Source organism: Candidatus Synechococcus calcipolaris G9, from assembly GCF_029582805.1.
Lineage (GTDB): Bacteria > Cyanobacteriota > Cyanobacteriia > Thermosynechococcales > Thermosynechococcaceae > Synechococcus_F > Synechococcus_F calcipolaris.
Window position 1 is genome coordinate 1 of sequence record NZ_JAKKUT010000007.1, and the last position, 57,671, is coordinate 57,671.

General features: G+C 50.8%; 48 protein-coding genes, 1 tRNA gene and 1 pseudogene (1 of these 50 running past the window's edge). 32 read left to right on the forward strand and 18 right to left on the reverse strand.

Going from position 1 to position 57,671, the window contains the following annotated elements; all coding sequences use genetic code 11:
• Both L3556_RS13940 and L3556_RS13945 read right to left on the reverse strand, forming a co-directional pair.
• Positions 1–2,220 (reverse strand): annotated as a pseudogene (locus L3556_RS13940) (hypothetical protein); the annotation flags it as partial.
• Between the two features lie 4 nt (positions 2,221–2,224).
• The gene (locus tag L3556_RS13945) at positions 2,225–2,533 is read right to left on the reverse strand and encodes a hypothetical protein (protein WP_277865249.1); all 309 of its coding nucleotides are present in this window, start codon (positions 2,531–2,533) and stop codon (positions 2,225–2,227) included.
• Positions 2,534–2,726: 193 nt separating this feature from the next.
• Here L3556_RS13945 and L3556_RS16365 point away from each other — a divergent pair, with 193 nt between their 5' ends.
• On the forward strand, positions 2,727–3,284 hold the full coding sequence (locus tag L3556_RS16365) for a tyrosine-type recombinase/integrase (protein ID WP_422110739.1): 558 nt from the start codon (positions 2,727–2,729) through the stop codon (positions 3,282–3,284).
• Here the strand turns inward: L3556_RS16365 and L3556_RS13950 are convergent.
• A complete protein-coding gene (locus L3556_RS13950) occupies positions 3,279–3,692 on the reverse strand; it encodes a DUF6788 family protein (protein WP_277867948.1) in 414 nt (137 codons plus the stop codon). The genes L3556_RS16365 and L3556_RS13950 overlap by 6 nt on opposite strands.
• The gene (locus L3556_RS13955; RefSeq protein ID WP_338405754.1) at positions 3,685–3,927 is read right to left on the reverse strand and encodes a helix-turn-helix transcriptional regulator; all 243 of its coding nucleotides are present in this window, start codon (positions 3,925–3,927) and stop codon (positions 3,685–3,687) included. Before L3556_RS13955 ends, L3556_RS13950 begins: the two co-directional genes overlap by 8 nt.
• 679 nt (positions 3,928–4,606) lie before the next feature.
• Here L3556_RS13955 and L3556_RS13960 point away from each other — a divergent pair.
• From L3556_RS13960 to L3556_RS13980, 5 genes are all read left to right on the forward strand, one after another.
• A complete protein-coding gene (locus tag L3556_RS13960) occupies positions 4,607–5,866 on the forward strand; it encodes an IS110 family transposase (protein ID WP_277867949.1) in 1,260 nt (419 codons plus the stop codon).
• 64 nt (positions 5,867–5,930) lie between these two features.
• Positions 5,931–6,926, forward strand: a complete 996-nt coding sequence (locus L3556_RS13965; protein ID WP_277867950.1) for a cysteine synthase A — start codon at positions 5,931–5,933, stop codon at positions 6,924–6,926.
• A gap of 245 nt (positions 6,927–7,171) precedes the next feature.
• Positions 7,172–8,098, forward strand: a complete 927-nt coding sequence (locus tag L3556_RS13970; protein WP_479682451.1) for a DMT family transporter — start codon at positions 7,172–7,174, stop codon at positions 8,096–8,098.
• Between the two features lie 31 nt (positions 8,099–8,129).
• Complete coding sequence (locus L3556_RS13975) at positions 8,130–9,398, forward strand: APC family permease (protein ID WP_277867951.1); 1,269 nt, start codon at positions 8,130–8,132, stop codon at positions 9,396–9,398.
• Positions 9,399–9,508: 110 nt separating this feature from the next.
• Positions 9,509–10,087 carry a Uma2 family endonuclease gene (locus L3556_RS13980; RefSeq protein ID WP_277867952.1) on the forward strand — a complete coding sequence of 193 codons (579 nt, stop codon included), beginning with the start codon at positions 9,509–9,511 and terminating at the stop codon, positions 10,085–10,087.
• Here L3556_RS13980 and L3556_RS13985 read toward each other — a convergent pair.
• Positions 10,084–10,653, reverse strand: coding sequence for a VOC family protein (locus tag L3556_RS13985; protein ID WP_277867953.1), 570 nt, complete (start codon positions 10,651–10,653; stop codon positions 10,084–10,086). The two genes, L3556_RS13980 and L3556_RS13985, sit on opposite strands and share 4 nt — an antisense overlap.
• Before the next feature lie 135 nt (positions 10,654–10,788).
• On the opposite strand from L3556_RS13985, the gene ruvC reads away from it, so the two are divergent.
• Entirely contained in the window at positions 10,789–11,268 is a 480-nt protein-coding gene (gene ruvC, locus L3556_RS13990) for a crossover junction endodeoxyribonuclease RuvC (RefSeq protein WP_277868020.1), read from the forward strand.
• A gap of 116 nt (positions 11,269–11,384) precedes the next feature.
• Positions 11,385–13,166, forward strand: a complete 1,782-nt coding sequence (gene pyk / locus L3556_RS13995) for a pyruvate kinase (protein WP_277867954.1) — start codon at positions 11,385–11,387, stop codon at positions 13,164–13,166.
• Between the two features lie 32 nt (positions 13,167–13,198).
• Here pyk and L3556_RS14000 read toward each other — a convergent pair whose 3' ends face one another.
• Positions 13,199–14,419 (reverse strand): superantigen-like protein SSL4, encoded by a 1,221-nt coding sequence (locus L3556_RS14000; protein ID WP_277867955.1) that lies wholly within the window; start codon positions 14,417–14,419, stop codon positions 13,199–13,201.
• Positions 14,420–14,597: 178 nt separating this feature from the next.
• On the opposite strand from L3556_RS14000, the gene L3556_RS14005 reads away from it, so the two are divergent.
• The 3 genes from L3556_RS14005 to L3556_RS14015 all read left to right on the forward strand — a co-directional run bounded on the left by L3556_RS14005 (position 14,598) and on the right by L3556_RS14015 (position 18,957).
• Positions 14,598–15,191: a DUF721 domain-containing protein gene (locus L3556_RS14005; RefSeq protein ID WP_277867956.1), complete on the forward strand. Its 594-nt coding sequence runs from the start codon at positions 14,598–14,600 to the stop codon at positions 15,189–15,191.
• Positions 15,192–15,283: 92 nt separating this feature from the next.
• The gene (gene gyrA / locus L3556_RS14010) at positions 15,284–17,860 is read left to right on the forward strand and encodes a DNA gyrase subunit A (protein WP_277867957.1); all 2,577 of its coding nucleotides are present in this window, start codon (positions 15,284–15,286) and stop codon (positions 17,858–17,860) included.
• A complete protein-coding gene (locus L3556_RS14015) occupies positions 17,857–18,957 on the forward strand; it encodes a RuBisCO accumulation factor 1 (RefSeq protein ID WP_277867958.1) in 1,101 nt (366 codons plus the stop codon). Before gyrA ends, L3556_RS14015 begins: the two co-directional genes overlap by 4 nt.
• A 96-nt stretch (positions 18,958–19,053) precedes the next feature.
• Here the strand turns inward: L3556_RS14015 and L3556_RS14020 are convergent, their stop codons facing one another.
• Positions 19,054–20,340, reverse strand: coding sequence for a glycosyltransferase (locus L3556_RS14020; RefSeq protein ID WP_277867959.1), 1,287 nt, complete (start codon positions 20,338–20,340; stop codon positions 19,054–19,056).
• Positions 20,341–20,565: 225 nt separating this feature from the next.
• Between L3556_RS14020 and L3556_RS14025 the strand changes: the two genes are divergently transcribed.
• Entirely contained in the window at positions 20,566–21,519 is a 954-nt protein-coding gene (locus L3556_RS14025; RefSeq protein WP_277867960.1) for a UDP-glucuronic acid decarboxylase family protein, read from the forward strand.
• A 38-nt stretch (positions 21,520–21,557) separates the two neighbouring features.
• Positions 21,558–22,937, forward strand: a complete 1,380-nt coding sequence (locus tag L3556_RS14030) for a UDP-glucose dehydrogenase family protein (protein WP_277867961.1) — start codon at positions 21,558–21,560, stop codon at positions 22,935–22,937.
• A 32-nt stretch (positions 22,938–22,969) separates the two neighbouring features.
• Here L3556_RS14030 and L3556_RS14035 read toward each other — a convergent pair whose 3' ends face one another.
• On the reverse strand, positions 22,970–23,794 hold the full coding sequence (locus L3556_RS14035) for an undecaprenyl-diphosphate phosphatase (protein WP_277867962.1): 825 nt from the start codon (positions 23,792–23,794) through the stop codon (positions 22,970–22,972).
• Positions 23,795–23,890: 96 nt separating this feature from the next.
• On the opposite strand from L3556_RS14035, the gene L3556_RS14040 reads away from it, so the two are divergent.
• Positions 23,891–23,961 (forward strand) — tRNA-Gly (locus L3556_RS14040).
• A gap of 78 nt (positions 23,962–24,039) precedes the next feature.
• Here L3556_RS14040 and L3556_RS14045 read toward each other — a convergent pair.
• The 4 genes from L3556_RS14045 to L3556_RS14060 all read right to left on the reverse strand — a co-directional run bounded on the left by L3556_RS14045 (position 24,040) and on the right by L3556_RS14060 (position 28,050).
• Positions 24,040–25,032, reverse strand: a complete 993-nt coding sequence (locus L3556_RS14045) for a 5'-nucleotidase (protein WP_277867963.1) — start codon at positions 25,030–25,032, stop codon at positions 24,040–24,042.
• 659 nt (positions 25,033–25,691) lie between these two features.
• Positions 25,692–26,462, reverse strand: a complete 771-nt coding sequence (gene tsf / locus L3556_RS14050) for a translation elongation factor Ts (protein WP_277867964.1) — start codon at positions 26,460–26,462, stop codon at positions 25,692–25,694.
• Between the two features lie 18 nt (positions 26,463–26,480).
• The gene (gene rpsB, locus L3556_RS14055) at positions 26,481–27,329 is read right to left on the reverse strand and encodes a 30S ribosomal protein S2 (RefSeq protein WP_277867965.1); all 849 of its coding nucleotides are present in this window, start codon (positions 27,327–27,329) and stop codon (positions 26,481–26,483) included.
• 202 nt (positions 27,330–27,531) lie between these two features.
• A complete protein-coding gene (locus L3556_RS14060) occupies positions 27,532–28,050 on the reverse strand; it encodes a DNA recombination-mediator protein A (RefSeq protein WP_277867966.1) in 519 nt (172 codons plus the stop codon).
• A 129-nt stretch (positions 28,051–28,179) separates the two neighbouring features.
• Here L3556_RS14060 and L3556_RS14065 point away from each other — a divergent pair, with 129 nt between their 5' ends.
• Positions 28,180–28,764, forward strand: a complete 585-nt coding sequence (locus tag L3556_RS14065) for a (2Fe-2S) ferredoxin domain-containing protein (RefSeq protein ID WP_277867967.1) — start codon at positions 28,180–28,182, stop codon at positions 28,762–28,764.
• Between the two features lie 16 nt (positions 28,765–28,780).
• On the opposite strand, the gene L3556_RS14070 is transcribed toward L3556_RS14065, so the two are convergent.
• Positions 28,781–30,160 carry a pentapeptide repeat-containing protein gene (locus L3556_RS14070; protein ID WP_277867968.1) on the reverse strand — a complete coding sequence of 460 codons (1,380 nt, stop codon included), beginning with the start codon at positions 30,158–30,160 and terminating at the stop codon, positions 28,781–28,783.
• 136 nt (positions 30,161–30,296) lie between these two features.
• Here L3556_RS14070 and L3556_RS14075 point away from each other — a divergent pair, with 136 nt between their 5' ends.
• The 6 genes from L3556_RS14075 to pstB all read left to right on the forward strand — a co-directional run bounded on the left by L3556_RS14075 (position 30,297) and on the right by pstB (position 35,080).
• A complete protein-coding gene (locus L3556_RS14075; RefSeq protein WP_277867969.1) occupies positions 30,297–30,923 on the forward strand; it encodes a TMEM165/GDT1 family protein in 627 nt (208 codons plus the stop codon).
• A gap of 42 nt (positions 30,924–30,965) precedes the next feature.
• The gene (locus tag L3556_RS14080) at positions 30,966–32,138 is read left to right on the forward strand and encodes an LL-diaminopimelate aminotransferase (protein ID WP_479682452.1); all 1,173 of its coding nucleotides are present in this window, start codon (positions 30,966–30,968) and stop codon (positions 32,136–32,138) included.
• Between the two features lie 192 nt (positions 32,139–32,330).
• Positions 32,331–32,555 (forward strand): hypothetical protein, encoded by a 225-nt coding sequence (locus tag L3556_RS14085; protein WP_277867971.1) that lies wholly within the window; start codon positions 32,331–32,333, stop codon positions 32,553–32,555.
• Positions 32,556–32,612: 57 nt separating this feature from the next.
• Complete coding sequence (gene leuB, locus L3556_RS14090) at positions 32,613–33,698, forward strand: 3-isopropylmalate dehydrogenase (protein WP_277867972.1); 1,086 nt, start codon at positions 32,613–32,615, stop codon at positions 33,696–33,698.
• A complete protein-coding gene (locus L3556_RS14095; RefSeq protein WP_277867973.1) occupies positions 33,695–34,171 on the forward strand; it encodes an MEKHLA domain-containing protein in 477 nt (158 codons plus the stop codon). The genes leuB and L3556_RS14095 overlap by 4 nt, the downstream gene beginning before the upstream one ends.
• A gap of 93 nt (positions 34,172–34,264) precedes the next feature.
• A complete protein-coding gene (pstB, locus tag L3556_RS14100) occupies positions 34,265–35,080 on the forward strand; it encodes a phosphate ABC transporter ATP-binding protein PstB (RefSeq protein WP_277867974.1) in 816 nt (271 codons plus the stop codon).
• A 6-nt stretch (positions 35,081–35,086) separates the two neighbouring features.
• Here the strand turns inward: pstB and L3556_RS14105 are convergent, their stop codons facing one another.
• Positions 35,087–37,042: an ABC transporter ATP-binding protein/permease gene (locus L3556_RS14105; RefSeq protein ID WP_277867975.1), complete on the reverse strand. Its 1,956-nt coding sequence runs from the start codon at positions 37,040–37,042 to the stop codon at positions 35,087–35,089.
• Between the two features lie 100 nt (positions 37,043–37,142).
• Between L3556_RS14105 and L3556_RS14110 the strand changes: the two genes are divergently transcribed.
• From L3556_RS14110 to L3556_RS14120, 3 genes are all read left to right on the forward strand, one after another.
• On the forward strand, positions 37,143–37,913 hold the full coding sequence (locus L3556_RS14110; RefSeq protein ID WP_277867976.1) for a 7-carboxy-7-deazaguanine synthase QueE: 771 nt from the start codon (positions 37,143–37,145) through the stop codon (positions 37,911–37,913).
• A 162-nt stretch (positions 37,914–38,075) separates the two neighbouring features.
• The gene (locus L3556_RS14115; protein ID WP_277867977.1) at positions 38,076–40,202 is read left to right on the forward strand and encodes a TolC family protein; all 2,127 of its coding nucleotides are present in this window, start codon (positions 38,076–38,078) and stop codon (positions 40,200–40,202) included.
• A gap of 24 nt (positions 40,203–40,226) precedes the next feature.
• Positions 40,227–41,657 (forward strand): CPBP family intramembrane glutamic endopeptidase, encoded by a 1,431-nt coding sequence (locus tag L3556_RS14120; protein WP_277867978.1) that lies wholly within the window; start codon positions 40,227–40,229, stop codon positions 41,655–41,657.
• Here the strand turns inward: L3556_RS14120 and L3556_RS14125 are convergent.
• Positions 41,625–42,407: an SDR family NAD(P)-dependent oxidoreductase gene (locus L3556_RS14125; RefSeq protein WP_277867979.1), complete on the reverse strand. Its 783-nt coding sequence runs from the start codon at positions 42,405–42,407 to the stop codon at positions 41,625–41,627. The genes L3556_RS14120 and L3556_RS14125 overlap by 33 nt on opposite strands.
• 255 nt (positions 42,408–42,662) lie before the next feature.
• Here L3556_RS14125 and L3556_RS14130 point away from each other — a divergent pair, with 255 nt between their 5' ends.
• The 4 genes from L3556_RS14130 (at position 42,663) to L3556_RS14145 (ending at position 47,607) form a co-directional block, all read left to right on the forward strand.
• Complete coding sequence (locus tag L3556_RS14130; protein WP_277868021.1) at positions 42,663–43,871, forward strand: 4-hydroxy-3-methylbut-2-enyl diphosphate reductase; 1,209 nt, start codon at positions 42,663–42,665, stop codon at positions 43,869–43,871.
• 245 nt (positions 43,872–44,116) lie between these two features.
• Entirely contained in the window at positions 44,117–45,853 is a 1,737-nt protein-coding gene (locus L3556_RS14135; protein WP_422110790.1) for an ABC1 kinase family protein, read from the forward strand.
• Between the two features lie 87 nt (positions 45,854–45,940).
• Positions 45,941–46,321, forward strand: coding sequence for a hypothetical protein (locus tag L3556_RS14140; RefSeq protein ID WP_422110791.1), 381 nt, complete (start codon positions 45,941–45,943; stop codon positions 46,319–46,321).
• 143 nt (positions 46,322–46,464) lie between these two features.
• A complete protein-coding gene (locus L3556_RS14145) occupies positions 46,465–47,607 on the forward strand; it encodes a coiled-coil domain-containing protein (protein WP_277867981.1) in 1,143 nt (380 codons plus the stop codon).
• A gap of 24 nt (positions 47,608–47,631) precedes the next feature.
• Here L3556_RS14145 and L3556_RS14150 read toward each other — a convergent pair whose 3' ends face one another.
• Positions 47,632–47,973: a hypothetical protein gene (locus tag L3556_RS14150; protein ID WP_277867982.1), complete on the reverse strand. Its 342-nt coding sequence runs from the start codon at positions 47,971–47,973 to the stop codon at positions 47,632–47,634.
• 90 nt (positions 47,974–48,063) lie between these two features.
• Between L3556_RS14150 and L3556_RS14155 the strand changes: the two genes are divergently transcribed.
• The gene (locus L3556_RS14155) at positions 48,064–50,757 is read left to right on the forward strand and encodes a CHAT domain-containing tetratricopeptide repeat protein (RefSeq protein WP_277867983.1); all 2,694 of its coding nucleotides are present in this window, start codon (positions 48,064–48,066) and stop codon (positions 50,755–50,757) included.
• Positions 50,758–50,774: 17 nt separating this feature from the next.
• Here L3556_RS14155 and L3556_RS14160 read toward each other — a convergent pair whose 3' ends face one another.
• Entirely contained in the window at positions 50,775–51,446 is a 672-nt protein-coding gene (locus L3556_RS14160) for a PHP domain-containing protein (RefSeq protein ID WP_277867984.1), read from the reverse strand.
• 334 nt (positions 51,447–51,780) lie between these two features.
• Here L3556_RS14160 and L3556_RS14165 point away from each other — a divergent pair, with 334 nt between their 5' ends.
• Positions 51,781–53,622 carry a P-type ATPase actuator domain-containing protein gene (locus tag L3556_RS14165; protein ID WP_277867985.1) on the forward strand — a complete coding sequence of 614 codons (1,842 nt, stop codon included), beginning with the start codon at positions 51,781–51,783 and terminating at the stop codon, positions 53,620–53,622.
• Positions 53,623–53,659: 37 nt separating this feature from the next.
• Here L3556_RS14165 and L3556_RS14170 read toward each other — a convergent pair whose 3' ends face one another.
• Positions 53,660–55,834, reverse strand: a complete 2,175-nt coding sequence (locus L3556_RS14170; RefSeq protein WP_277867986.1) for an HAD-IIB family hydrolase — start codon at positions 55,832–55,834, stop codon at positions 53,660–53,662.
• A 286-nt stretch (positions 55,835–56,120) separates the two neighbouring features.
• Here L3556_RS14170 and L3556_RS14175 point away from each other — a divergent pair, with 286 nt between their 5' ends.
• Together L3556_RS14175 and L3556_RS14180 are read left to right on the forward strand one after the other, a co-directional pair.
• On the forward strand, positions 56,121–57,059 hold the full coding sequence (locus L3556_RS14175; protein ID WP_277867987.1) for a glycosyltransferase family 2 protein: 939 nt from the start codon (positions 56,121–56,123) through the stop codon (positions 57,057–57,059).
• A gap of 102 nt (positions 57,060–57,161) precedes the next feature.
• Positions 57,162–57,671 carry the 5' portion of a DUF697 domain-containing protein gene (locus L3556_RS14180; protein WP_277867988.1) on the forward strand. The gene runs 717 nt beyond the window's last position, so only the first 510 of its 1,227 coding nucleotides appear in the window; its start codon is at positions 57,162–57,164; its stop codon lies off the right edge, out of view.

The following is a 57,671-nucleotide window of genomic DNA, read 5'->3' on the forward strand; positions in this document are numbered from 1 at the left end:
TAACTGAGCAACGCTGATCACGTTGCCCTCCTCGTCTTTTGGTTGCCAGCCAGGAATCTGTAAAGCATTGTCTAGCAGAAATAGGATTGAGATTCCCAAATTTCTAGATAGCATCGCCCCATTATGTAGGGTAGTGATCAAGGTTAGATAATTGGTCACGCGATCAAAGTGAAGCCTTTGGCTAATGGTGTTTAGGAATTGTTGGGCCTTCTTTAACCCCGTCATGATCGCCTTACCCGTTGAGTTAGTGGTTAGGGTGACATCTACGGCATTCTTGGCCACTGCTACCGCCGGATCGCCTGTAACCTCATCAAATGTTTCTATTGACCGGGGGAATGTGTGCAACCCTTGACGAAATGCCACCGCCCCAATGATTCCGGTAATGAGGCCGGCAATTCCCAATACTTGAATATTTCCGGGGTTCTCACCATCTGGGGCCATCTGATCTATGGATTGCCTAACCTGTTGTTCAGGGGCGATCACCGCTTGGTGATTCTCATTAAAAATCGTGCCGCCGCCTAACAATTCGTAGGTTTTCCGGGAATAGTCGCCCGGATCAACTAATGCCCATTGGGCCGTTTGGTTAAAATCTTGAATCGTAGCGGCCGGTACTGTCCCCGGCAAGACTTGAAACTGGTGGCTTTGCAGTTGCCGACTACCACTTGACCCCGTAACGTAGGCTAACTGAACTTGTTCTAACTGGGGCCCATTGGCCGCCCCTTGTTCATCCTCCTTATTCAAGGCCTCCAGAATTTTGTTTAGGAGGGTCATAATTAACCCGTATGGCCCTAACTCAAACCGACACGCGCTTGCTGAGTTTGTTGGATTTTCCGGGCCGGGGGTGAATTGATAATTTGGGTTGGGGCTAGGGTTGGGGTTATCTTGGCCTTGCGGGTTGGGGTCAGTGGTGGATGTAACCTGTTCTCCAGGGATGGGAGATGTGATCGGTAGGGGTTGGGGTTGGGGGGATGGTTGCCTAGATGTTCCCGCGTTTTCTGTAGCGGCCGGGATGGGGTTGGGGTTAGACGGTGTTACCGTTTCTGTTGGCGGATCACCTAATGGCTGATCCGGATTAAATGGATTGGGGCTGGCCGGGCTATGGGGTGAATGGGGCGTGTTGGGGTTGTATTCCGGTGGATTGTTGGGGTACGCCGGATCATGGGGCCTTTCTGGGTTAGGGGAGGATGGCCAGGCCGGCGGGCTTGCATCGCCTGGAATTGGTACGGGCCGATTATTGGGGCCGGCCGGCGGTACGGGATTATTAGGGTTGGCGGCGGGGGCTTCTGGTTGGGGTCTGGGTAGGGGACTGGCCGGGGATGCTCCAGGTACGGCCGGCGGCCGGGTTTGGGGACTGGCCGGGGTAGCTCCAGGAGATGGCCTAGGGGTTGGGGGGAAGCGATCTTTAAGTGGTAGTTCAGGCTGACCTACGGGCGAAAATGAAACATCACCGCCTTGAATATCGTTCAGAACACCGGCTTGGGTGACTCCAGAAACAAACCAAGTAGAGCCGGCCCCGTTTCTCATATACCAGCCAGTGCGGCCTACAACTTTTTCAAACCGCAGTGAAATAGGCCCTACCGCGTTCCCCCATGTGCCACCGTTTGTTAACGGAGTCCAATTCCAAGATGTACCGCTTTGCCTATATAGTGTCTTGCTGAATTTGACCGTATAGGTAATGGCCTCACTGGCCTCAGTGGGATAATAGGGGCCATTTTCGCCAGGGGGATATTTGATCGGTGGATTTAGGCCAACTAATGGCATCCCCAAAGCGGTGCGAGTGACTACATCCCGAAAATTAGCTAAGGGTGAGCCATCGTTAGCGTCCCTTAGTTTTTTGTTATAGAAGTCTTCAAGCTCTCGCTGTCTAGCTTGACGTTGACGGGATATATCCTCTAGCTTGCCAACCTCATCAATCAAGGCGGGAACGGCAAGGGCCGGCCCTAGCAATTTTCCTAGGCCACCTAAGCCGCTAGGCGGCTTGGGTAGTTTGGGCAGTTTGGGAATTTTAGGGAGTGGAATTTTAGGGGATGTTGGGGCCGGAGTTTGGGGGGTAAGGGGGCCGGGATGGGGGGCCGGTGGTTGGCCCGGGCCATTACCTAAGTCAACCAGGGGCCGGTTAGCGGACTCTTGGATCTGTTTCTGTTTTAGGGCCTCGGCCGCCGCGATCGCGGCCTCATGGTATTGGGGGGGGATTCTGGCCAGAGTTGAAGGGGATAGCATTACCCTAATTGGATGTATAGCTGGTTGGTAATGCCGTCGCTGACAATTCGCCTACCCCATTACTCCAAATTTTGCCTTGACCCCGCCAACCAGCAACCAAGGGGAGATATAGGACGATCGCTAATCGCTCTGGGTTGGTTGATTGGTTCTCAAAAAAGACACTCTGGACATTGGCACTGCGGGCCGCTTGTCCTGGAGCTACCACGATCGTTGCCGATGGGTTGACCTCAGCTAGGGCCGATGCTGCCCATGCTGCCAATTCTTCAAGAGTGTTTACATTACTAGGAATATTTGCGGTGCTAAAAGCTGTCATTTTTGACAATCCTTAAGGGTTGGATACTGTCAGATTAGACCGCCGTTAAAGCCATGACAATTAACGTATTTTAGATAGAATACGATGGGATAGAAAAACCTAGAACCTTTACAGGAACTAGGTTTAGCGTGTGCAACTAAAAGGAGATTATCTTAGGCATTCGTATTATAAATCAATGAATTACTAATTACTAATGAAAATTCTACGATCTGGACAAGCTGAACCGTTAAACCCTGAAACTTTTTTAAGGCTTTATCAGGAATTGAAACCGCCCCATAATTTTATTTTAGGGGTGACTTGGTACTGTGCTGAACGGGTTGGGGCCGTTTGCCAACTACGGCGGGCCAATGTTTACGATCGCAAGGGGAAACCCCTAGATGCTGTGGTAATTCCCGGGGCCAGTAGAAAGGATCGGTGTACCAGGGAAGTATCAGTTACCCCTAAACTGCGAAAATTATTAATCCAGATTCCTAAATCTGATTCAGAGTGGCTCTTTCCAAGCCAGTTAAACCCTAAGAAACATATTCATCCTGATTGCTATAAGGCCGCGCTCTCTAGGGCCTGCAAACGATTGGGCCTTGTGGGTTACTCTAGCCATTCTGCTAGACGTGGGGCCATCACTCATTTAGCGCGTTCTGGAATATCTGTTAGGGTCATTCAACAAATATCGGGCCATAAATCCTTGGCCAGTGTCCAGCGGTATATTGACTTTGATTCGATAGAAGTTAGGGGAGGCCTAGAGCTTCTATAGGGTCTTGCCTATATATTTGCTCCTGGTCTTGCCATCCTGTTTCCAGAATCCATACCAGTATGGGCCATGGGGGCATCGTTTACAGCCTGATTTTCCGCAGTATACCCCTTTTAGTTGGTAGGTCATGGTGGGGCCTGCCATTGGGTTCTTATCTAACCCGTTTTCCGTGGTTGGGGATGAATCGGTTAGATAAGATGCCTTAGAGCTTTCTAAGGCATCCGCTTTACGTTTAGGTTTTGCGGCTTCCAGGGGTTGAGGAGTATTTAGGGAATCGGCGATCGGTGCCATGGAATTATTTAGGTCTTGCCGATCGCTGGACTGATTGCGATCGCCGCCGGCCTGGTTGCGATCGCTTTGAAGGTAAAAATCAAAGGTTAATTGCCGTGGATCATCCCAATGATCATCCATTTATCTGATGGATCCGCTTGATATTCTCCAGGGCTTCTACCAATTCAGCTAGAGAGCAGTTTAGAAGATGGCAAAGCTTCTGCATTTCAGAAGGATTAAGAGTAGGCATAGACCTTCCATTCTCCCATTCAGAGATAGTCTGACGGGTGACTCCTAGAAGTTCCCCTAGCTGTTCTTGGCTAAGGCTTACTTTTTGTCTGAGCATCTTAAAAGTTACCAGATCATCTTTTGCCATTGTAAGGTTGACCCGACATTATTGTGTGTGTATGATTGCTATGTCGGCTTAACCCGACATATTGCAAAAAACAAACAAAGCGATCGCCGGTTGGCAATCGCTCAGGGAGTTTTCATCTTTTTTTCACCCTAACGCGATCGCGGCCAATAACCGGCGATCGCTAATTCCCCCATGCCTAACTTTATATTTCTGCCTAGGATTCAAACAACGTTCAACCTTGAACACTTAGTAAGGATTGAGTGGATAGATTCTGAGATTCAGATTGTACGTTTAGACTTTGTGGACGGCGATCCCCTGTTTATCGAAATGGCAGAGGCCCTAGAGCTTGAGAAATGGATCGAGGAATACTTTCCAGTGTTTTCGGTCAGGGCCGTAAATCCTCCACAAGATAAACCAGATAATCTTTAATCCGCCTGATGAGGCCCCATGAAGCCAGGGGCCGAAATCGCTCCAAGACCAGGAGCGATCGCGGATCGGCTTCCAACCCCGATCAGCGCGTTTTTCCCTTAGATTCCAGTGCCTACAGACTGTCGTAAGCTTCGGCTTTAATTTTGACCTAGGCACGGTCTAGGGGGAAACGCTAAACCTACTCGGGCCTATAGGGTGCCGTGAGTTCTGTCGCGGGTGTGACGCAGGCTAAGTAGGTTATCAAAATTTAGTCACACAAAGGGAAAAATAAATGAAAGTTCTAGGGATTGACATCTGCTCAAGCTCCATAGTTTGCTGCGTCTTGAATGAACTTCCTGAAGATGTGCAAACGTATTATTTAGAGAATGAGCCGATCATTTTGGAATCTGGCTGGGATGCAATTAAAGCGATCGCTGAAATTGATCCAGATGTTGCGGTGTATGAGCCTACGGGAGAATGTTACTCAAGGCAATGGGTTGAACGCCTGGGAGAATTAGGAATTGAGACTAAAGGGGTAGATCACAAGCGATTAAGGAGCTACAGGATCGGGCTAGGATTGCCTGACAAGGATGACTTTGCAGACGCGATAGCCATGGCTTGTTATGCCCTTGATCCTCTGAAAAGTAAGGCGAGATTCGCCTTTCTAAAGCACCGCAGTCCTGAAATTAGGGAAATTAGGGCATTAGTCCTACGATTACAACATCTAGATCGGATAAAGAACCCGATAGGTAATCGCCTGAAGCAAGACTTAGCGATCGCGATGCCTGAACACCAAAATAAAACCATTGATGATGCACCGCTATTTTGGGGCTGGCTGGCCGGTCTAAGAAAATCGGCCCGCTATGACCGCGACCTCGATAACACCGTGGGTCTAGGGCTTCTACCAGAAACCAGGATAGAGGCCGGGCTTTTGACTCAGATTCTCAAGGAAGAACAACGGATCACCGCTAAATTAGGCCCATTGGTCAATCAACCCCAATTTTCAGCATATAACAGGGTATTTTCTCGGTATGGCTTCGGACTAAAGATCGGTGCTTTGCTGTTGTCTCAGATATATCCCATCCAGGACTTTCTAGGGCCGGATGGCAAGCCAGAGATTATCCGCAGGAAGGGCAAAAACAGTGGAAAGCAAACAACGCGCTACCTATCAGAGAGACGTTTTCTGAAATGTTTGGGGCTTGCTCCAGTGCGAGAATACAGCGGCAAAAGCAAGAAATCTAAGAAGGGTGGATCGGAGCTATGCCGCAAAGCCTTGTGGCAATGGTGTCATACCCGCGTTGAGCCTAGGACGCGATGGGGCAAAGAGAAAAATATGATCATCAGACAATGGCAAATTTTGTATGGACAGGCTTTAGAGAATTTCAGCACCAAGGCTGAATTAATTGCTGCTCAAGAAACAGAAAAGAAGCTAAGGCCGGGTGGGATTAAGGTAAAAATGGCCCGGGCCTGGTTAAGAAGACGGGTAGGGTTAGCTCTATTCCATGATCTAGTAGATTCTGTGAGCCAGGAATCAACGAAGGGGATGGAATAAAAAAAAAGCCATAAAATCTCTAGGGTGTCAAAATAAAGAACAGGTCATCATCACCCCCTAGAGAATGGATATTAAAAACGGATTTGTTGCCACCATTGGTCAGACTCCCCTGATTCGTCTCAACAGTTTTAGTGAGGCAACGGGCTGTGAAATTTTAGGGAAGGCGGAGTTTCTCAACCCTGGCGGTTCCGTCAAGGATCGGGCAGCTCTGTACATCATTGAAGATGCCGAGCGGCGGGGGCAGTTAAAGCCTGGGGGCACTGTAGTGGAAGGCACTGCTGGCAATACTGGCATTGGCCTTGCCCATATTTGCAACGCGAAGGGGTACAAATGCCTGATTATTATTCCCAATACCCAATCCCAGGAGAAAATTGAGACCCTGCGAACCTTAGGGGCGGAAGTCCGTACTGTCCCCGCCGTTCCCTACAAAGACCCCAATAACTACGTCAAACTCTCGGGACGAGTCGCAGCGGAAATGGACAATGCTATCTGGGCCAACCAATTTGATAATCTCGCCAACCGTCAAGCCCATTACGAAACCACAGGGCCAGAACTATGGCAGCAAACTGAGGGTAAGATTGATGGCTGGGTTGCAGCAACGGGGACGGGGGGAACCTATGCCGGGGTTGCACTGTATCTAAAAGAGAAAAATCCCAATATTCAGACGGTCGTGGCGGATCCTATGGGTAGTGCCCTCTATAGCTATGCCAAAACTGGAGAATTAACCTCCAGCGGCAATTCCATCACCGAAGGGATTGGCAATAGTCGCGTTACCGCTAATCTTGAGGGTGCCCCCATGGATGATGGGATTCAAATCCATGATCAGGACTGTTTAGAGGTGATCTATCAGTTGCTCCACCGGGATGGTTTATTCATGGGAGGGTCGGTGGGCATTAATGTGGGTGCAGCAGTTGCACTAGCGAAAAAGTTGGGCCCGGGCCACACCATTGTGACCGTATTATGCGATAGTGGCTCCCGCTATCAATCTCGGTTATTTAATCGGGAGTGGTTAGAGACAAAGGGATTGAGAATGCCGACCCTATCAGATACAGCAGGCTAGTTCATTGATTCTCGTGTTTGCATGACAGTGAAATAGATTTTGCAAAAATAACAATTTCAGCTGCCATAAACCTATCTTTCATAACTTGCAATAAAAAAAGTAAATAAAATGTTACATTTAGACATAAACGCTTAAATATAAATTTAGTGTCGCATGTCGTGATTAACTCTCCCCTGCTTCGATTTAACTCCCCAGCGATCGCCAAGCTGCTATTAATCGCCCCATTTTTCTTTTGGGGAACAGCGATGGTGGCCATGAAGCAGGTGATGCCCCATACTACTCCCTTTTTTGTAGCAGGGGTACGACTCCTCCCCGCCGGGCTTATCGTCCTTGCCTTTGCGATCGCCCTAGGGAAGCCCCAACCCCAAGGATGGCGCGCCTGGGCCTGGATTAGTCTATTTGCCCTAGTGGATGGTCTCCTCTTCCAGGGATGTTTAGCTCTGGGTTTAGAACGAACGGGAGCCGGTCTTGGTTCAGTAATGATTGATTCCCAACCCTTGGCGGTTGCCCTACTCTCTCGCTGGCTGTATCGAGAGCGGGTGGGAGGCTGGGGCTGGTTGGGCCTGTTCTTGGGCATCGTCGGCATTAGTTGCATTGGTCTGCCCCAGGACAGTTGGGCCGATTTATTCCAAGGGAACCTGACGGGCTTCACCTGGGAGAGTCTGAGTCAGCGGGGCGAACCCTGGATGCTGATGGCAGCCCTAGCCATGGCGGTGGGAACCATTGTCATGCAGCCCCTATCTCACTATAGTGATCCGGTTATGGCGACGGGTTGGCACATGGTTTTGGGGGGAATCCCCTTGCTGTTCATGGCGATTTGGACACCAGATGCTCCCTGGATCGGGTTAACTACGCTAGATTGGTTGAACTTAGGCTACGCCACCCTTTTTGGGAGTGCCCTGGCCTATGGTTTATTTTTCTATTTTGCCTCCAAGGGAAATCTCACTAGCCTCAGTTCCCTGACATTTTTGACCCCTATTTTTGCCCTCAGCTTTGGCAATCTGATTCTGGAGGAAACCCTGAGCCGCTTACAGCTTTTGGGCGTGGGTCTGACCTTGATCAGTATCTACTTGATTAATCAACGCCAGGTGATGGGCCAATGGGTTCAGTCATTACCTCTCTCTGGTAGGGTGAGGAAAGAAGCCTCGGTGACAGTGAAGGTCTCCGATTAACCCCTCCCCCCCATTGTTTGATGTTCGTTTGATGTTAAAACGGGAACTAGGATTGACCGGGGCGGTTCTTACTGGCCTTGGTTCCATTATTGGTACCGGTGTTTTTGTCAGCATTGGCATTGCCACCGGCGTGGCCGGGCCAGGGGTATTGATTGCCCTAGTGTTGGCAGCAATCATTGCCACCTGTAATGGACTCAGTAGTGCCCAACTGGCCGCCAGTCATCCCGTCAGTGGGGGAACCTATGAATATGGCTACCGTTATCTCAATTCCTATCTAGGCTTTACCGCCGGTTGGACTTTTCTCTTAGCAAAGAGTGCCTCCGCCGCCACTGCCGCCCTGGGATTTGTCGGGTATCTCCTCAATCTATTCTCAGTAGACTCATTTCTGGGCCAAAACCTTTTAGGGGTGGGGGTGGTCATTGGTCTGACATTCGTCGTTTTGCAGGGAATTCGCCGCTCCAATTGGCTGAATACATTTATTCTCTGTTTGAGTCTGCTAGGTTTAGGGACGTTTATTCTCAGTGGGATACTCTACGGCCAAGCCAATGGCTGGATCGGCTTTACCTGGGGGTGGGATCGCTTGAATCTGCCGGATTTGCTGCAAGCAACGGCCCTGATGTTTGTTGCCTATAGTGGTTACGCCCGCATTACGGTGTTGGGGGAAGAAGTTAAGCAGCCAGAGCAAACGATTCCCAAGGCAATTTTAATCACCCTAGCCATAACCTTGATTCTTTATGTTGCCGTGGCTGGGGTTGGCATTGGCACTGTGGGAGCTACTGCCCTAGGGCAAGCGGCATTGGATCAAGCGGCTCCTTTGCAGGTGATTGCCGCCAGTTTTCCGATTCCGGGTACGGGTCTATTGGTGGCCCTAGGGGCGATCGCCGCCATGATTGGCATTTTATTAAATCTAATTTTGGGCCTGTCTCGGGTCATCTTGTCCATGGCCCGTCGGGGAGATGTACCCAAATATTTAGCTCGACTCAACCCTCGGCAAACGACCCCCGTTCCTGCGGTACTCACCGTTGCTGTCATTATTGCCCTCCTGACCCTGATCGGCAATGTCAAGACGACCTGGTCATTTAGTGCCTTTAGTGTTTTGATTTACTATGCCATTACCAACTTAGCCGCATTGAAACTCCCCCCGGAGCAATGTTTTTGCCCCCGCTGGTTAGCCTATCTAGGATTATATGGTTGCCTAGGTCTAGCCTTTTGGGTGGAACCCCTAGTGTGGTTGACCGGCCTGAGTTTCATTGCCCTGGGTTGTCTCTGGCATCGGTGGCGGTTGGGCCAAAGAGCCTAGGGAGAGCAAACTTTTTACCGGCGATTCGCACTTAAATAAATGAACCGATGAATGCTTGAAACCCTCTGTTAGGATGGGGGGATTAGAGCTAGAACGATCCTATCGACACCATGGTAGTTGCCGCAAATTCAACCCCAATTCTGACCTTGGCAGAGTACCTCAACTACGACAATGGTACAGAGGCGCGCCATGAATTGGAGAATGGGAAATTAGTCCAGATGCCGCCAGAGAGTGAACTGAATGTTCGGATTACCTCTTTTCTCTTTGCGTTTTTCCTGAATCAAGGCATTCCCAGCTATCGCGTCAGGATGGGGACTGAAATTGTCGTCACTGGTGCGCGAGCCACAACCCGCTTCCCGGATCTAATGGTGTTATCAGAGGAACTGGCCACCGCATTAGTCGGAGCCACCCGATCCACTGTGATGCCAGATATGCCACCCCCAGCCTTAGTGGTTGAAATTGTCAGCCCTGGCCAGGAAAAGCGAGACTATCGGTACAAGCGATCGGAATACGCAGCCCGGGGAATTGGCGAATATTGGATTGTGGATGGTAGTCAGGAAAAGGTCACAATTCTGACATGGGTAGATGGCCTCTATGAGGAGCAGGTATATACAGGCGATAGGGCGATCGCCTCGTCCTTGCTGGGGGTATTAGATCTGACGGCGCGAAAAATCTTCCAGGGAACCTAACTGGGATTAATTTCCGCCATTTCAATGACCTGACCTTGGTAATCCTTGACTAAAAAGTTTAGGGGTTTATCCCGGCGAATTTTATAGCGGAGATGGCGACGCTGAATCCGTAGGAGTAATTGCTCTAGGCATTCCCGATCAAAACAAACATGGCGATCGCGGTTTTTCTCTCCCTGGCTGGCACCACTAATAATGTGTAACTGGGTACTTTTTTTGAGTTGGTACCACAATCCATCGGAGGGACTGGGACGCTTGGGGGCACCATAGCTGAGGGCCGAGGGAATATAGAGGGGATCCATTGAGGCCACCCCCAGGGTTTGCTCATAGTTGTAATAGTAGTGCAGGGGCACATCCGCTAGGGGCAATTGCAAGTCATTTTCGTAGAATTGCCGTGCCTGCTCCAAATCCGACACCATGACCGTAAAAACCTTTGGCGCACCGGATAAAAAAAGCCACATGGCCCCACCATAGGCAACCAAGAGCATAATCATAATGCCTTGGGTTGAAAATAAGCCATCCCAGGGGAGGTCAAGCCAAGCAAAAAGTCCGTGGGCCGATGGGATCATAGCAATTACAATTCAAATACTTAAAGAATGGACTGGAGAGAATGAACTGAGAGTATATTGTATTCGTTAACTAAAGCATAGCAATTTTGATATTTACAGTTTGATATTTGCAGTTTACCAGTCTTACCAGTCTTGATCGAGAAACGGATTTTAGGCATTGATCCTGGCCTAGCCACCTTGGGTTACGGCTGTCTCACCCTAGTCGCTGATACCCAGCAGATTCCAACCTTGCTGGACTTTGGTGTGATTACCACCCCAGCCCACACCCCCATGGGCGATCGCCTTGGTATGATCTATGACGACTTGCATACCCTCTTGCCTCGACTAGAGCCGGATCTGGTGGCCTTAGAAAAGTTATTTTTCTATAAGATGAGCCATACCATTTCCGTTGCCCAGGCCCGGGGAATCGTCTTACTGGTCTTGAGTCAACTGTCGATTCCCCTTGTGGAATTTACCCCAGCCCAAATTAAGCAGGCCCTCACTGGCTATGGGAATGCGGGCAAGGAGGAGGTTCAACAGGCGGTACAGCGAGAACTGGCCCTAGATTACCTGCCTAAACCCGATGACGCGGCCGATGCCCTGGCGATCGCCCTAACGGCCGGACGATTCAACTGAGGGTAATATGAGGATTGTTGGATTTTTCCCAACTTACCCTCCGTCGCTCCTATTCCCAACCCCCGTGTCCTCAGTTCATTCCCCCCTAATTTTCGTTATCCTCTCCCTTTAACCCCATGCCCTATCAAACCCTACAACGACGGACAAAGATTGTAGCTACCGTTGGCCCTGCGGTCAGTAGTCCAGAAATGCTGCGGGCGATTATTCAAGCAGGAGCGACAACCCTCCGCCTCAATTTTTCCCACGGCACCCACGAGGATCACCAACGCAGTATCCGCCTAATTCGGCAAATTGCCTACGAACTGAGTCAACCGGTGGCGATTCTCCAGGATCTCCAGGGGCCGAAAATTCGCCTCGGTCGCTTTGAGAATGGATCCATTGCCTTAAAACGGGGAGACCCCTTTACCCTGACCAGCCGAATTTTAATGGGAAATAGCACCATTAGCTCCATCACCTATCCCCCCCTAGCCCAAGAAGTACCGGCAGGTGCGACGATTTTACTGGATGATGGCAAAGTCGAAATGATTGTAGAGCGGGTGGATAAGGAAGAAGGCGAACTGCATTGTCGGGTGGTGGTGGGCGGCCCCCTCTCCAATTCCAAGGGAGTAAATTTCCCTGGTGTGTACCTCTCCATTAAGGCCCTCACGGAAAAAGATCGGGCGGACTTAATGTTTGGTCTGAGTCAGGGGGTGGATTGGGTGGCCCTGAGTTTTGTCCGCAATCCCCAGGATCTCCTAGAGATCAAAGAACTCATTGCCGAGGCGGGAAAACAGATCCCGGTGATTGCCAAGATTGAAAAACACGAGGCGATCGAGCAAATGGATGCGGTTCTCTCCATGTGTGATGGGGTAATGGTAGCCCGGGGAGATCTGGGGGTAGAACTGCCCGCTGAAGATGTACCGATTTTACAAAAACGCTTGATTGCCGCCGCCAACCGCTTGGGCATTCCGGTGATTACGGCCACGCAAATGCTCGATAGTATGGTCAAAAGTCCCCGGCCCACTCGGGCTGAAATTTCCGATGTGGCCAATGCCATTCTGGATGGAACCGATGCAGTAATGCTCTCCAATGAAACCGCTATGGGAGAATATCCGGTGGAAGCCGTAGCCACCATGGCCAAGATTGCCATTCGTATGGATACCCAACCCCAACTGCGTAAAAATTTGGCAGAGGTCATTCCTGGGCGATCCATTCCCAATGCCATTAGTCAATCCGTGGGCCAGGTGGCGATCCAACTCCATGCCAAGGCAATTATTACCCAAACGAAAACTGGGGCAACAGCCCGGAACGTCTCTAAATTTCGTCCCCCCATTCCCATTTTGGCGGCAACCCCTCACATTGAAGTGGCGCGGCGATTACAGGTGGTATGGGGGGTAGAACCCCTGTTGACCCTGAACCATCCATCCATGCGTCAATCCTTTCAGGCGGCGATTCATACGGCCCAGGATCGGGGGTTCCTCAGTGAGGGGGATCTCGTGGTCATGACCGCCGGAACCTTGCAGGGGGTCTCCGGTTCCACGGATATGCTCAAAGTGGAATTAGTAACATCCATTATGGGCCGGGGCTGTGGGGTTGGCCATGGCTCCGTCAGTGGGCCAGCCCGGGTGGTACAGGAAGGCAATACCATTCGCACCTTTAATTCGGGAGAAATTTTAGTGGTTCCCCGTACCAGTGCGGAATTTGTTGGGGCCATTCGCAAGGCGGCGGGCATCATTACCGAGGAAGATAGCTTAACTAGTCACGCGGCCGTCCTGGGACTGCGGCTTGGCATCCCGGTCATTGTCGGCGTTAAAAATGCCACGGATTTGATTCGAGAGGGAACCATTTTAACCATGGATGTGGAGCGGGGGTTGGTCTATTCCGGTGCCGCTGCATCTTCCCATAATGGCATTGCCTAGATGGGGGTATTGCCTAGATTGGGGATTGTTCCCTATTCCATTTGAGCGACCCATGTTTTAGCCGAAGGCTCATCCTCAAAAACCGCCAACTGAATCTTTAGACCCTCGGCAAGCCGGATTAAAAAGGCTTCTGGTACTAGGGTTTGGGCGTGTTCTAAGTCCTCGGGATTATTGTAGGGGGCAACAATATAGTAGTGACCATTGGGCATTTGCAGGATGCTCATATCCAAGCTGGCGTTATTGTCACGAGTATTGCTTGTATTACTTGTCCTAGGACTAGCCGACTCATTCTCAGGCTTGGCTGGAACCGTTGGATCTGATGGGGAATTGGTGGCCGCTGGGGTAGGTTTCAATTGGGAGAGGGTTTTGGGGTTGACCTCTGTAAACTCGCGGGCAGTCAAATCGGGCCCCCCCGGAATGGCCTCACTAGAACGGGAAGCCGAACCGGAAATATTGGACTGGGATGGGGAGTTGGCCTGGGGTTGGGAAACCTCGCTGGATAAAGCGTCGGGTTGCTCTGGCAAGGAGCGATCGCCCCGGAGCAGCATATAGACCCCTAGGGCTGCAGCCAATCCCCCCAAAACACCCACCACCATGAGCCAGCGTTGGACATGGTTGATACCCCCAGGATGGCGATCGCCCCCTTGGACATTTTTCAGTAACTCCCGGGTGGAAGCCATGGGCCGTTTCACCGCTGTTGTGGGAAGAACCTCACCACTGGCATTAGTTCCAGAGTTGGCGGCATTGGTTCCATGGGCATGGGCAAAGGCCTGGGGCAGGAGTCCAGCGAGTTCGGCCGCATCAAAGCTGAAATCATCCACTTCAAACTCATGGGAATCATCCTCCTTGTTACTCGCGTCATGGTTACTCGTAGCATGGGGATAGGATTCTGGTGTGGAAACGGGCAGGGATGGGGGAATGGGAGACATTTCTGTGGCTGTCGGATCCATGGGGTTCTGAACCATGGGGTTTGGGGTGGTGGGTTCCGGAGCTGACACCACGGGAGTAATGGCAAAACTGGTCTGGGAGTGGACAGCGGCGGCATCCGTCATTGCTGCTAGTTCCGCAAATTCAGGAAAGTCGTCCTCCGGCTCCGCAGTCGATTGATGTTCATCTTCGCCACCAAAGGGAGGGGCCCCTGTCACCATCCGATGGCAGCGATATTGGGTCAGTTCTGCCTCTAGACTCAGATTCAGGCAGGCTAAGGCTGCTTTGAGACGATTTTGAACATCAGTGGCATTGGCGGTGGTCATAGTCTAGGCCCTTAGCGAGTGGTGCAGTAGGATAGATGAACAATGATTCAAGGCATTGCCATTGGCTGAGAATGTCAGACCCAGGACAATCCCCGGACTGGACTAATACCTTAAGCCTTCGCCCCAGGCACCCCATCTATGCAAACTTGTTGATGAGAATTTTGAGGTACAGGAATCCATGGGCTTAACGGGTATTAAAATCCTAGTTCAGCAGGCTCAGACCACGCCCTCTTGGCAAAATGTGCAGCAGTTTCTCCAGTTAGCCAAGCAATGGCCCCAGATCGTTGGCGGGGTGGTGGCCCAGCAGTCCCGGCCGATCGCCCTGACAGATCAGGGCATTTTGCGAGTTGCCGTATCCAGTGCGGTGTGGGCCCAGACCCTAACCTTTGAGCGGCCCAGGATTCTGCTAAAACTCCAAGACCAGTACCAACTCCCCATTCAGGATATTCATTTCTCTAGTCGGGATTGGCGCAGTCAGGGATTCAAGCCTAAGCCTAAGTCCAACTCCAACGCCGCCTCCAAATTATCCTCCGCTGCCGGTATCTCCCCCAATTCTGGCGATGCTATCCAGCCCCCTGCTCCCCAAACCGCCAAGGAGGCCTTTGAGCAGTGGCAGCAAACCCTGCAAAGGAGAGCGCAGAAATTGAATTGTTGTCCCCAGTGTCACTGTCCTACCCCCCAGGGAGAACTGGATCAATGGCAGCGGTGTAGTCTCTGCCATGCCCGACAAAAGCTGATTAATATTTCGCAAAATATTTTAGAAAACCCTTGATAATTCAGGGTTAGAGCCTTTTTGAAACGGTCGAAAAGCCCTTAAATGCTATACTGAAAAATATTATTTTCGGTGTTGTTGCGGAGTCCTGTATGACCTTTTCGCCAGAGGCGGTGCCAGAGCGAATTATTCCCACCGAATTGCGGGAGGAAATTTCCCGCTCGTACCTGGAATACGCCATGAGCGTGATTGTCGGGCGGGCCTTGCCAGATGCGCGGGATGGACTCAAACCCGTACACCGCCGTATTCTCTACGCCATGCACGAGTTGGGCTTGAGTGCCGATCGCCCCTTTCGCAAATGTGCGCGGGTGGTGGGGGAAGTGCTGGGTAAATATCACCCCCATGGCGACTCTGCTGTTTATGATGCCCTGGTGCGGATGGCCCAGGACTTTTCGATGCGCCATCCCCTCGTTAATGGTCATGGAAATTTTGGCTCCATTGACAATGACCCACCGGCGGCGATGCGGTATACCGAATGTCGCCTACAGGCCTTGGCCAGTGATGCCCTCCTTCAGGATATTGAGCAGGAAACCGTTGACTTTGGCGACAATTTTGATGGCTCCCAGCAAGAACCCCTTGTATTGCCGGCCCGGTTGCCCCAACTCCTTCTCAATGGTTCCTCTGGAATTGCCGTGGGCATGGCCACGAATATTCCCCCCCACAATTTAGGGGAACTGGTGGATGGGGTGATTGCCCTGATTCATCGGCCTGACCTGAGCGATCGCGACCTGATGCAGTATATTCCTGGCCCTGATTTTCCCACCGGGGGCCATATCCTGGGTCGGGGTGGAATCCGGGATGCCTACACCACAGGGCGTGGCTCCATTACCCTGCGGGCGATCGCCAGTATTGAAACCCTAGAAGCTCCGGGTCGCCCCCCCAGAGAAGCCATTATTATTACCGAACTTCCCTACCAGACCAATAAATCAGCCTTGATGGAAAAAATTGCTGAGTTGGTCAACGATAAAAAAATTGATGGCATTTCGGATCTGCGGGACGAGAGCGATCGGGATGGCATTCGGGTGGTGATTGAATTAAAACGGGATGCCTACCCCCGCGTTGTCCTCAATAATCTCTACAAACAAACCCCCCTCCAGATTAATTTTGGTGCCAATATGTTGGCGATCGTGAATGGGGAGCCGCAATTGCTCACCCTGAAGCGATTTTTAGAGGTCTTTTTAGAATTTCGAGAAGAGGCGATCGCCCGTCGGACTCGCTACAATCTCCGCAAAGCGGAAGAACGAGATCATTTATTACAGGGGTTGCTCATTGCCCTCGATCATTTAGACGCAGTGATTCATCTAATTCGCCAGGCCAGTGATACCACCTTAGCCCGCCAAGAACTTATGGCCACCTACAGCCTGAGTGAACTCCAGGCCGATGCCATTTTACAAATGCAACTGCGGCGACTGACTGCCCTGGAAGCGGAGAAAATTCAGCGGGAACATGAGGATCTGCAACGTCAAATTGCGGATCTCAATGATATTTTGGCCCATCGGCAACGGGTTCTAGAGATCATTGAAACGGAAGTTACCCAACTGAAAACCAAGTTTGCCACCCCGCGTCGTTCGGAAATCATTCAAGATGATGGCGACATTACCGATATGGATCTGATTGCCAATGAAAAATCGGTGATTTTGGTAACTCAGCAGGGCTACATCAAACGCATGGCCGTAGATACCTTTGAAAGCCAGAGTCGGGATGGTCGGGGCCGCAAGGGGGCGCAAATCAAAGAGGATGACCAGGTCGAGCATTTCTTTGGTTGTAACGATCACGATCGCATTTTGTTCTTCAGCGATCGCGGCGTTGCCTATGCCCTGCCGGCCTACCAAATTCCAACGGGATCTCGGAATGCTCGGGGGACACCCATTGTCCAACTCCTACCAATCCCCAGGGAAGAAAAAATTACCTCGGTGATTGCGGTACAGGAATTCAGTGAAGATGAATACCTTGTAATGCTCACCCGCAAGGGATTTATTAAAAAAACAGCCCTGTCTGCCTTTAGTAATATTCGCACCAATGGATTGATTGCCATTTCCCTAGAAGATGCCGATGAACTGCGTTGGGTGCGGCGCACTCGGGAGGAGGACAGCATCATTATTGGTTCTCGCAAGGGAATGGCCATTCATTTTCGGGCCAGTCACGATCAGTTGCGGCCCCTGAGTCGGGCCACCCGGGGAGTCAAGTCCATGAATTTACGGGCGGGGGATGAACTGGTGGGGATGGATATTCTACCGGCGGCGATCGTGAACACCTTTGCCCATTCCCCGGAGGCAGAGGAGATGGAGGATATCGATGAAACCCTGGAAACGGACACCAGTGATGGCCCCTGGGTGCTGGTGATTACCACCAATGGTTTTGGTAAACGGGTTCCGGTGCAGCAATTCCGGCTGCAAAATCGGGCGGGTATGGGCTTGACGGCCACCAAATTCAAGGCCAAGAGTGAAGAGGATCAACTGGCGGCCCTGCGGATTGTCAATGCCGAGGATGAATTGATGATCGTCACCAGCCGGGGGATTATTATTCGGCAATCCGTGGTTGCCATTTCATCCCAATCCCGCTCTGCCACTGGCGTGCGCCTGCAACGGCTCGATGAGGATGATGCCATTGTCACCGCCGCAATTTTACCCCCCGGCACCATGGAAGATGGGGAGGAGGACGACCATTGAGTATAGAGCCGGATGATCTCACCCCTGAGGGGGCGATTGATACCGTTGCCCTCCTCCAAGCCCTTCGCAGGAAAGAAGGCTCTTGGGTAGATTGGGGCCAGGCCTGTCAGCAACTCCAAAAAGCTGGTTTAAGCCCCCAGGGAATTTTTGAGGAAACGGGTTTTGAACCAATCCAACAAAACCAAATTACCATTGCTGCCCAGGTGTATGAAAGTCTGAGGGCGGCGGAAACGGATCCCGAGGTCTTGAGTCATTTTCAACAGCGGGGAAGTGATCTTCTCTACGAATTTCGCATCCTTGCCCAGGGCGATCGCCAGCAGGCTGCAACCCTGGCCTGGCAAAAGAAGCTAGATGTGGATGGGGCCCACGACATTGCCAAGGCGATTAAAAACTATTCCCGCTTAACCAGTCTCCCCTCCGGATTCACTCAGGAGATGGGAGATGTCATTGCCCATTATTATTGGCAACTGGCCCGTCAACAACGGGATTTAGCCCAACGCTCCCGTTTAATTGCCCAAGGATTTAGCTACGTAGTGTCGGAAACGGCCCGCCGAGAATTGGAAAAACTGCTCACTGATTTAAGTGTAGTCAAGGGCCAAGGTCAGCCGCGTTTGCCCCTCTATCGCCTTGACTCAGAGGAGGAATTACCCCGGATCATTCCCTTGATCTGCGATTTTCCTGTGCCCTTGGCAACCTTTCATGATGTACCCTCAATCTCGGCGATCGCCCCCTTTAATGCGATTCAATCTGCGGCCCCAATGACCTGGGTTCCCCTACCAGGTTGGCAAGTGATTTTGAAGGCGATGGATCCGCTGGGTTTTCTTTGTCCGGCGGAGAAGTTACCAGCGGATCTGCCCAATCAAGAGACTCACTTCGATGAATCCTTGGCGAGCAAGACGGTTTTAATTGTAATCGATCGCGGTCAAACTGCCTGGCAGGGCGATCGCTACTTTTTAGTCAATCAAGATGGGCTAGAACTGCAATGGTTTCCAGAACCACCAGATATTCCGTTACTTGGGCAATTGGTTTTAGTCCTCCGTCCGAAGAAAGTGTTGGATGAAACAGTGATTCTAGAGCCGTGGCTACTGGAGGAATAGAAATAGCCTTAACTTTATAAAATGATGCTAGGCAGTGATCTAAAAGCGGATTAACTCGGTTCTAAATTTTCTACACTAGCTTTGCTAACGTCACCGTTAGTCGGCAACCTCTTGCCACCGTCGTAAAATATCCTCCGCAAATGCTTCCTCCCATGTGGGGCACGTCTTCTGGGTGATTTCGTGGGCTAATTCTCCCATGGTGCGCCGGTAATGGGGATCCTTGAGCAGGGGGGCGATCGCCCGGGCCCAATCTTGCGGTTCGCGGCTAGAGACAGCAATCCCATCCTCGCCATTGGTTGCAATGAACTTTGCCCCAGTATCAAAACCCGAAATTACCACAGGTAATCCCGCCGCCCGCGCTTCCACCACAACGTTGGGGCCCGTTTCCGATTCGGAGGGAAAAACAAATAGATCACTACTTGCATAGATCATCCCTAGGCGATCCTGGGGAACATGGCCGATCAGGGTAACGGCATCTCCCAAACAATCTTCAACCTGACTCGATTGGGCTCCCTCACCCGCTACGAGGACGTGAAACCCATACCCCTGATCAAGTAAGCATCGGGCCGCTTGGGCCATGAGGAGGACATTTTTACTTTCATCGACCCGACCGACAAACAACAGTAGGGGAACCTGGGGGGGTAAACCATAGAGCTGGCGAAGGTGTTCGGGCTGGCGTTGATCGGGATGGAATCGATGGCGATCGATGCCCCGACGAAACCAACCTATACGTTCAGGGGGCATAAACGATGTCAGCCAATCATAATCCTGTCGCCGGGAAATTAAAATGCGATCGCTGGCTACCATAAAGCCCTTTAACTTTTGGGTGGCTTGATGCACAAATAGGCGATTGATTTGCAGCCAATCTAGCCAAAACCGTTGCCAAAATTTTCCCCAAGGGCTGTTGCCACTCATACGAATAATAATTTCTCGGGAATAGGTGCGGGTCAATAGGGGTAAATCGGTATGCAGGGAACTGACCAAGGGCCGCCTATGGCGACGGCAAAACTGACGCACGGTGTGGGCAAAACTAAAGGTATCGGTGAGATGGAAGACATGGTGTTGTTCTAGGTAGGAGCGTAAGCGGTGATGGTACGTGGCCACGTCCGTATTTCCCCCCCCCTGACGCAAAATTTCCAGGCGAGCCGTACTAAATTGGGGGGGCAGCAGACGATAGCGAACATTCTCGGCAATGGGAATTTCTGCCTCCTTTTCGCCAAGAAAGTAGAGGGTTAAATCCAGGCGATCGCCCAAATGGGTGGCAGCCTCAGCGTAGCGTTCCCAGCATTTCACATGGCCCCCCGCCTTGGGATGCCATTCCAAACAGATAAAAACTCCCACGGATAGGGGGCGTTGATCCTCAGGATTGGGAGCGATTACCAAGATGGCCCTCCTCTGGGCGTGGAATTAAGGGTCAAAATCTCTATTCACAGGAGCAATGAACGGCCCCACGGCATCGACGGACAGGGAGTTTTGTGGAAAAAGTTATAAAAAACTTAAAATCCCATGGGAATCCTGAGCCACAAAGGGGTAGGCTGGTTAAGGATATTTCCACCCCCCCCAAGGGGTAAACCTCTATTAACTTAATCGGGATCAGCGTTTGAAGCAATGCGTATCTTAGTGACTGGTGGAACCGGATTTATTGGCTCTCATTTGGTCGATCGCCTGATGGAGGCGGGCCATGAAGTCCTATGCTTGGACAATTACTACACGGGTAGCAAGAAAAACATTCTCCATTGGCTAGGTCATCCCAACTTTGAATTGATTCGCCATGATGTCACGGAGCCGATTCGGCTAGAAGTTGAGCAAATTTACCATTTAGCTTGCCCGGCATCCCCAGTGCATTATCAATTTAACCCGGTTAAAACCATTAAGACCAATGTGATGGGTACGCTGAATATGCTGGGCTTGGCAAAACGCACCAAAGCTCGGTTTTTTTTAGCGTCAACCTCCGAAGTTTACGGCGATCCCTTGGTTCATCCCCAAACGGAAGACTACTGGGGGAATGTGAATCCCATTGGAATTCGTTCCTGCTATGACGAAGGAAAGCGGGTGGCAGAAACCCTCACCTTTGACTACCACCGCCAAAATAACGTCAATGTTTGTGTCGCCCGCATCTTTAATACCTATGGGCCCCGGATGCAGGTGAATGATGGCCGGGTTGTGAGTAATTTTATTGTTCAGGCCCTCCAAGGCATTCCCCTCACGGTGTATGGAGATGGCTCCCAGACCCGCAGTTTTTGTTATGTCGCCGATTTAGTAGAGGGCTTTATCCAGCTGATGAATAGTGAGCACCAAGGCCCGATCAACCTGGGTAATCCAGATGAATACACGGTGCTAGAACTCGCAGAGAAAATTCAAGCCCTAATCAATCCTACGGCGGAGGTTCAGTACAAACCTTTACCCTCCGATGACCCACAGCGGCGGCGACCGGATATTACCCGTGCGCGTAATCTGCTGGAATGGCAGCCAAAAATTCCCCTCATGGATGGTTTGCAGCGAACTATTCCTGATTTCGCAGAGCGGCTAGGTGTGACCTACAACAAGGTGGTTCAAGTTTAAGTCAGTTAAAGTCAAGTCAAGGGCATGGGAGAAGACGTATGCGCGTTTGTGTCATTGGGACGGGATATGTGGGGCTAGTGACGGGGGCCTGCTTGGCTCACATTGGCCATGATGTCATCTGCATTGATAACAATATTGAAAAGGTGAAACTGCTCCAAAGTGGCCAGTCGCCCATCTATGAACCCGGATTGACGGATATTCTGCGCCAGGTCATTGATAGCGGCAATATTAAATTTACCAGCGACCTGGCCCAGGGCATTAACCATGGGGATATTTTATTTATTGCGGTGGGAACCCCAGCCCTAGCCACCGGAGAAACGGATACCCGCTATGTGGAGGCCGTTGCTAAAGGAATTGGTGCCCACTTAAATGAGGGCTATAAGGTCATTGTCAATAAATCCACGGTTCCCATTGGTTCGGGAGACTGGGTGCGGATGTTGGTCTTGGATGGGGTGGCCGAGCGGGATAATACCCTAGTTGAAGCCATTAAAAGTAATGCGACCTATCCTCCCTTAAATTTTGATGTGGTGAGTAATCCTGAGTTTCTGCGGGAAGGTTCAGCGGTTTATGACACGTTTAACCCCGATCGCATTGTTTTAGGGGGGAGTAGTGATAAGGCGATCGCCCTGATGAAAGAGCTTTACGCCCCTATCATTAATCGCACCGTGGCAGCAGATCAAACCCTACCCCCGGTGCCGGTATTGGTGACGGATCTAAGCTCGGCGGAGATGATCAAGTATGCAGCCAATGCTTTTTTGGCGACTAAAATTAGTTTTATTAATGAAGTTGCCAATATTTGCGATCGCGTCGGTGCCGATGTGGTGCAGGTTGCCAAGGGCATTGGTTTAGATTCCCGGATTGGCAATAAATTTTTGCAGGCGGGGCTAGGTTGGGGGGGATCCTGTTTTCCCAAGGATGTTTCCGCCCTCATTCACACCGCCAATGACTATGGTTACGAGGCAGAACTCCTCAACTCCGCCGTTCACGTCAACCATAAGCAACGCTACATTGTGATTGAAAAATTGCAGCGGGTTCTCAAAATTCTCAAGGGGAAAACCGTGGGACTCTTGGGATTGACCTTTAAGCCCAATACCGATGATCTGCGCGATGCCCCAGCCCTAAATCTGATTGAAGAATTGAATCGCCTTGGGGCAAAGGTGAAGGCCTACGATCCCTTAGTGTCCCAGTCAGGACTACGCTCCGGCCTGTCCAATGTGATTGTGGAAACCGATGTTTTCCAACTAGCGGATGGCTGTGATGCCTTAGTTTTAGTGACGGATTGGCAACAGTTTTTAGATCTGGACTATGGAAAAATTGCCACGTTAATGGAGCAGCCGATTATGATTGATGGCCGTAACTTCTTAGATCGCAAGGCGTTAGAAGAATTGGGATTCAATTATGTGGGGGTGGGCCACTAGGGCGCGTCAATTTCTGGAGATGGACACAACATCTAGGGATTCATAGCTCCCAGGGCGATCGCCAGCCAGAGAACGGTTCCTAGGCCAAAGCGATACCAGACAAAGACCCAGGTCGATCGCTGTTGTAGATACCGCAGCAGCCAGGCAATGGCCAAATAGGAAAAAACACAGGTGGAGGCGATCGCCAGGAGTAAGGGAAAAATCAAATCCCCTTGATCAATCACATCCTTCGCCTGCACTAACGTGGCGATCGTCAGGGTGGGAATTCCTAAAAGGAATGAAAAACGGGCTGCCGTTTGCCGTTGCAGTCCCAAAAATAGCGCTGTTGTCAGAGTTGACCCCGAACGAGAAGAACCAGGCAACAGGGCGATCGTTTGTCCTAATCCCACCAAAATGCCATCCTGAATCGTGAGTTGGTCAAAATTACGCTTTCGTGAGCCAATCTTTTCCGCAAGGGCCAACAGAGCTGCCATCACCAGAGACATAGTGGCAATTAGTCCGGCACTATCAAGTTCCACCCCAGATTCCTTCAGGGCATACCCCACCGCCAATGCAGGAATCGTTCCCACAAAAATGCCCACAAAAATCTTCCACTCTTCCCGTTGCCAATCCCTGGAACGCCATGCCTGCCACGCCCCCACCGAAATATGACGAATATCCGACCAAAAATAACTAAAGACAGCAATGACACTACCAAACTGAATGGCATCTAGGGCCGTTTTATCCCAAACATCTTTCCAGCCAAAAATGTCCGTAAAAATAATGAGGTGGGCAGTGCTGCTGATGGGAAGAAATTCCGTAATTCCCTGCACCAAGCCTAAAACAATCGCTTGAAACCACTCAAATGGAGTCCCCATATCTGCTTCCTTGACACACATCTCCCCATATTCCCATGGTTGGGGGGTGATATTGAGGTAAAGAGTGGGCTATGATAAAAAATGCGCTTTATTGTTGCGGGCATAGTTTAATGGTAAAACCCTAGCCTTCCAAGCTAATGTTGTCGGTTCGATTCCGTCTGCCCGCTTCCACTTTTTCGAGACAAGGTCATGTCTTGACCTGACAGGTAAACTCTGTGGATGTCGCACAGGCCAAATAGAGTCAGTTAACGTAAAGCTTCAGGGTGTAAAGCCGGCCAGTCGCCGGTACCTTCCTCTGGAGCAAGTTGCTCAATGGTTGTGTTGGCAATGCCAAAGGGAATGTGAACCATGGGTATATCACCTGCCTCCGATTCAAGATGACTTCTTTGGTCATCAAAGAACATATGCGGTTTGAACCGAGTAAGAATTCGATCCTTTTTCATTCCGCCCAAGAAGAACGTTGCGTTTGCGCTTACCCCCCAGTGTTCTAGGGTTGTTATCACTCTTTCGTGTGTGGGCGCACTTCGGGCCGTAATAATTGCTGTCCGAATAATTCGTTTGTAATCTCTGTCCTTCTCTTCCTCATCGTCTTCAAGCTTTTGCATCAATGAAAGCTTCTGAAAAAGGCTTGCAAGAGGCCCGGGATTGTGAGGAATGTGGGCATTGGCAACTTCATAAGTGTTAAACCCAGGTAAGTCGCCTCCTTTATAAACAGCTTCAGACTCATCATCAGCAATAACGCCATCGAAGTCGAAGGCTATCCGAAGTTCTTCTTCTGATTCGTCATCATTAACCTTGCTGGGGAGAACAATGCCAGCAGGGTAGTTGCTGCTTATGGCCTTCTTTACATCCTCCTCGTTGGCTGATAAAAATAGGGACGCATTGAATGCTGGAATGTATTCATATGGAGACTCTCCCTCCATAAAAGCTGCGCGTGTAATGTCTAGGGCATAGTGTGTGATTGAATGAAAAACTCTCCTCCCTGTGACGGCTGAATTTCTAGATAAAAGAACCACTTCTACAGGGGACTGCTTCGGGAAGCGTTTATTAATGTTTAAGAAACGTCGAACAAAGGGGAAGGCAACTCCTTTGTCAAGGATTTTATTTAAGTTGGCTTCCTGAAATTCCTTATACGCCTTCGGCCCCTTCTCAATGAAAACGGCATGGGATTCAGAAAGATCAAAAAGCGCACTTGAAGAGACAGCGACAACAAGTTTTTTTTCAATAGGATATGGCATCTGTCACCTTGGAGTACCTCGATGAATTCGCAAATGCAGTCTCAATACAGCAAATTCTCTACTAAGTTGATACACTTTATTTTACTCAACCCCTATCACCACTGGAAAAATTATTTTACTCACTGCTGCTACCGTGCCAGTCAGTCATGAAAACCGCTGTATGAAGCCATGCTAGAGAAGATATAGCTATCGTTACCTAGGTTAGGACGGGGTGCAGGGGTGGAACCCCTGGCTGGAGGCGAGAGCCAACACACCCCCTTATCAGAAATGTTCTAAGAGAAGAAGCGACAGCTATAGAACCAGAAGAATGGAATCTTGTTACAAAGCTTTACATCAATGAGTTTGGAGTCTCCCTTCCGTTCAATAGGTGAAATTGAGGGTTTCCCTCTTTTCATGAAAGTGTAATGATCTCCTAACGTTACTTCCATAGCAGTTCAGAAAAACTTGCTTAAACCAAGCTCACGTTAATTACACCAAGTCCCAACTCCCAAAATGAAGGAACGCCTGCCCACACTCCATTGACTCAAACAGGAAAATAACCCCACCAGTACGATGAACATGATGGACAGCAATGCAATATACCCCAAAACTGGCTATCCAAGTATCAGGTTGATGAGTATAGAGGCGATGGCAGACGTGTGATCAGTCGGGAGTTTATCTCAACCTTTCTTCTTTTTAGAACGCGAGGTTGTAGAGCGAGGCTTTTTCGCTGTCGTGGCCTTCGGTGGAGCCGGATCCGGTTCAGGGGGTGCAGCTTCCACAGGGGGCGTTGAGGCTGTTTGGGTTTGGGCTGCAACCTCCGCCGCTAGGTTAGACTCCTGCTTTTCAATCCCCTCACCAAGAATAAAGCGATTAAAGCGACGAATGCGGATATTCTCGCCTAATTCAGCGATGTGCTCTTTTACCAGTTCCTCAACGGTTTTTGCCTGATCCCGAATGAAGGGCTGATTCAGGAGAGACATTTCCTGCAAGGTTTTCTTCAACTTACCTTCAACAATTTTTTCCTTCACCTCCTGGGGTTTCCCCTGAAGGGCATCGGAGCCGAGGGCAATTTGTCGCTCTTTTTCAATCAGATCAGCGGGAATGTCTTCAACGGAAACGTACTCGACATTTTGGCAGGCCGCAATTTGCTTGGCAATATCCTGCACCAAGGCCTTGAACTTTTCATTTCGGGCCACAAAGTCAGTTTCGCAGTTGACTTCAACCAGCACGCCAATACGACCACCGGTGTGGATATAACTATCCACCAGTCCTTCGGCGGTTTGGCGGCCTGCCTTTTTACCTGCGGATGCAAGACCTTTTTGGCGCAACCAACCCACCGCCTGCTCCACATCTCCCTCAGATTCGGTGAGGGCTTTTTTGCAGTCCATCATGCCGGCCCCGGTCTTATCGCGCAATTCCTTGACCAACTTGGCGGAAATTTCAGCCATGGTTATCTTCCCCTTGCTTTAGGCATCAGTTTCAGTCTTTGTGTCTTGAGCATCCGCATCCGGATCATCACTACTGCCCTCTGAAGGCGTAGCATCATCCAAGTCGGGGAAATCATCATTTTCATCTGATTCATCAGAAAATGCCCCATCCTCATCGGACATCTCGCCCTCTGCGTCATCTACTTGACCATGGCGGCCTTCATAGATGGCATCGGCAAGTTTCCCCACAATCAGCTTAATCGAACGGATGGCATCATCGTTAGCAGGAATGGGAATATCCACCTGATTAGGATCGCAGTTGGTATCTAGCAACGCCACAATGGGAATACCTAGCTTTTGACATTCCTGGACGGCATTGTACTCACGCTTGACATCCACAATTAGGGCAATATCAGGCAACCGCCGCATTTGCTTGATGCCACCTAGGTATTTTTGCAGACGGGATAATTCACGGCGGAGTACGGACGCTTCTTGTTTAGGCCGGAGGTGAATCAGGCCATTCTCTTCCATATATTCCAGTTCCTTGAGCCGCTCAACCCGCATTTTAATCGTATTCCAGTTGGTCAGCATTCCCCCCAACCAGCGTTGGTTGACGAAATAACTGCCACACCGGCTGGCTTCTTGGTGGACAATTCCGGCGGCTTGACGCTTTGTGCCAATAAATAAAAACCGTTTCCCAGATTCAGAGGATTCGCGCACATAATGATAGGCCTCATCAACCAACTGGGCCGTTTGCACCAGATCAATAATGTGAACGCCATTGCGAACGGTGAAAATGTACTGAGACATACGGGGATTCCACCGCCGAGCTTGGTGCCCGAAGTGAACCCCTGCCTCGAGCATCTGAGCGAGACTGAGTACCGACATTGAGTTTTCTCCTGTGGGTTTAACCTCCATCCAAGTAAGCCTTGATTGAGTGGAAATGTTCTTCCCGCTCACCAAGACACCCCAAGACCTTGGATGTGTGATTTTTTGTGCTTTACGATTCTAGCAAGGTTTGCTATTGCTACGCTACAAACCCAAAAAAATCAGGAGAAAAATATAGAGGACAATTAAGCGAAATAAAATATTAATCGAAATAAAATAGGGTGACAACTTTGTGCTGTTCTTCAGCCACTTGACAGGTTTGTAAAAGGGTGTGGCTATCATGGAAGGCAAAGCAAATAAGTTGCTGACAGCGGGAAATAATCTCTTGATTGCAGAGGGTACTGGCTTCGGCGAGGGGTAATTGATCGTTTTCCGGCTTTTCCACCAGATGCATAACCTTGTCGAGTTGTTGTCGTGATTCGCGGGGTTGCCGCTCCATGCTTTGGGGTAAGACTACGGTCAACAGGTTGGGGTCGGCTCGCATGGCACCACGAATGGCCGCCGCATTGGTTCCCATGGAGCCGGAGGTCATCAGGCGATTGCCAGCAAGGACGAGGGCGTAGCTCATCATCTCAATCAGATGTTGGTGGGTAATAGGCACATGACGAGAGCCTAGTAGAGCAATACGCTTTGGCCCAATATTTTGAATTGTGGCTAGCTCTTGCAGAAACTCATCTACCCGAGGGGAATCAATGGCAGAAAGATCAGTCGCCTGACTCAAGGCTGTCACTCATTGGCTATAGAACGGAGCTATTGTAACATTTCAGCGGTTGCAGAATATCATGATCACGGCTAAAGACAGGAAAAGTGCTACACTGGAGTTTAATGAGAATTATTCCTAGCTGCTTCTATGAACGTCTCCTATACGCCTAGCCTATGTCGGTTTGCCTTGGATGGGATGGTTACGGACATTGATCTTAAACCCGGTGAGCATCCTAGGGCAGTATGCCTTAAGGTGGACGGGGGAGAAACCTATTACATCAAGCTACACAAGCGAGTCTGGCGGGAATTAGTTATCTGGCCCAGTGTGGGCGATCGCCTGCGGGTAATGGGAGAGCGGGTCTATAAACCGAAAAAACAGGACTATCGTTACAAGGCAGACTATGTAGAAATTTTAGCAAAAGCTGCGGAGCAACCTCTGGATCAAAGCCCCTCGGTTACCCAGGACAAGAAACCTCAGGATAAGGGGTGCAAGGACAAAATACTCGTGTGTCAAAAGTCTTCCTGTTGTCGGCGGGGGGGCAAGGAGCTATGGCAAGCCCTTGAACAGAATCTTGTTGCAGCTAATCTCCATGATCAGGTCAGTCTTAAGGCAACGGGATGTATGGGACAGTGCAAGCGTGGCCCAGTGATGGTTGTAGCTAAAAAACGTTACACCCAGGTCAAGCCCAATCAGGTCAAGCCCTTGCTGGATACCCTAAATAGCAAAAAATAATAAGTTAGTTAGTAGGCTAATCGAGTTCATTAATTTCGCCGAGTTCCTCTAGGGGAATGGGTTGCCCTTGGTAGAGGCAGCGAATATTTTCGCCTTCAATGCAGAGTTCTCCCACGGTGGTTTGGATCCGCAGGACTCCAGTTTTGTAGGTAATGACCTCCCCTAGGAGCAGCCAATCCGGTTCTACTTGAGTAGGCTCAACTTCTGACTCGTCATTTTCGGTATCAGTGGCAAGGAAGGCAGAGGGTAGCTCGTCAATTTTTTGAATCCAGACAATGTTGACATCGGTGGGGAGAATGACATCGGCTTCAGGCGATCGCTTGATGAGAATATCGCCCTGGGGTTGGGCCACAAAACTAATCTCTTGGACGGGGTACCATTGATTATTCTCTAAAATTTGTAGATCGGGAATGATGTCATCGGGTTGATCCTTGAGGGTCATCCACCAGGTTTTCCAGAGTTGGCGACTGGTTCCGTAGGTGGCCTGATAGTTGGGGTCAACGGCTACATAATGATAGACATCATCGGCTTGGGAGCTATGGGGCTGGGTGGGGTGGGGATAGAAGTGATGCTGGATCAGGGCTTCGGCAACGGCATCCCTAAAGGGGGTATCAGCATATAATCTGACACGCTGGGCATCTCCATCTTTTTCAAGGAGAGCAATGACTTGGCCAGAAATGGTACTGAGTTGCCAGCGATCGCCCCCCAGGGTTTGTAATTGCAGATCGCCATTATGAAAGGCGGCAGAGGGAAATTCCTTTGGGTCTAAGAAAGCATCAATCAGTGACTCGTTGTCCCAATCGGGTTGGGTGATGGAGGTGGGATGACCCTCAGCATCCAAGTCTAAGACATGATTCTCAGAAAATTCCGTTTCAATGGTATAGGCAGGATCAAGTACCTCCTGGCCATTGGGCAAAATCGCCCCAATGAGTTGGGCTTCCTCTAAATCCGTTTGGCGGGCATCGGCACCATACAAATCCGTGGAGGATAGATCCGCCCCCACCAAATTAATACCCTGTAATTTACTATCCCGGAGTACGGCTCCAGTGAGAATGGCACCGCTGAGGACGGCTTTTTGGAGATTGGCCCGGGAAAGATAGGCACCGACGAGAATAGCTCCACTGAGGATAGCTTCTTCCAGGTTGGCATCCACGAGATTGGCACCACTGAGATCCGCGCCAATGAGCTTTGCACCCCGCAGATTTGCCCGACTGAGATTGGCTTTAATTAAGTCTGCACCACTCCAATTGATATTCTCGAGGTTGGCTCCGACCAGGTCGATATGGCTAAACTGCACGAGGGGAAACTGACTACCTTTCAGATCAACGCCACGAAAACTACGGATACCACGGGCAAACTGAGCAACAACCTGATCTAGGGTTAGGGGTTTACTCATGACACGGATTCTCCAAAGTGGAACAGTGGGCTGTCAACGGGACGATGCTTTGTGATTCTAGCGTTTTGCTAGTTTCGGATTTTATGATTACCTTTATTCTCTCGCGTTTATCAGAGAACTTCTAGGGGGGCGATCGATGTTGACGGGATTTGTGGCGGGACTGACCTTGATTTCGATTTCCGAATTGGGGGATAAGTCTTTTTTTATTGCCATGATTCTGGCGAGTCGCCATGGTAAACGCTGGGTGTTTTTGGGGGCCTTGCTTGCCCTGACATTCATGACTGTTTTGGCAGTGTTAGCGGGCCAAGTTTTTGGCCTTTTGCCGCCACTGTATACCCACTATGGGGCGATCGCCCTGTTTACCTTTTTTGGTCTCCGGCTGCTATACCGAGGTTGGATGATGAAGAACACCCTTCTTAGTGACGATTCTGAGGAAATTGTGGAAGCGGAAGCAGCGGTGGAAAAAGCAGAAGTACAGGGACAGCAGTGGCGAGATCACCCTATTTTCGGAATTATTTTCGAGGCCTTTGGTTTAACCTTTGTCGCAGAATGGGGCGATCGCACCCAATTTGCCACAATTACTATGGCCGCCACCTACAATCCCTGGGGCGTTGCCGCTGGCGCGATTCTAGGCCATGCTTTATGTCTATTGATTGCGGTTTGGGGTGGTCATCTCATGGCCAGACAACTGTCTGAGCGCACATTGACCCTTTTAGGGGGAGGATTATTCCTATTCTTTGGTGTGTTGACGGCGGGGATATAATAAAAAATATATCGCCAACTAAATAATTTCCCTTGAATGTCCATGTTCCCCCTTGCCGATCGCCTCGCTAACTTAGAAGGAAATGTCTTTGCGGGGATGGATCGGGTCAAGGCCGTGGCCCGTCAGTCTGGACAGGACATTATTGATCTATCCTTGGGGTCGGCGGATATAGCCGTTGCCGATGAGATTTTGGCAGAGATCCAGTTGGCCCTATGGGATCCCCAAAGCCATGGCTACCAACTCTTTCAGAGTACCCGTCCCTTTCGGGAGGCGGCGGCCCAGTGGTATCAGCGGCGATTTGGCCTAGAAATGGATCCGGAAACCGAAGTGCTGGCCTTGATTGGTTCCCAGGAAGGAACGGCCCATTTTCCCCTAGCCCTTTTGAATCCGGGGGATTATGCCCTAGTCCTGGATCCGGGATACCCATCCCATGCCGGCGGGGTGCATTTAGCCGGGGGCCGCATCTATCCGATGCCCTTGCGGCCAGAAAATGACTTTTTACCCATGTTGAGCGATGTTCCCGCAACCATCCTTGCCCAGGCAAAACTCCTCATCCTCAGCTATCCCCATAATCCCACCACAGCGATCGCCCCCCTCAGTTTTTTCCAAGAGGCGGTTCAATTTTGCCAGCGTCATGGTCTTGTCCTCGTCCATGATTTTCCCTACGTGGATTTGGTCTTTGACGCGCCCCCTGCACCTTCTATTTTTCAAGCCGATCGCGATCGCTCCTGTAGTATTGAATTTTTTAGCCTATCCAAGTCCTACAACATGGGGGGATTTCGGCTGGGGTTTGCCATCGGCCGGGCCCAGTTGATCCAAGCCTTAGCTCAGATTAAGTCCGTCATTGATTTTAATCAGTACGCTGGCATTTTACGGGGGGGCATTATCGCCCTCAACAGCCCTCATCATCAAATTCAAGCTACCATAGACACCTTTCGCGATCGCCGCGATCGCTTTATTGAAGTTCTTCAGGATCAGGGCTGGCCCGTGACAACGCCGCCAGCAACCATGTATATTTGGGCCCCCTTGCCTGACCCCTGGCACCATAATTCCCTGGGCTTTTGCCAAGAATTACTCCTCCATACGGGGGTGGCCGCCTCCCCCGGTTCTGGCTTTGGCCCCACTGGGGAGGGATTTGTCCGCTTTGCCCTTGTGCGCGATCGCCAGACCCTAACTCTGGCCGCAGAGCGTATCATGGATTTTCTTAAGAATTAAGAGTCTGAAGAATTAAAAGTCTTAAAAATTAAAGGTTCAGACTCGAGTATGAAGAGTTGGGAATAAAGTAACGGAAAAATATTCGGAATATCCGTATTTATACGCTAGTTTTCCGCCTATACCCTCTGCCAAGATTAAAGTATTAAGAAAAATTTCTTGATCGGTGCTTTGTGCTTTCTTGATTGGTGCTTTATGATGCCGTCCGGTTCCCTTTTATTTTCCCCTGGGCAAACAAATCCTTCCACCTTAGAGAAGGCTTTCTCCCACCTGTCACCCACAGAACAAATTCGTTTACTGGTATCCCATCCCTACTTTACGGGCCGCTGTCCCCATTGCCGTCGTCCCATCCCCCTCTCCCAGGCCCAGATGGGTCAATGCACCTGTTCCCACTGTGGTTGGCAGGATCGGCAGATTTAACGCCGAAAAATTGCGGTAAAATGTCACTTTGGTTTCACTACATTTACCGACGTTTTTATGGCATACACCTATCGCATTACGGTTTTAGCTGGAGATGGTATCGGCCCGGAAATTATGGCCGTGGCCGTGGATGTACTCCAAGCGATCGCCCCCCGCTTTAACTTAACCTTTGAGTTTACGCCGGCCCTGATGGGAGGCTGTGCCATTGATGCCGTTGGGGTTCCCCTGCCGGAAGAAACCCTAGAGACCTGCAAAAATAGTGATGCCGTCCTCCTTGCGGCCATTGGCGGCACAAAATGGGATACCTTGCCCCGCCACCTGCGGCCGGAAACGGGATTATTGGCCCTGCGATCGGGCTTGGGTCTCTTTGCAAACTTGCGTCCGGCGCGGATCCTACCCCAGTTAATTGGGGCCTCTTCCTTAAAGCCGGAGGTGATTGACGGGGTAGATTTGATGGTGGTACGGGAACTCACCGGCGGTATCTATTTTGGCCAGCCCAAGGGAGTATTTGCCTCGGAAACGGGGGAGAAGCGGGGGGTGAATACTATGGCCTATAGCGAATCGGAAATCGATCGCATTGGTCGGGTCGCCTTTGAAACTGCCCGTAAGCGCAATAAAAAACTATGCTCCGTCGATAAGGCCAATGTTCTCGAAGTCTCCCAACTCTGGCGCGATCGCCTCACGGCCCTGAGTGCGGACTACCCGGACGTGGAACTGAGCCATCTATACGTGGATAATGCCGCCATGCAATTGGTACGTTGGCCCAAGCAGTTTGACACCATTGTGACGGGGAACCTATTTGGGGATATTTTGTCCGATGCGGCCGCCATGCTCACCGGCAGTATTGGTATGTTACCTTCCGCCAGTTTGGGGGCTACGGGGCCCGGGGTCTTTGAACCCGTCCATGGTTCCGCCCCGGACATTGCTGGGCAAAATAAGGCCAATCCCTTGGCGATGGTTTTAAGTGGGGCGATGATGTTGCGCTATGGCTTAAATCAACCAGCGGCGGCAGATGCCATTGAAACAGCGGTGCTGAGTATTTTAGATCAGGGGTATCGCACGGCGGATTTGGCTGCTCCAGACACGACCATCCTGGGGTGCCAAGAAATGGGAGAAGCGTTACTTAAATTACTTTGCCAATGAAATTGATTCCTCCCTGGCAAGACAAGTGGGTGATTCACCATAGTTTGCGGCTTTGCCAGAGTTTTTATCACTGGACGGGGCGATCGCTGCTGCCGGATCATTACCCCACGGATCAAGCCCTAGGGGAGGCTCTTTTTACCTTGCCCCAACCGGTGTTATCCCACGGCATAGAGCCAGATCCTATTCTCAACTACGGCAATCAGGCGGCCCTAAACCTGTGGCAACTGGATTGGCCAACCCTGCGGCAGATGCCCTCCCGTTTGACGGCGGAACCCCTATTGCAGGCCGAACGTCAGCAACGTTTAGCCGCAGCGGCCGCCCAAGGCTACACCGAGAATTATTCGGGAGTACGCATCTCCACCACGGGGCAACGCTTTCAAATTGAGAATGCTTGTATTTGGGTGGTATTGGATGAACAGGGGCAACGAATTGGCCAGGCAGCCACGTTTAAGGACTGGAGATTTTTGTCATAATTGTCATAGTCACATTGTCATAGCTATATCGCCATAGTCAAACTGTCAAAATTGCCATAATGCCGATCACTCCCCTCCTCTCGTTCTGATGCCATGATCTTTGCTCCTGTACAGCCCGGTTCGGAAACCTGCTCTGAAATTGTTTTGCGGGCCGAGAACTTGAGGGTTTACTACGGCGATCGCCTAGTGGTACGGGATGTAACGATTGGGATTCCTAAAAACGATATTGTTGCCTTCATTGGCCCCTCCGGGTGTGGTAAAACCAGTATTTTACGCAGCTTTAACCGCCTGAATGAACTGATTCCGGGAGCCAGGGTCGGGGGCAATCTCAGCTATCGGGGTCAGGATCTCAATGATCCCCATTGGGATGTGATAGATATTCGCTGTCGCATTGGCATGGTCTTTCAAAAACCCAATCCTTTTCCAATGTCGGTCTACGAGAATGTTGCCTTTGGTGCGCGAATCAATGGCTATGCTGGGGATATGGATGAGTTGGTGGAACATTCACTCCAGCAGGTTGTTCTTTGGGATGAGGTGAAGGATAAACTCAATGAAAATGGCCTCAATCTCTCCGGTGGCCAACAACAACGGCTCTGTATTGCCCGGGCGATCGCCATTCAGCCCGATGTGATTTTAATGGATGAACCCTGTTCCTTTTTAGACCCCATTGCCACCCTGAAGGTAGAAGAACTCTTCCATCGCCTCAAACAAACCTATACCCTAGTCATTGCCACCCATAACATGCAGCAGGCGGCCCGGGTATCAAATTTGACGGCTTTTTTCAATGTGGAACTAACCCCTGAAGGGCAGAAAGTGGGCTATTTAGTGGAATACGATCGCACCTCAAAGATTTTCCAGGCCCCGACCCACCCCATCACCCATGATTATGTCAGCGGCCGCTTTGGTTGAGTTTGGTTAAGCCTTGATCGGATAAAATCGCCATTGCTGATCCTCTGCGGCAATTTCTAAAACATAGGTGTGGTACTGCAGTAAGCTCTCGCGGTGGCCCACACTGATGAAGTTCCGGGTGGTGGCCTGAATATGCTCATAGACCCGCCTTTCATTGCCTAAGTCTAGGGCACTGGTGGCTTCATCCAAAATGGCATAGGGGCTGTGATTCAGCAAGAGTCGGGCAATGCCTAATCGCTGTTGTTCCCCCAGGGATAAAATATCGGCCCAGTCTAGGGTGACATCAAAGCCGCCGACCCGATCGGGCAAACTACCTAAATTCACCTCCCGCAGGGCAGCCAACATTTTTTCTTCAGTGGTATTCACATCTCCGTGGGGATAGAGTAGCTGGGTGCGCAGGGAACCGAGAACCATGTAGGGCCGTTGGGGCAAAAAGAGCACATCCTCTGCCCGGGGCCGGATAATTTCGCCGCGACCAGCCTGCCAAAGACCGGCGATCGCCCGGAGGAGGGAGCTTTTGCCCACACCACTGGGGCCCATAATCACTAACCCTTCCCCCGGCTCTAGGGCAAAGGAAATATCCTGGACTAAACGCCGCTCATAATTAGGGGTTTCCACGGTGACATTTTGAAGGGCAAACCGAGGAGCTTCCGTTAAGGTAATCGTCGTTTGCGCCTCAGTGAGGGTGGGCTGATGATTCAAAACCTCCGTAAAGCCCGCCAGACGCTCAACTCCGGCAATAAAACCACTTAAATTACTAAACTGATTCACAATTAAGGATAGGGCACCCAACACCTGGCTAAAGGCGAAACTGGCCTGACTAATGGCCCCAAAATCAATGTCTCCGGCAAAATAGCGGGGTGCCACCAAGGCCGCGGGCACAATAATCACAAAATAATTATAGCCCGTGGTAAAAAACTCCAGGTTTCGTTGCCAGCCAATGAGTAGGTTATAGTTCTTCAAAACCTCCATAAACCGCTGCCGGACTTGGAGGGATTCTTGCATTTCCCCGCGATAAAAGGCAATGGACTCGGCATTATCGCGCACATGGACGAGGCCATAGCGAAAATCGGCTTCGCGGCGGAGTTGATTAAAGTTCAGGCGAATTAAACGCTGTCCCAAAAACACCGTAACTACGGTGCCCACCAGCGCATAGCCAATCAGGGTGAGGGTAAGGGTGCGGGAGATCGTCCAGAGAATGCCGGTAAAGGCAATGAGATCAATGAGGGAACCTAAAATAATGAGTAGAAATTGCAGAGATGTTTGGGTAAAGGAGCGAATATCCTCAGAAATCCGTTGATCCGGGTTATCAATATCAACTTGATTTTCAATTTTGTAGTAGGCCCGATCATTAAAATAGCGATCTAGAAAATATCGGGTCAACCAATCTCGCCAGCGTAGCCCCAGGTATTCCCGCACATAACGGTAAATCACCACAATGGGTGTACCGACCACAAACACCCCCGCATAGACAAACAGGTACCGCCAATAGGTGGCTTCCTGCCGCTCCGCTAGGGCTGTTTGAAAAAAGCGGCCGACAAAACTAATGATCACATTTAAGCCACTCACCGACAGGGACAGCATCAGTAGTAAGCCCAACAATGTCCAGGCTTGCCAGCGGGGGAGCATTTGCGGTCTCAGTAAAAAGAAAATAGCTGCCGGAATCACCAATGTGCCCGCCATGACCGTCCCCAAAACCGGCGATCTCAGGATTCCCTGAGTGGTTGCCACCAGTCCCTCCACAATCGGGCCCATCACGTCTGGGAATAGGGCTTTGAGTCCCCAACTCACACCCGCAGTCAGAAAAAATAGCACCCCAAACATGAAGACAATGACCAAGAGCAGCAGAACCAAAAAGAGAACCGTACTGCCGCGGCGATCGCGGGGGAAAAAGTAGGGCTGGGCGATCTCCAGGAACTGTTGCCAGACACGGGCGTTAAACTTATGGGTAGGCTGAGCCATGGACACAGAAACCGTAAATGTGCACAGGCTTATATTGTCTATCGCAGCTTACCCCTTCGGCAATGAAAAATTTATTTATGTCTAATTCCTAACTTTCACCATGGAATCGACCAATACTGCCCCCTTAATCGAACTCTTTTCTGCCATTCAGGGGGAAGGGGCGAATGTGGGAACTCGGCAATTGTTCATCCGTTTTGCTGGCTGTGATCTCCGTTGTCGCTACTGTGATAGTGCCCACACCTGGCATCCTCCCCGTCAATGCCAAATTGAACTCACCCCAGGAGAGCGGGATTTTATTTCTGTGCCGAATCCCGTCACCCTTGAGCAACTACTGACCTGGTGCGATCGCCAAAATCATCCTGGCTTGCACGATAGTATTAGCCTCACGGGGGGGGAACCCCTATTACAGGCAAAATTTCTTAGCCAACTCCTACCCCGCCTTAAGCAACGCACCAGCTTACCCCTCTATCTGGAAACGGGGGGGCACCATCCCGATGCCTTGCCCCCCCTATTGCCCTACCTAGACAGTATTGGCATGGATATCAAACTACCCAGTGTGAGCGGTGAATGTCATTGGTCAGCCCATCGCACCTTTTTAGAACTGTGCCACCAGGCCAAAGTGGATGTCTTTTGCAAAGTCATTATTTCCCATGCCACCAGCGACCGGGATCGAGAACAGCTACGGTCACTGATTGCCGCTATCGATCCCCATATCCCCATCTTTCTCCAACCTGTAACACCCATTGGTACGGGTCGCCATACCCTTCCCCCGGATCCAGGGCAGGTTTTACTGTGGCAGGCTGCATTGAAGGAACACCTCAGGATCGTTCGCGTCATTCCCCAAACCCATAAATTTATTCAGCAACGCTAGGGGAACCATAGGGGCAAATACAGAACGACCCAGTTGGCCGGAATTCCCTTAACCATGTTAGAGTTTGGCAGAATAGGTGTGTTGTTGGGAGTGAACGATGCGATCGCTAAGGGGACAGGTCACTGCCTCCACTATTGGAGATGCAAGCCATGGGTCGAGTAGTTGGCACTTCCACGCTTGAGTGGTGCAACCATGACCAAACAGTCCATCCTTACCTGGAAACATATTTCTCTTTGCTGGCTAGCGATTACCGTTATGGGAATTGGAATTTGGCCCCTGCGTGTTCTTTGGGCAGCCCCGTTAGCATTTAGGGAGTTACCTAAAGAACGGCGGACGTCTATCCCAGATATTCAACCCACACCCGAAGCCGACCTCCAATGGGATGCAGCCGACCATACCAAGCCCGAGCCCATAAAACCCCTGGATGGCCGTGCCCTTCTGGATATCGTGCGCCTCAGTTTGCAGGTCGCCAATGATTTCGTTGATCCTGCCATCCATCCAGAACAAGTCAACCCGGCCCTAGACAAACCGAGTATCACAAGTATCAATGATCTAGAGCTACCCGAAACCGAACCCCTACAGTCCGCCGGGAATCTTGCCCAAGCTGACGCACCACCCAATCCCTCTTCCCCTGCCACCACTGCCGTAGACCTGATTCCCCTTAACCCCGACCCGGATCTTCTCAGTTTGCCCACCCAGGGGGAGGACTTCAGAACGGATCTCAATCAGCCTATTACCCTGGTTGAAGCCCTACAACTGGCGGTACGAAATAACCTGACCCTGAGAATTAGTGAACTGCAACTGGAGCAACAGCAGGCCCAACTCCGCCAAGCCTTGGGTCGTCTCTATCCAACCCTGTCTCTGCAAACCAGTTTGGGGCAAAATACCAGCCCGGCAGGTCAGCCCGTTTATTTACCCCTCAATCTTCAACAGCAGCAACAACTCCAACTGCAACAGCGACAACAGTCCCAACAACAACTCCTCGGCCAGGAGCAGGAAGCCAGCCGAATTTTGACCACCCAGATCAATCGCCTTCAGCAACGCTTCCAGGGGCCCCAACTGACCAGTTTTAATGATCAACAAAACCTAGAACTACAGCAGCAAATTCAACAACTCCAAACCAGTGCCACGGTGGCCGCTACGCCACCAATCTTCCAGCCCATTACCCTGGATCCGGTTTCCAACTTGAATTTGACTAACTTTTTTACCAATGTCTTTGGGGCCACCAGTGGGGCAACCTTTAATAGTGCCCTATCCCTGAACTACGCCATTTTTACATCGGGTAATCGCTCCGCCACCATTCGGGCAGCCCGGGATCAGGTTCGGTTCAGTGAACTGGAGGTGCAACGGCAACTGGATCAGCTTATTCTGGATGTGAGTAATGCCTACTACCTGGCCCAACAGGCAGAGGTTCAGGTGCAAATTGCGGAGGCGGCGGTGGCCAATGCGTCAGTCAGTCTCCGGGATGCGGTGGCCTTTGAGCGGGCCGGGTTGGGAACCCTCTTTGATGTCCTCCAGGCGGAGGTGAATCTGGCCAATGCCCAGCAAAATCTGAATCAGGCCGAAAATCTGCAATTGACGAGTCGGCGACAGTTAGCCCAAATCCTCAATATTTCAGAAACGGCGGATGTGAGTTTGGCGGATCAGGTGGGAGAGGACGGCACCTGGGAACTGTCTTTGGATGACACGATTATTCTTGCCTTTGGGAATCGGGTGGAGTTGGAGCAACGACTTCTGCAACGGAATATTGCCCTCCAAAATCGCCGGGCTGCCCTAGCGACAATTTTGCCGCAGTTGAGTTTCTTTGCCAATGCCAATGTTCTAGATAAGGTGGCGGATAGCTTAAACCCAAGGGTGGGCTATGCCTTTGGCATACAAGTACAGGTTGCTCTGTTTGATGGGGGCAATGCCCGGGCTAGTGCAGCCCGCCAGGAAGCAGCGGCGGCGATCGCCGAGGAGCAATTTGCCAATACCAAGGACGAGATTCGCCTAGCGGTCGAGGATGCCTACATTAATCTGCGATCGAACCAGACGAATATTTCAACGGCGCGGACGGCTGTGACCCAGGCAACGGAAGGGCTTCGTTTGGCGCGACTGCGATTTCAGGCGGGGGTGGGTACCCAACAGGATGTGACCAATGCGGAGGTGGATTTAACCCAGGCCCAGGGCAATTTACTGGCGGCAATCCTAAACTATAACCGGGCTTTAGCGGCTCTGAAGCGATCGGTGGGTTATGTGGATGACCTCCATCGTCGCATTCCCAGTACGTTCCCCCGGAGCAATCCCTAATCTTCATCGCTTTGGCATGGGTGTATGTCCTCTAAAAAATTAGTTCTTTCTTTTTTAACCCTGTTAGTGGGGTTCCTCATTAGCATCTCGCTCCTAGGAAGTTTTCTAGAACCACCAACCCAAAGCCAAATTGGTCTGTATCAAACGGATCTAATTTTGCAAGCCTCGGAGCACCATGGGTTCGACCAAGGGGAATCGGTGTGGCAATCTATTTTGGAGGAAAATCCCCAGGCGACGGCGATCTCTGCCTATGAAAAAGTGATCAAAGGAGCCCTACCCGCGGATTCCAGTGGCACTCCCCCCAACCGTTTCCTAGAACTCAATCTGCGTCTGGGCCTCCTCTACGCCAGTCAAGATCAGGTGGATCAGGCTATCCCCCTTTGGCAGCGGGTATCCAGCCAAGGCCAGGGCCAACTGAAGGCGACAACGGATATTTTGCTGGGTCTGTGGCAAACGCCGCCCCAAATCCTACCGGAGGCGGAACCCATGCTGAAGGCGAACCTAGGGGGATGGTTCCGCTATCGTGCCTTAGACCAACTCTATACGTTGCAACAACGGATCGCCGATCTGGATAGCCTCGATCGCCAGGCCCAGGATTCTGCCAATGCAGCCCTGACCCGTTTAACCTTGGTGGGGGTTTTACCCCTAGCGGGGGGATTGGTGGGTGTGATTCTCCTGGGTTTTTGGATCTATCAACACCTGCAACAGCGATTCAGCGAACCAGAGAGGGAACCCGTTCCCTGGGGCCTGTTGACGATTTGGGAAGTGATGGTGGTCTGGTTTGCGGCCTTTTTTGGCATCAGTTTGGTGGTAATGCCCCTAGTGCGGCAACTCATTCCCCTGCCCTTTTTCCAGACAACGGCCCTGGGCCAAGCCCTCTATGCCCTGATTACCTACCTAGTCATGATGGTGGCTGGCTTTAGTATTTTGGTCATCTGCCTCCGCCCCTTTGGCGATCGCCCCTGGAAATGGCTCCGGTGGCACCGGGGGTCTAAGGCAGTTCTCTGGGCGATACAGGGCTATTTTGTCGCCCTCCCCTTGGTGTTGGCAACATCCCTCCTCAGTCAGCGACTTTTACCCAATCAGGGAGGCGGGAATCCCTTGCTAGAGATTATTCTCCAGAGTCAGGACTATACGACCTTTGCCCTACTGTTTTTGATGGTGGCAGTGTTAGCCCCCATTTTCGAGGAAGTCCTCTTTCGTGGCTTTTTATTTTCATCCCTCCTAGAGGTGATGGTTCCTTGGCAGGCCATGGCCCTCACCGGGGTCGTTTTTGCCGTAGCCCACTTAAACTTGGCGGATGTGTTGCCCTTAACAGTGCTGGGAACTATTTTGAGCTACGTCTACTGGCGATCGCAAAACTTAGTTTCCGTCATGCTCCTCCACGGCTTCTGGAACACCGGCTCTTTTATTGGTCTTCTTTTACTCAGCGGGGGGACGGAAACGGGGTTCTAGCTGGGCCACTAACCATTCCCGGGGGGCAAACCGGCCTGCTAGGGCAATCAGGCGATTGGATAGCTGCCCGGTGATCACACAGGAGCGTTTTTGTTCTAGGGCTGCGAGGCTTTCCCGCACCACAATCTCTGGATGATCTTGACTCGTCATCAGGTCTGGATTCCGCTTCATTTCCGCCGCATGGAAAAAGTCCGTCGTCGTCGGCCCTGGACATACAGCCATGACCGTTACCCCTTTTTGCCGATTTTCTGCCCAGAGGGCCTCGCTGAACTGGAGGACAAAGGCCTTGGTTGCCCCATAGACCGCCAGGTAGGGAACGGCTTGGAAGCCACCAATGGAACTCAGATTAATAATGCTGCCCTGGCCCCGCTGCTGCATCTGGGGCAAAAATAAATGGGTCAACTCCATCAAGGCCAAAATATTCACCTGAATCATGGCCGTAAGTTTGCTGCGACCGCGCTGGGCAAATTCGCCGTAGTCGCCAAAGCCGGCATTATTAATGAGTAAATCAATACTCAACCCCCAGGACTGAACCTGATCGTAGATGCGTTGGGCGGCCCCAGGTTGACTCAAATCCTCACTAAAAAAACGAATGGGTACACCGTAGGTTTGGCCTAATTGGGCAACAATTGTCTGCATGTGGTCATAGGAACGGGCCGTGAGAACGAGGCTGTATCCCTTTTCGGCTAAAACCTGGGCATAGACGGCTCCAATTCCCTTTGAAGCTCCGGTGATCAAGGCAGTTGGCATAGGGGTGGGGATCCTCAGGATTGATGGGTTATTGATGCTATAGCTATCGTTACCTAGTTTAGGACGGGGTGCAGGGGTGGAACCCCTAGCTGGGGGCGAAGCTCCCACACCCCTTATATCCGTAATGTTTCAAGGAAACAGGCCACAGCTACATTGATGGACAGTTAGGCAAACGGGTAAAGGTAAAGACAAATGACCCTTTTTATAGCCCTAGCCATCTAGGGTAGAATGCAAGCAACGACCGGTGGAGGAACCATGGATACTCGAGCATTTAAGCGATCGCTACACGATTCCGGCAACTACCATCGTAAAGGGTTTGGCCACAGTGAAGATGTCAATCAAAAGCTTCAGGGCGAGTATCAAAGTTCTCTGATTCAACAGATCCGCGATCGCGGCTACACCTGGCAGGAGGGGGATGTCACCATTCGCCTGGCAGAGGCCTTTGGTTTTTGTTGGGGGGTGGAGCGGGCCGTGGCCCTAGCCTACGAAACCCGGCAGCATTTCCCCACGGAACGGATTTGGATTACCAATGAAATTATCCACAACCCCTCCGTAAATCAACAATTGCGCCAGATGCAGGTGGAATTTATTCCCGTGATCAATGGCATCAAAGATTTCTCCGAGGTTCAGTCTGGGGATGTGGTGATTTTGCCGGCCTTTGGGGCCAGTGTCCAGGAAATGCAACTCCTCAACGATCGCCGTTGCACCATTGTGGATACCACCTGCCCCTGGGTCTCCAAGGTCTGGCATAGCGTTGAAAAACATAAAAAGGTTGAATTCACATCCATTATTCACGGCAAGTATAACCACGAAGAAACTATTGCCACCAGTTCCTTTGCCGGAACCTACCTGATTGTCCTGAATCTGGAACAGGCCCAATACGTCTGTGATTACATTCTCCAGGGGGGCGATCGCCAGGACTTTTTAGCAAAATTTGCCAATGCCCACTCCGACGGCTTTGATCCCGACGTGGATTTAGAGCGAATTGGGGTAGCTAACCAAACCACCATGCTCAAGGGAGAAACGGAACAGATTGGCAAATTATTTGAGCGCACCCTTATCCGCAAGTATGGCCCGGATCAGATTAACGCCCATTTCCAAAGTTTTAATACCATCTGTGATGCCACCCAAGAGCGACAGGATGCCATGTTTGAACTGGTGGATGAAGCCCTAGACCTCATGGTCGTCATAGGCGGCTATAACTCTTCCAATACCACTCACCTCCAAGAAATTGCCATTGAACGGGGGATTCCCTCCTACCACATTGATGGTGCCGATCGCATTGGCCCTGGCAACCAGGTCGAGCATAAACCCCTGAACCAATCCCTAATCGTCACCGAGGATTGGCTACCACCGGGGCCCCTCACCCTGGGGATCACCTCCGGAGCCTCTACGCCTGACAAAGTGGTGGCCGATGTGTTGGAGAAAATTTTTGCCCTGAAAGCGTCACCTCTGCCCGTGTAGATCCCCTATAAATCCTTAAGAATTATTAAGATTTCTCGAAAAATCCATCGCTTTGTGTAGTTTTCTATACTATGTTTAAGCATAAGCGGCCCATTTGGGATCATTTCCAGCCGGGGATCACTGGCTTCCCCTAAAAATCCATACATTGGTTAGTCTCACCGATGTTATGTAAATGGGATTACCAAACGACTGGTTGAGAGCAATGGTGTACCGTAGGTCTTAAGGTTAGAGGCGAAATACGTCTTGTGATTTCTACATCTACAGTTCCCGCCCCTCCTCCCCAGGAGAATGCCCCACCCACCCCCAGGGTGCCACCGCGACGTTACGATGCCGATGCGATCGCGGCCTACTATAATTTCCGTCCTTGGTTGATTCTGGGACGAATGCTACGGATTGCCACATTATTTCTCGTCTTTTGGCTGCGTCTCCAGTGGGATCATTGGGCGCAACGCACGGAACAGAACATTGGCCTAAGGGCGATGCAGTTACGACAGTTGCTCATTTCCCTTGGCCCCACCTTCATTAAAATTGGTCAGGCTCTCTCCACCCGGCCCGATCTGATCCGCCGGAACTACCTGGAAGAATTAACCCTACTTCAAGATAAATTGCCCCCCTTTGACAATGATCTGGCGATCGCCATTATTGAGCGTGAGCTAAATCAAAACCTGGGGGATATTTACGCCGAGTTTTCACCCCAGCCGGTGGCCGCCGCCAGTCTAGGGCAAGTGTATCGGGCCCGCCTCCACAGTGGCGAAGATGTGGCTGTCAAGGTGCAGCGGCCCCATTTACTGCCGGTGATCACCCGAGATTTATACCTGATTCGCTTACTCATTACCTGGGTGGGTCCCTGGCTACCCCTAAATCTGGGCCACGATCTACGGGATGTCATTGACGAATTTGGGCGCAAGCTCTTTGAAGAAATTGACTACTTGAACGAAGGCCGGAATGCGGAAAAGTTTGCCGCTAATTTCCGGGAGGATCCCACCGTCAAAGTGCCCGCCATTTATTGGCCCTATACCAGTGAACGGGTGTTGACCCTAGAGTGGATTCAGGGCATTAAGCTCACCCGCACCGAATGCATGGTGGCGGCGGGGGTGGATCCGGATCAGTTGATTCGAGTGGGAGTCATTTCCGGTCTACGCCAGTTGCTTGAATTTGGCTTTTTCCACGCCGATCCCCACCCCGGTAACCTGTTTGCCATGGCCGATGGTCGCATGGCCTACATTGACTTCGGCATGATGGATCAGCTAGAGGAAGATACGAAGGAATCCCTGGTGGATGCGGTGGTTCATCTCGTCAATAAGGACTATATTCACCTAGCCCAAGATTTTATTCACCTAGGTTTTCTGAGTCCAGATACGGATATTATGCCGATTGTGCCCGCCCTAGAATGCGTTTTGGATGAAGTCCTTGACTCCAGTGTCCAAGAGTTTAACTTCAAGACCGTTACCGATCGCTTCTCCGAGTTAATGTACGAGTACCCCTTCCGAGTGCCGGCCAAGTTTGCCCTGATCATTCGTTCCTTGGTCACCCAGGAAGGCATTGCCCTCTGTCTCAATCCTGATTTTCGGATTGTGGATGTCAGCTATCCCTACATTGCTCGGCGGCTGCTCCAGGGAGAGTCGGCCCAACTGCGGCGACGGTTATTAGATGTTCTGTTCAAGGAGGATCGTCTTCAGTGGCAACGGCTAGAAAATTTGATTGCGATCGCCCGCACGGATCAGCACTTTAATTTAGCACCCACAGCTACCTTGGGGTTACAGTATCTTTTCTCAGAGGAAGGGCAGTTTTTGCGGCGACAAATCGTGTTAGCCTTAACCGAAGATGATCGCTTACATACGGAAGAGGTGCAGCGACTCTGGAACCTAATCAAGTCCGATCTGCGTCCCCTCTTTTTTATTGATGTTGCCTGGGGTGCTCTGAAGGCCTCCGTTAGTCAAACCTTGGCTAAGGATGAAGAAGTCGTGGCTATCGCCCGTTAGAATTGTCTTCTGTTAAGGGATGACCCGTGATGGTATCCATATTTGTCTAAAAATTAATGGGTCTAAAAGTTTCTCTAAAAAATTTTGGTGGCTGGTTTGTTTGATCCTCCGATTGTTTTATTGCTGGCAGGTCTTTTTATTGGCCTCACCTGTGGCAGAGCCTTTGAAGCAACTCTCAAGGAAAAAGTGCAGGAGTGGAGTCGCACAAAATCCACCCGTGTTCTCAGTGAGCTACGGGGGCCCCAATTATTTATTCCCTACCTCGGCATCTGTGCAGGAATCTGGCTATTTCTCAGTTCTGGCCTATGGACCTACGGCTTTCCAGCCCAGGCCAGTGGGATCATTTCCCTAGGGTTAACCATTGCCACCGCCGTCTTAATTTGGACCCAGTTGGGTAAACTCCTCACCATTTTGGCGAAGGGTGGTTCCCAGGCCTTAGATTTGGATGCCCTAGAAGCAAAAGAATAGCAGTTCTCTATTTTCTCTTAATTTTGTGTTGTCTGATTTAGCCATGGCCTGTCTAGAATAGTTCTACCGATGCCCCTGCGGCTCTGGATTGGCTGAAAGGGAATAAATGGGGCATCATAGTCGTGCGATCGCTATTCATCTCTATGACTAAGCCCCAGCCTTCCCCACCGGTATCAATGGAGCAATTAACCTTTCCCTGGTTAGTCGCCGATAGTCCGTCTTCTGATCCTGTCAATGCCCCCCTAGGAGATCAATATCAACCATTGCCGACTAATATTTCGCCTCAAGATCATGATCAGTCCCAGGACTACTCACACAAACGGATTCTTCACCTTGAACAGGCCTTGGATCAATGCCAGAGCTATATTCAAGAGCTAAAACAACAACTGAGTGAGCAACGATTTTTGGAGGAAATACTAGCTCAGACCGAAGAAACAAGCCATATTCAGCAGCAGGCAATTTTAACCCTGAAGCAGCAACTGGAACAGCAGCAGTCCTGTCAACAGGAATTAAGTGAAACCGCTGCTGTGCGTGAATCCTTAGAAAATATTTTAGTCACGGCCCAGGCGGAAATTCAAAATTTACATCAGGAAATTGATGATCTAACCCAGGCCCAAGAGGCCCTAGAAAAGAAACTCGTTGATAGTCATATCCATGGACGACAATACCAGCATGAACTGGAATTAGTGCAATCCCAGTTGCGTCAAAGTCACGACCAAAATAGTCTCTATCAATCCCAAATTCATCAGCTTGAATCTCAATTAGAGGAACGGCAACACACTCTGAATGACCTAGAAGTTCGACTTCAGCGATCCAATGGCATGATTTTGACCCATCAAGACATGATTAATGCCCTACAGGAAGCCCAGGGATCGGAGTCGAATAAAAATAAGGTGATTCAAGGTCTGAGTAAAACCCTGTTAAATACTCAAAATAAGCTGCGGGAGATTGACACAAACTATGCCAACCAACATCTCCAGCAAGCAAAACTCCAACATTATGCCCAGGAAATTGAGGATCGCTCTAGCCAGCAACAGGTAAGAATTCAAACCCTAGAGCGACAGGTCGCAGAAATGCAAGAACAAATTTTGCACCAAGCTCAACTGGCTCGGGAACAGGAAACTGCTGTTCAACATTGGAAAGATCGGTACTATGCCTCGGAGCAGATGATTGATCAATTACGGTGTGTTGTTGCCAAACTCCTAGGGGATATACCAGATCATCCGTCCATCTCCATAGACAATGAACTGCCCCAAAGCAGTGGGATACCGATCCCACCCTGTTAGGACAGCGTTAGGACGGTGGGGGTGTCAATACTCATCTCCCGTAGTTTCCATAAATAACCATTCCTCAATGGCGCGGTTATCGTCACCCAAAATCTCGATCGCCTCGGTAAATCGATCCCGTTGATGCTGAGCTAATTTAGTGCGCTCACTAAAGGTAGACAGGAGTAGATAGGGGGAACTTTCCGAGGTTTGGACATAGGCCTCCACACCATCCACATCGGGGTGCTGACAAAAGAAATCCTTCAGAGCGATCGCCTGGGCCAAGGTCTCACAATCCACCAGTCCGAGGGTGCGGGTTAGGGCATCCCACAACTGTTCATCGCGATCGCTAAAGGTCACTTCTAGGAAATACTCTAGAGGAGACATAATATATATTACCAAATATTAAGCTCTGCCGCCTCCTAATATAAACTTTATCCAGAACTGACGTTAACAATTTGATCAGGGTTAGGTGGAATGATGGATAGCTCAGTAACATCCAATATTTTGCGGCTGCTGGTTCTGAGCATAGCCGGACTATGTACACTGCCTCTGGGGGTGATGGCTCAAAATGAGTCCCAGGAGTTACGGGACATTATGCAACGGCTCGATACCCTTCAACAGAGTTACACAACCGTAGTTGATGAGTTGGATGTCATTCGCCAAACCTCCTTTGGCCCGGATAGCAGCAATGTCATTGCTCTGACAAATACCATTGAGCAACTGCAAAAGCAGGGTAACTATGGTGCCGCGGTCCCCCCTTCAAAGGAGTTAGTGGCGATCGCCCAACGGGTCTTGGGGCCAGAGCATCCTACGGTGGCAGCTACCCTCAATAACTTAGCCGTCCTCTACAAAGAGTTGGGACGCTTTAGTGAGGCGGTTCCCCTCTACCAGAGCAGCCTAGGGATTCGCGAAAAAGCCCTTGGCTCCAATCATCCCGATGTGGCCAGCAGTCTCAATAACCTAGCCAACCTCTACGGCGAACAAGGGAATTATGGCGAGGCGTTGCCCCTCTATCAACGCAGTTTGCAGATTCGGGAGCAGGCCCTCAGTCCGAATCACCCTGATGTGGGGTTAAGTGTGCATAACCTGGCCGTAATGTACCATCTGCAAGGCAATCTCCCCGTAGCTTTGCCGCTCTATCAACGCAGCATGAACATCCTCGAAACCACCCTCGGCGGGGATCACCCCATCGTGGCAACCCTACTGAATAATCTTGGCGAGCTTTACCGCACCCAAGGTAACTATGCCGCTGCCTTACCCTTGTATCAACGCAGTCTCAGCACTCGTGAGCGTGTTTTGGGTCAAGAGCATCCCGATGTGGCCACCAGTCTCAATAATTTGGCAGAGTTGTACCGCATCCAAGGGAATTACAATGCCGCCCTGCCGCTGTATCAACGCAGTATCGCTCTTCGACAGCGTGGGTTAGGTGCGGAGCATCCCTACTTGGCCTTAAGTTTGGGCAATCTGGCCAAGGCCTACTGGGCCCAAGGGAACCTGAAGGAGTCCCTTGGGTTTCTGGATCGTTCCCTTGATATTGAAGAAACCAACCTCGGACGGAATCTGGTGGTGGGATCAGAAGAATATAAGCGCAACTATCTCAGCACCTTTCAGGAGTCCACAAATACAGCCATTTCGTTCCATTTGCAGGGCAACCCCCAAGAGTCGGCCGCAGCAACCATGGCCTTGACCACAATCCTGCGGCGGAAAGGACGGTTACTGGATGTGCTAGCCGCAACTACAAGTCGTTTAAGGAATCAGTTAGACAACAACGGCCAACAACAACTGGATAAACTGATTGAGTTGCGAACCCAGATTGCGAGTCTCACATTTGTCAGCGATCGCCCCCCTCCAGTGAATCAAATTAGTCAACTTGAACAGCGGTCCGCCCAGATCGAAGGACAACTGGTGAGGGAAAATGCTAACTTTCGGGTGGAAGTCGCCCCGATTACCCTGACCACTGTTCAACAGGCTATTCCCACCAATGCTGTATTACTGGAATTTATCCAGTACGTTCCCTACAATCCCCAAACCAATCGATGGCAAGCTCCCCGCTACGCCCTCTATGCCCTAAAAGCCAGCGGTGCGCCTCAATGGCGGGATTTGGGGACAGTTGCCGAAATTGATGGGTTGATCAACACCGCCCGCCAGCAAGTTTCAGACCCCCGTTTGACCCCCAACAGTATTAAACCGTCCCTCAAAGCAGTATATGAACGAGTGATCGGGCCGCTGGAGCCGTTTTTAGCTGGGAGTACCCACTTGCTTGTGGCACCGGATGGACAATTGAATACGATTCCCTTTGAGGCACTGATGGATCGCCAAGATCGCTATCTGATTGAGTCCTATACTATTACCTTGCTTACTTCCGGTCGGGATTTGATTCGCTTGCAGCAGCGGGGGAGATCGCCAAACCCACCCCTTATTGTTGGTAATCCTACGTTCAACCAAGGCAATCGTTCTTCAGTCCCCAGCGGCCAGCGAGGAACCGCGACCCGCGACCTCGATTTACGCAATCTCACGTTTAACGATCTACCAGGGACGGCGACGGAAGTCAAAACCCTAGGGACTCTCTTTCCCCAAGCTCAAGTATTGACGGGGAGCAATGCGACGGAAACGGCCATTAAACAGGCTAACCGTCCCCACATTTTACACTTGGCCACCCACGGTTTCTTTCTGGAAAGCCCACCCCTCAGTCCCCAAGACCTGCAAAACAATCGCGGTTTGAATGTCAATGTCCCCTTTGCCGGTGAAAATCCCCTACTCCGCTCTGGCTTAGCAATGGCCGGATTTAATCAACGCCAAAGTGGCGAGGATGATGGAGTGCTCACGGCCCTTGAGGTCACCAGCCTGAATTTGGAGGGGACAGAGCTAGTGGTAATGTCCGCCTGTGATACGGGACGGGGAGATATTCTTAATGGAGATGGTGTGTACGGCTTGCGACGTGCTTTTACCCTCGCCGGTGCCCACACCCAAGTCAGTTCCCTGTGGAAAGTGGACGATTCAACCACCCAACAGTTAATGGTGGCCTTTTATCAGAATCTTGCGGCGGGCAAAGGTCGCAGTGAGGCGCTACGGCAAGCGCAATTGGCATTGATGCAAGAGAATAGTAGGCAAATTCCCTATTTTTGGGCCGCCTTTGTCAGCAGTGGCGAATGGCGATCGCTCAAGTAGACAGGAGTCAATAAGACTTAAATCCGCACCAGAATGTTACTTCCATGGGTGTCTGTGCCACAGGTCTGCAAGAGATGGTACATGGCGGCTAGATTCCCCACCGTGAGAGTTGTATCTGAGGTAGGTTGCCAGGGGTGGGCATTTCCATAGCAGTAGAAGGTTTCTACGCCATCAATGCCACGGTGAACCGCTGCTTCAATCAGTTCTGGAGCCGACCGTTTATAGCGGGCAGGATGGGCAAGAATCGCAATACCCTGGGCTTGATGGAGGGCCGAAATCACCGCAGATGCCTCTGCCTCCTGGCCCATGGGAGACATCCGTTGTTGATAGGGGATTAGACTAGGGTGCTCTGGCTCAAAGCCGTAGCCCAAAATATGCACCTCAACCCCTAAAAGTTGGGCCGTAATTTCAATACCGCTGTAGAGGGTGGGCGGGCAGGGAACCTTTAGATGGGCTAAATAACGGGATGCGGCCAAGTAACCTCGCACCGAATGGTGATCCGTAATGGCTAGGCCTTTTAAGCCAATGGCGATCGCCTGGTCAATGATTTGCTCTGGGGTAAGTTGACCATCGGAGCAGATGGTATGGAGATGGAAGTTATAGGAACGGGGGCAGCTAGCAGCGGATAACTGACGGAACAACGACCGTAATTTTCCTGTGTCGGCCAGGGGCGGAGCAGCTAGGGTCATATACATTACCAAATATTAAGCCCTTACGCCTCCTAATATAAACTTTATTTACAAAAACGGCCGACCGACCGCCAGAGGTCAGCCCCTTGGGGTGATTACCATTTTCTGTGGCTTTATTTTCTGGGGATTAACCCAACCGTTGATTCAGGAATGACAGCTTAACCAGGTAGGCAATAATTGCGCTAGTGATGAAAAAATGCCGTGACTGGTCAACTCTACGGGGAACAAGCTAAAGTGTCGATTAGGTGAGAAACCTGAATGATGTCCCATTGATCTCATCTGCCATTGTACTCACGTCCCCGATCTAGGCCACCTTGATGTATTTCAACTGCCCATGAATTACCAAGTTGTCCATGCCTCTCCAGGTCGATTCCGTATCCATGTGCCGCGTCTACGCCGCGATCGCCAGTATGGGCAAATCTTACAGCAATTGGTTTTGTCCTTAGCCTTGGTTCGTCAAGTTCGCATTAATCGTCAAGCCGCTTCTCTAATCGTTGAATATCAATTGGGCCTACTCTCAGGGGCAACGGTTCAGTCAAAGCTATTTAAGTGTATTGAAAAAGCAGAGATCGCCACACCGAGTGCGCTCCCCCCTGGGGCTGGCGGTGCCGAAGCCAAGGCCGTTGATGTCTGGGAGTCGCAAATTGGAGCCGATGCCCGCCTAGAGACGGATTGGGAACGGTTGGGTTTACCCTTTATTGCCGTGAGTATGTCCCTGCTGACGGTTCCCTTTGAACTACCGGCGGTGGTTGTGGGGGCAGCGGTGTTAGCCAGTGCTTGGCCCTGGTTTCATCGAACTGGCGATCATATTGTTCACAAGCAGCGACCCAGTGTTGAACTCTTGGATTCCCTCTGGATTGCGCTCCATACGGTCAATGGTCAGTTTATGGCTCCCGCCTTCAAAACAGGTCTGGTGGGAACCCGGGCTGACCTCCGCGATCGCCACACCCGTCATGATCTGCAATACTATCCCAGTCTCTTGTTAGAACACCATAGTCACCTAAAAATTGAACGTCAGGGCGATCGCCAAAAAATTGAAATTCAGGACTTAGAAGCGGGGGATTACATCTGGTTGAATCCAGGGGACTTGGTTCCTGCCGATGGCTGCATTATTGAGGGAATCGCCCAACTCACACCGGCCCATCTAGGGGAATTTGCCACCGTTGTATTATGTCGCCCCGGAGATTCCATCTATGCCGGTAGTCAAGTCCTTGAAGGGGCAATTCAGATTCAGGCAAAACGTACCGGATGGCAGACTCGGGTGGGCTTGGTTACGGAACTGATTCAATCAGAACCTGTCTACGATACTGAGATTGCAAAGGCCCAGGGAGAATTTGCGCTCCAAGCCGTCATTCCGGTGTTAGCCCTGAGTGTGGCCATTTTTGGTGTGGTGGGAGCCTACGGCCCGGCGATCGCCCCGATGCAATTGGATTTTGGCAGTGGCATTCAACTCTCGTTACGAACGGTGATGCTATCGGCACAAATTTTTGCAGCCCAAGAAGGGATTTATCTGCCCACCGCCGGAACCCTGGAAAAACTTGCCCAACTGGATACCCTGATCATTGATTTAAGTAGTCCCCTCCCAGAACCAGAGCAAATGAAAGATGTCTTGGAAAAGCTACGCCAGCAGGGCCTCAAGCTCTATCTTTTGGGGGCAGAATCAGGGGATCAATCCCTGCTTGGGAACCTAGGGGGCGTTGAGGTTGTGACGACGGAAACCTGGCCCCAGCTTGTTACCTATCTTCAGGGCTGCCAGCGCAAGGTGGGTCTGATTCAGTCTCCCGACTCTTCCCATTCTGTGCCTGAGGGCTGGATTTCCATTCATATCAATCCAGAGGAAATTCATCTGGAAGCAAAAACCATCGTCCTATTGGAACCTAACTGGAATCTATTATTAGTGGCGATCGCCATTGCCCGCCATGCCCTAGAAATGACCTATCAAAACGCGGCGATAATTTGCATTCCCAACTTGGCCGTCACCACCGCTGGTATATTCTTTGGCTTACATCCCATGGTTAATGTTTTAACCAACAATGCTACGGCCTTTATTGCCGAATTTATCCACAGCGATCGCCCCCGCTTCCGCACCAGCTTGCTACCCAGTGTCAGTCCATCACCGGCAGCAATGGCAGCAACTCCAACCACCCCTTCCCTAGATACCTATGCCTATACCTGAAATTTCCGTGCAGTGCGTAGCTCTCCCACCGATTAAGCTAAAAATTATAGTGGCGTAGAGCTTCTAAAATTCCCCAAGAATAATGACCATCAGCAAAGTAAATATCCGAGCGATCGCGCAATTTTTCTAATTCAGGACTGTGATTGCCCACCACCACCGCCAGAGTATTCCCCGTGAGCATCTGCTCATCATTACCAGAGTCCCCCGCAACTAATAGCTTTTTCAGGGGGTATCCCCACTTCAGGGCAAAATAGCGCAATGCATCCCCCTTCGATGCCCGTAAGGGCAAAATATCTAGGAATTGTTCATGGGAAAAAATACCCCGCACCTGTAATTTCTGCTGCCGTAAATAGCGCAGAACCTGATCAATTTCTGGAGCAGCCGCTGGATCCACGATGTAACTAATTTTGTGGCGGCGTTGATTAACCTTAGGCTGTAGGACAATTCCAGCCATATTATTCATGACCTGCTGTACCCGTTGGGGTTGCCAGCGATAGTTAATATGTTGCTGCCAACTGGTATCCGGAACTAACTGGGGGCCATAGTGAATTTCACTTCCCACGGACGTAATTAAGACATCTGGTAGGGGCACGCCCCATTCCTCTAGCACCATTAAGGTACTTTCAATATGTCGCCCCGTGGCCACCCCAAACCCCATACCGGGATGCTTTGCAATCTCCTCCATTAAGGCAATAAGGGCATCTTTATCACCAATTAGGGTGTTATCAATATCGCTAATGAGCAACCGATCCAGATCCAGGAGGCGATTGCGACTCGTACTCACCGATGGAGGTGCGGCGGAGGCAGGGGTTGCCCAGATTTCTGGCTCCGTGCGGCGGGGACTCAAGATGGAAATGACGGATTTCTGGGCCAGGGTTTCAATCTTAGCGAGATAGTTCTCCACATGACTCTTCCATGAGTAGTGGGTTTCTATCCCTTTTAAGCCATTGGCTGCCCAGGTTTGCCATTGCACCTGATCGGCAAAGGCGGCATGGAGGGCGCGGCGAATATCCTTGGGATCCAGGGGATCAAAGAGCAAGCCATTATCACAATTACCCAAAATATCTCGGGGGCCCCCGTCAGCGGTCGCTAATACGGGTAAACCACAGGCGGCCGCTTCAATGAGGGTCAGGCCAAAGGGTTCGGTCAGGGCTGGATTGATAAAAATACCCTGCTGCTGGGCGGCAAGGCGGTAGAGGTCGGGGACATCATCACTACTGTGGGCCTTAGGGTAGGCCACGCGACCATAGAGATCATAGCGATCGATGAGGGAAAATAGTTCACCAAACACCTGCCGCGGACTGGCTTCCATTTTACTAATGTCGGTGCGATTCCCCAAAATCAACACCAGATTAGCCCGTTCTTGTAATTCCCGATCTTCCCCGTAGACTTTCACAAGGGCCGATACATTTTTGCGGGGGACGGGCCGAGAAAGACAAAGAATAAAGGGTTTATAGGGTTGGTTCAGAAATCGACTTAAATCCTGGAAAATTGGCGGTGGCTGGTCTAATATTTTTATGGGATAAAAACGTTTTGTATCTACACCGGGGGGGATCACCGCCATGCGATGGGGTGAATAGTTATCGTAAACCCGGTATTGATCATCCACTTCTTGGTGGGTACTGGCAATGACCACGGCGGCACTGGCTAGGGTGGTTTCTTCGGCTTCAATGCGGGTTTTGAAGTGATATTGTTCTTCGATCGCCTCGGGTTTGGAGCCATTATCTAGCATTCGTTGGCGTTTGACCCGGCCTAGGGAGTGGCCCGTATGAATGAGGGGAACCCCTAACCATCCTGCCACGCGACAGCCCACATACCCTGCATCGGCATAGTGACTATGGATCACATCGGGCATGCGACCACTTTGGCGAACATGGCGAAGCAGTTCATCGGCAAAAACATCTAAATAGGGCCAGAGAACTTCCTTGCGTAAATAACGCCGGGGACCACAGTTAATGCGGATAATTCGGGCCCGGTCGTTGAGCATTTCCACGGGTTCGGCGTAGTCTGGACTGACTTTATGATCATTGACCAGACGGGTAAATAAATCGACCCGTTCCACGTCGGGGTGCTGGGAAAGGACTTGGGCCAATTCAACCACATATTTAGTTTGACCGCCGGTATCGGCATCCCTGCCAAGTTCTAGATTTTGCCCCCGAATCAATCCATGGACACTGATTAGGACAATGTACAGGCGTTTACTATCTGCCATGGTGACCTCGTAGTGACCTTAGTTTCATCTGTACCCTGTTAGGGTAGCAATCTATTTCCTGGCGATCTCTGGGGCATCTCCCCCTGTCCAGAAAGGTATTCCTTGAATACGTGTTGCGTAGTGCAAAAATGGTTGCCATGGTAAATAGCTTACCGAAAATTGAGCGGGACGCTCGACTTCTTCACTAAGGTGAAGGGAATCCAGTCCCCTAGTTTGGGTCACTCTTGCTACGCTATATCTAATCACTATCCAATCACCGCATCTCATCACCCAAGGTGTCTGACCCGTGTTTTTATCTGTTGTTATTCCCACCTATAACCGCCTACCCATTTTACAAAAGTGTCTGATAGCCCTGGAAAACCAGCAATTGAATCACCCCCAGATCACTGACTATGAGGTGATTGTGGTGGATGATGGCTCCACGGATGAAACGATCCCTTGGCTGATGGAGCATTCCTCTGAAGTTCCCCATGTGCGTCTGTTGCAGCAGGAACATGGTGGCCCGGCCATTGCCCGTAACTTGGGGATTCAGCAGTCCCAGGGAGACATTATTGTCTTTATTGATAGTGATTTAGTGGTTTTGAAAAACTTCCTGCAATGTCACGGGGAAGCCCTACTGGAGGCCCAGCGAACTCTGGGGAGCGATCGCTGTTTCACCTATGGAGCCGTCATTAATACCTCTAACTTTGAGAATCCAACGGCGGAACCCTATAAGATAACAGACTTTTCGGCAGCTTTTTTTGCCACTGGCAATGTGGCTATTCCCAAGCATTGGCTAGAAACCGCGGGACTGTTTGATCCCCAGTTTCAACTCTATGGCTGGGAGGATCTGGAGTTGGGGGTCAGGCTCAAGGCCTTAGGCTTAAAACTAATCAAATGTCCAAAGGCGGTAGGGTATCATTGGCATCCTCCCTTTACCCTGGATCAAATTCCTCATCTTATCGAGAAGGAAATTCAACGGGGGCGGATGGGGGTCTTATTTTATCAAAAGCATCCCACCTGGGATGTTCGTTTAATGATTCAAATGACCTGGCTCCATCGTCTGCTCTGGGGGGGGCTGTCCTTTGGCGGCAGCTTAAATGAAAAAACCCTAGCACCCTTACTGCAATGGCTCATTGATCGGGGTAAACCCCAGGTTGCCTCCGAAGTTGCCCGTATTTTCCTAAACTGGTACAACGTCCAGGGGGTATATGCGGCCTATCGGGAGTCCTTATCCACAGGTTGATGGGCTGGAGTCGGTTACGGGTTGCTGATAGGCTATGTTCTAGAGGATTGTTACTGAGTTTACAAAATGTTGCCTTGGTCTCTTGCTCTTGGGCTTATTTTGATGGTGGCATTTGCCCGATTAGATGTTGGCCTTGATTCATGGTTCCTGATCCTGGGCGGAGTCGGGGCTGTTGGCTACTGGTGGTTGAGATCGCCCCAATCCATACCCAAAACGGATTCAACACCTAACCTGCCCCTCAGTTCGGCCCATATCCGTGCAAGTTTAAGGGCAACGGAAACAACCCTAGAAGAAATTGCCAACCCGCAGGAACGGCACAACCTCCATCGCCAATGCCAACGGATTCAAGCAGATTTAGAGCGCACCACCCTAAGCATTGGAATTTTGGGCTTACCAGGGGTGGGAAAACAGCGTCTCCAGGAGGGTTTAGAGGCAGCCAATTTAGGCGATTGCCAATTTCAGCAAGGAACCTTAGCCGCGCCGCCCACGGTGGATTTAGTATTATTTATGATCAATGGGGATTTGACGGCCACGGAAGTGGAATTCCTGGAGGTACTGCATCGTTACGGACAACGGCTAGTCCTGGTGTGGAATCAATTTAGTCTCTCCCAT

Coding starts and splice junctions, on each gene's coding strand:
- L3556_RS13945 (WP_277865249.1), bottom strand. CDS start 2,533: ATGACAGCTTTTAGCACCGCAAATATTCCTAGTAATGTAAACACTCTT.
- L3556_RS16365 (WP_422110739.1), top strand. CDS start 2,727: ATGAAAATTCTACGATCTGGACAAGCTGAACCGTTAAACCCTGAAACT.
- L3556_RS13950 (WP_277867948.1), bottom strand. CDS start 3,692: ATGGATGATCATTGGGATGATCCACGGCAATTAACCTTTGATTTTTAC.
- L3556_RS13955 (WP_338405754.1), bottom strand. CDS start 3,927: ATGGCAAAAGATGATCTGGTAACTTTTAAGATGCTCAGACAAAAAGTA.
- L3556_RS13960 (WP_277867949.1), top strand. CDS start 4,607: ATGAAAGTTCTAGGGATTGACATCTGCTCAAGCTCCATAGTTTGCTGC.
- L3556_RS13965 (WP_277867950.1), top strand. CDS start 5,931: ATGGATATTAAAAACGGATTTGTTGCCACCATTGGTCAGACTCCCCTG.
- L3556_RS13970 (WP_479682451.1), top strand. CDS start 7,172: ATGGTGGCCATGAAGCAGGTGATGCCCCATACTACTCCCTTTTTTGTA.
- L3556_RS13975 (WP_277867951.1), top strand. CDS start 8,130: ATGTTAAAACGGGAACTAGGATTGACCGGGGCGGTTCTTACTGGCCTT.
- L3556_RS13980 (WP_277867952.1), top strand. CDS start 9,509: ATGGTAGTTGCCGCAAATTCAACCCCAATTCTGACCTTGGCAGAGTAC.
- L3556_RS13985 (WP_277867953.1), bottom strand. CDS start 10,653: ATGATCCCATCGGCCCACGGACTTTTTGCTTGGCTTGACCTCCCCTGG.
- pyk (WP_277867954.1), top strand. CDS start 11,385: ATGCCCTATCAAACCCTACAACGACGGACAAAGATTGTAGCTACCGTT.
- L3556_RS14000 (WP_277867955.1), bottom strand. CDS start 14,419: ATGACCACCGCCAATGCCACTGATGTTCAAAATCGTCTCAAAGCAGCC.
- L3556_RS14005 (WP_277867956.1), top strand. CDS start 14,598: ATGGGCTTAACGGGTATTAAAATCCTAGTTCAGCAGGCTCAGACCACG.
- gyrA (WP_277867957.1), top strand. CDS start 15,284: ATGACCTTTTCGCCAGAGGCGGTGCCAGAGCGAATTATTCCCACCGAA.
- L3556_RS14025 (WP_277867960.1), top strand. CDS start 20,566: ATGCGTATCTTAGTGACTGGTGGAACCGGATTTATTGGCTCTCATTTG.
- L3556_RS14030 (WP_277867961.1), top strand. CDS start 21,558: ATGCGCGTTTGTGTCATTGGGACGGGATATGTGGGGCTAGTGACGGGG.
- L3556_RS14035 (WP_277867962.1), bottom strand. CDS start 23,794: ATGGGGACTCCATTTGAGTGGTTTCAAGCGATTGTTTTAGGCTTGGTG.
- L3556_RS14045 (WP_277867963.1), bottom strand. CDS start 25,032: ATGCCATATCCTATTGAAAAAAAACTTGTTGTCGCTGTCTCTTCAAGT.
- tsf (WP_277867964.1), bottom strand. CDS start 26,462: ATGGCTGAAATTTCCGCCAAGTTGGTCAAGGAATTGCGCGATAAGACC.
- rpsB (WP_277867965.1), bottom strand. CDS start 27,329: ATGTCGGTACTCAGTCTCGCTCAGATGCTCGAGGCAGGGGTTCACTTC.
- L3556_RS14065 (WP_277867967.1), top strand. CDS start 28,180: ATGAACGTCTCCTATACGCCTAGCCTATGTCGGTTTGCCTTGGATGGG.
- L3556_RS14070 (WP_277867968.1), bottom strand. CDS start 30,160: ATGAGTAAACCCCTAACCCTAGATCAGGTTGTTGCTCAGTTTGCCCGT.
- L3556_RS14075 (WP_277867969.1), top strand. CDS start 30,297: ATGTTGACGGGATTTGTGGCGGGACTGACCTTGATTTCGATTTCCGAA.
- L3556_RS14080 (WP_479682452.1), top strand. CDS start 30,966: ATGTTCCCCCTTGCCGATCGCCTCGCTAACTTAGAAGGAAATGTCTTT.
- L3556_RS14085 (WP_277867971.1), top strand. CDS start 32,331: ATGATGCCGTCCGGTTCCCTTTTATTTTCCCCTGGGCAAACAAATCCT.
- leuB (WP_277867972.1), top strand. CDS start 32,613: ATGGCATACACCTATCGCATTACGGTTTTAGCTGGAGATGGTATCGGC.
- L3556_RS14095 (WP_277867973.1), top strand. CDS start 33,695: ATGAAATTGATTCCTCCCTGGCAAGACAAGTGGGTGATTCACCATAGT.
- pstB (WP_277867974.1), top strand. CDS start 34,265: ATGATCTTTGCTCCTGTACAGCCCGGTTCGGAAACCTGCTCTGAAATT.
- L3556_RS14105 (WP_277867975.1), bottom strand. CDS start 37,042: ATGGCTCAGCCTACCCATAAGTTTAACGCCCGTGTCTGGCAACAGTTC.
- L3556_RS14110 (WP_277867976.1), top strand. CDS start 37,143: ATGGAATCGACCAATACTGCCCCCTTAATCGAACTCTTTTCTGCCATT.
- L3556_RS14120 (WP_277867978.1), top strand. CDS start 40,227: ATGTCCTCTAAAAAATTAGTTCTTTCTTTTTTAACCCTGTTAGTGGGG.
- L3556_RS14125 (WP_277867979.1), bottom strand. CDS start 42,407: ATGCCAACTGCCTTGATCACCGGAGCTTCAAAGGGAATTGGAGCCGTC.
- L3556_RS14130 (WP_277868021.1), top strand. CDS start 42,663: ATGGATACTCGAGCATTTAAGCGATCGCTACACGATTCCGGCAACTAC.
- L3556_RS14145 (WP_277867981.1), top strand. CDS start 46,465: ATGACTAAGCCCCAGCCTTCCCCACCGGTATCAATGGAGCAATTAACC.
- L3556_RS14150 (WP_277867982.1), bottom strand. CDS start 47,973: ATGTCTCCTCTAGAGTATTTCCTAGAAGTGACCTTTAGCGATCGCGAT.
- L3556_RS14155 (WP_277867983.1), top strand. CDS start 48,064: ATGATGGATAGCTCAGTAACATCCAATATTTTGCGGCTGCTGGTTCTG.
- L3556_RS14160 (WP_277867984.1), bottom strand. CDS start 51,446: ATGACCCTAGCTGCTCCGCCCCTGGCCGACACAGGAAAATTACGGTCG.
- L3556_RS14165 (WP_277867985.1), top strand. CDS start 51,781: ATGAATTACCAAGTTGTCCATGCCTCTCCAGGTCGATTCCGTATCCAT.
- L3556_RS14170 (WP_277867986.1), bottom strand. CDS start 55,834: ATGGCAGATAGTAAACGCCTGTACATTGTCCTAATCAGTGTCCATGGA.